Origin of the sequence: Streptomyces sp. NPDC058671 (assembly GCF_042716475.1) — a bacterium.
Classification (GTDB): Bacteria; Actinomycetota; Actinomycetes; order Streptomycetales; family Streptomycetaceae; genus Streptomyces.
On the sequence record NZ_JBHXSA010000004.1, the window covers coordinates 55425 to 100828 of the forward strand.

General features: G+C 72.8%; 36 protein-coding genes and 1 pseudogene (1 of these 37 only partly in view). 14 read left to right on the plus strand and 23 right to left on the minus strand.

What is annotated here, in order from left to right; translation table 11 throughout:
- From ACFWV2_RS06680 to ACFWV2_RS06700, 5 genes are all read left to right on the plus strand, one after another.
- Positions 1-1000, plus strand: partial view of a nucleotide disphospho-sugar-binding domain-containing protein gene (locus ACFWV2_RS06680; RefSeq protein ID WP_384402665.1) — the 3' portion only. 224 nt of this gene lie to the left of the window's left edge; 1000 of the gene's 1224 nt are visible here — the last part of the coding sequence; its start codon lies beyond the left edge, outside the window; it ends in the stop codon at positions 998-1000.
- A 77-nt stretch (positions 1001-1077) separates the two neighbouring features.
- Positions 1078-1881, plus strand: coding sequence for an SDR family NAD(P)-dependent oxidoreductase (locus ACFWV2_RS06685; protein ID WP_384402668.1), 804 nt, complete (start codon positions 1078-1080; stop codon positions 1879-1881).
- Between the two features lie 78 nt (positions 1882-1959).
- Positions 1960-3261 (plus strand): activator-dependent family glycosyltransferase, encoded by a 1302-nt coding sequence (locus ACFWV2_RS06690; protein WP_384402670.1) that lies wholly within the window; start codon positions 1960-1962, stop codon positions 3259-3261.
- 83 nt (positions 3262-3344) lie between these two features.
- Positions 3345-3752, plus strand: coding sequence for a MarR family winged helix-turn-helix transcriptional regulator (locus ACFWV2_RS06695; protein WP_384402673.1), 408 nt, complete (start codon positions 3345-3347; stop codon positions 3750-3752).
- 66 nt (positions 3753-3818) lie between these two features.
- Entirely contained in the window at positions 3819-5120 is a 1302-nt protein-coding gene (locus ACFWV2_RS06700; RefSeq protein ID WP_384402676.1) for an activator-dependent family glycosyltransferase, read from the plus strand.
- Here ACFWV2_RS06700 and rfbD read toward each other — a convergent pair.
- Positions 5113-5964 carry a dTDP-4-dehydrorhamnose reductase gene (gene rfbD, locus ACFWV2_RS06705; RefSeq protein ID WP_384402679.1) on the minus strand — a complete coding sequence of 284 codons (852 nt, stop codon included), beginning with the start codon at positions 5962-5964 and terminating at the stop codon, positions 5113-5115. The two genes, ACFWV2_RS06700 and rfbD, sit on opposite strands and share 8 nt — an antisense overlap.
- Positions 5961-6956 (minus strand): dTDP-glucose 4,6-dehydratase, encoded by a 996-nt coding sequence (gene rfbB / locus ACFWV2_RS06710; protein WP_384402682.1) that lies wholly within the window; start codon positions 6954-6956, stop codon positions 5961-5963. The genes rfbD and rfbB overlap by 4 nt, the downstream gene beginning before the upstream one ends.
- A 142-nt stretch (positions 6957-7098) precedes the next feature.
- Between rfbB and ACFWV2_RS06715 the strand changes: the two genes are divergently transcribed.
- Positions 7099-7428, plus strand: coding sequence for a muconolactone Delta-isomerase (locus tag ACFWV2_RS06715; RefSeq protein ID WP_384402685.1), 330 nt, complete (start codon positions 7099-7101; stop codon positions 7426-7428).
- On the opposite strand, the gene ACFWV2_RS06720 is transcribed toward ACFWV2_RS06715, so the two are convergent.
- From ACFWV2_RS06720 to ACFWV2_RS06745, 6 genes are all read right to left on the minus strand, one after another.
- Positions 7418-8386, minus strand: coding sequence for an SRPBCC family protein (locus ACFWV2_RS06720; RefSeq protein ID WP_384402688.1), 969 nt, complete (start codon positions 8384-8386; stop codon positions 7418-7420). The genes ACFWV2_RS06715 and ACFWV2_RS06720 overlap by 11 nt on opposite strands.
- Positions 8387-8388: 2 nt before the next feature.
- Positions 8389-9672 (minus strand): activator-dependent family glycosyltransferase, encoded by a 1284-nt coding sequence (locus tag ACFWV2_RS06725; RefSeq protein ID WP_384402691.1) that lies wholly within the window; start codon positions 9670-9672, stop codon positions 8389-8391.
- Positions 9669-10796, minus strand: coding sequence for a hypothetical protein (locus ACFWV2_RS06730; protein WP_384402694.1), 1128 nt, complete (start codon positions 10794-10796; stop codon positions 9669-9671). Before ACFWV2_RS06730 ends, ACFWV2_RS06725 begins: the two co-directional genes overlap by 4 nt.
- Positions 10793-11602: a phytanoyl-CoA dioxygenase family protein gene (locus tag ACFWV2_RS06735; RefSeq protein ID WP_384402697.1), complete on the minus strand. Its 810-nt coding sequence runs from the start codon at positions 11600-11602 to the stop codon at positions 10793-10795. The genes ACFWV2_RS06730 and ACFWV2_RS06735 overlap by 4 nt, the downstream gene beginning before the upstream one ends.
- 62 nt (positions 11603-11664) lie before the next feature.
- Positions 11665-12819, minus strand: a complete 1155-nt coding sequence (locus tag ACFWV2_RS06740) for a nucleotide disphospho-sugar-binding domain-containing protein (protein ID WP_384402700.1) — start codon at positions 12817-12819, stop codon at positions 11665-11667.
- Positions 12820-12877: 58 nt separating this feature from the next.
- Positions 12878-13591 carry a class I SAM-dependent methyltransferase gene (locus ACFWV2_RS06745; RefSeq protein ID WP_384402703.1) on the minus strand — a complete coding sequence of 238 codons (714 nt, stop codon included), beginning with the start codon at positions 13589-13591 and terminating at the stop codon, positions 12878-12880.
- Positions 13592-13765: 174 nt separating this feature from the next.
- On the opposite strand from ACFWV2_RS06745, the gene ACFWV2_RS06750 reads away from it, so the two are divergent.
- On the plus strand, positions 13766-14905 hold the full coding sequence (locus tag ACFWV2_RS06750) for an aromatic ring-hydroxylating dioxygenase subunit alpha (protein ID WP_384402706.1): 1140 nt from the start codon (positions 13766-13768) through the stop codon (positions 14903-14905).
- Positions 14906-15021: 116 nt separating this feature from the next.
- On the opposite strand, the gene ACFWV2_RS06755 is transcribed toward ACFWV2_RS06750, so the two are convergent.
- The 15 genes from ACFWV2_RS06755 to ACFWV2_RS06825 form a co-directional block, all read right to left on the minus strand.
- A complete protein-coding gene (locus ACFWV2_RS06755) occupies positions 15022-16449 on the minus strand; it encodes an alkaline phosphatase family protein (RefSeq protein ID WP_384402709.1) in 1428 nt (475 codons plus the stop codon).
- The gene (gene eboE, locus ACFWV2_RS06760; RefSeq protein ID WP_384402712.1) at positions 16446-17618 is read right to left on the minus strand and encodes a metabolite traffic protein EboE; all 1173 of its coding nucleotides are present in this window, start codon (positions 17616-17618) and stop codon (positions 16446-16448) included. Before eboE ends, ACFWV2_RS06755 begins: the two co-directional genes overlap by 4 nt.
- A gap of 14 nt (positions 17619-17632) precedes the next feature.
- Positions 17633-18481, minus strand: coding sequence for a TatD family hydrolase (locus tag ACFWV2_RS06765; RefSeq protein ID WP_384402715.1), 849 nt, complete (start codon positions 18479-18481; stop codon positions 17633-17635).
- Positions 18481-19140: an EboA domain-containing protein gene (locus tag ACFWV2_RS06770; protein WP_384402718.1), complete on the minus strand. Its 660-nt coding sequence runs from the start codon at positions 19138-19140 to the stop codon at positions 18481-18483. The genes ACFWV2_RS06765 and ACFWV2_RS06770 overlap by 1 nt, the downstream gene beginning before the upstream one ends.
- Positions 19137-20024 (minus strand): sugar phosphate isomerase/epimerase family protein, encoded by an 888-nt coding sequence (locus ACFWV2_RS06775; protein ID WP_384402721.1) that lies wholly within the window; start codon positions 20022-20024, stop codon positions 19137-19139. Before ACFWV2_RS06775 ends, ACFWV2_RS06770 begins: the two co-directional genes overlap by 4 nt.
- Positions 20021-21361 carry a UbiA family prenyltransferase gene (locus ACFWV2_RS06780; protein WP_384402724.1) on the minus strand — a complete coding sequence of 447 codons (1341 nt, stop codon included), beginning with the start codon at positions 21359-21361 and terminating at the stop codon, positions 20021-20023. Before ACFWV2_RS06780 ends, ACFWV2_RS06775 begins: the two co-directional genes overlap by 4 nt.
- The gene (locus ACFWV2_RS06785; RefSeq protein WP_384402727.1) at positions 21358-22509 is read right to left on the minus strand and encodes an inositol-3-phosphate synthase; all 1152 of its coding nucleotides are present in this window, start codon (positions 22507-22509) and stop codon (positions 21358-21360) included. Before ACFWV2_RS06785 ends, ACFWV2_RS06780 begins: the two co-directional genes overlap by 4 nt.
- 136 nt (positions 22510-22645) lie before the next feature.
- Entirely contained in the window at positions 22646-23653 is a 1008-nt protein-coding gene (locus tag ACFWV2_RS06790) for a sugar phosphate isomerase/epimerase family protein (RefSeq protein WP_384402730.1), read from the minus strand.
- A 12-nt stretch (positions 23654-23665) separates the two neighbouring features.
- A complete protein-coding gene (locus ACFWV2_RS06795; RefSeq protein WP_384402733.1) occupies positions 23666-24922 on the minus strand; it encodes a Gfo/Idh/MocA family protein in 1257 nt (418 codons plus the stop codon).
- 131 nt (positions 24923-25053) lie between these two features.
- Positions 25054-26106, minus strand: coding sequence for a substrate-binding domain-containing protein (locus ACFWV2_RS06800; RefSeq protein ID WP_384402736.1), 1053 nt, complete (start codon positions 26104-26106; stop codon positions 25054-25056).
- Between the two features lie 149 nt (positions 26107-26255).
- Entirely contained in the window at positions 26256-27287 is a 1032-nt protein-coding gene (locus ACFWV2_RS06805) for an ABC transporter permease (protein WP_384402739.1), read from the minus strand.
- The gene (locus ACFWV2_RS06810) at positions 27284-28810 is read right to left on the minus strand and encodes a sugar ABC transporter ATP-binding protein (RefSeq protein WP_384402742.1); all 1527 of its coding nucleotides are present in this window, start codon (positions 28808-28810) and stop codon (positions 27284-27286) included. The genes ACFWV2_RS06805 and ACFWV2_RS06810 overlap by 4 nt, the downstream gene beginning before the upstream one ends.
- A gap of 304 nt (positions 28811-29114) precedes the next feature.
- Complete coding sequence (locus ACFWV2_RS06815; RefSeq protein ID WP_384403265.1) at positions 29115-30296, minus strand: ROK family protein; 1182 nt, start codon at positions 30294-30296, stop codon at positions 29115-29117.
- Between the two features lie 321 nt (positions 30297-30617).
- A complete protein-coding gene (locus ACFWV2_RS06820) occupies positions 30618-32387 on the minus strand; it encodes a lectin (RefSeq protein WP_384402745.1) in 1770 nt (589 codons plus the stop codon).
- 37 nt (positions 32388-32424) lie between these two features.
- Positions 32425-35274, minus strand: a complete 2850-nt coding sequence (locus tag ACFWV2_RS06825) for a carbohydrate-binding protein (RefSeq protein WP_384402748.1) — start codon at positions 35272-35274, stop codon at positions 32425-32427.
- Between the two features lie 374 nt (positions 35275-35648).
- Here ACFWV2_RS06825 and ACFWV2_RS06830 point away from each other — a divergent pair, with 374 nt between their 5' ends.
- From ACFWV2_RS06830 to ACFWV2_RS06860, 7 genes and pseudogenes are all read left to right on the plus strand, one after another.
- Complete coding sequence (locus tag ACFWV2_RS06830) at positions 35649-38048, plus strand: ricin-type beta-trefoil lectin domain protein (protein ID WP_384402751.1); 2400 nt, start codon at positions 35649-35651, stop codon at positions 38046-38048.
- A gap of 194 nt (positions 38049-38242) precedes the next feature.
- Positions 38243-38485, plus strand: coding sequence for an N-acetyltransferase (locus ACFWV2_RS06835; RefSeq protein ID WP_384402754.1), 243 nt, complete (start codon positions 38243-38245; stop codon positions 38483-38485).
- Positions 38486-38537: 52 nt separating this feature from the next.
- The gene (gene mscL, locus ACFWV2_RS06840; protein WP_384402757.1) at positions 38538-38981 is read left to right on the plus strand and encodes a large conductance mechanosensitive channel protein MscL; all 444 of its coding nucleotides are present in this window, start codon (positions 38538-38540) and stop codon (positions 38979-38981) included.
- A gap of 62 nt (positions 38982-39043) precedes the next feature.
- Positions 39044-39259, plus strand: a pseudogene (locus ACFWV2_RS06845) (nicotinamidase); the annotation flags it as partial.
- A 285-nt stretch (positions 39260-39544) separates the two neighbouring features.
- Complete coding sequence (locus tag ACFWV2_RS06850; RefSeq protein WP_384402759.1) at positions 39545-40555, plus strand: LacI family DNA-binding transcriptional regulator; 1011 nt, start codon at positions 39545-39547, stop codon at positions 40553-40555.
- A gap of 272 nt (positions 40556-40827) precedes the next feature.
- Positions 40828-44202, plus strand: a complete 3375-nt coding sequence (locus tag ACFWV2_RS06855; protein ID WP_384402762.1) for a CARDB domain-containing protein — start codon at positions 40828-40830, stop codon at positions 44200-44202.
- Positions 44203-44331: 129 nt separating this feature from the next.
- Positions 44332-45404, plus strand: a 1073-nt coding sequence (locus ACFWV2_RS06860) for a discoidin domain-containing protein (RefSeq protein ID WP_384402765.1), incomplete at its 3' end; no start/stop codon positions are given.

A 45404-nucleotide genomic window follows, 5' to 3' on the forward strand; every position in this document is an offset into this window, starting at 1 on the left:
CTGGCCGTACCCGTGGCTCCCTCCCCACCCGCTGACGGGCGAACGGCTCGACCGCCTCGACGCCTTCGACACCCGGCGCTTCGAGCGGGAGGTCGCGCCCGAGCTGGACGCGTCGACGGCCCGGAGCTTCGACGCGGCCGTGGACTATGCCCGGGACTGGCGGCCGGACCTGGTCCTGTACGACCCGGGAAGCCTGGAGGGGCTGCTGGCCGCCGACGTCCTGGGCGTTCCGGCGGCGCTCTGCCTCTGGGGTCCGGCGAGCCCGCACGACCCCGATCACATGCGGATCGTTCCCACCGACCGCAGCGGATCGTTCGCCCGGTACGGCCTGGGGCCGTTCGACCTGACGATGATCGAGCGGGTCGTGGACCCCAACCCGCCGTCCCTGAAGGTGCCGATCGGGTCCGCGCGGCTGCCGGTGCGCTACGTCCCGTACAACGGCGCCGGGTCCGCCCCGGCGTGGACCGCGCGGCCACCGGAGGGCCGCAGGGTCTGCGTCACCTGGTCCACGGCCCTGTCCACCGTCTCCGGCCCCGACTCCTATCTGCTCCCCCGGATCGTCGCCGCCCTCGACGGACTGGACTGCGAGGTCGTGCTCACCGCGACCGCGCGGGACGTGGCCGCGCTCGGCCCGGTGCCGTCCTCCGTCCGTGTGGCGGAGAACCTGCCGCTGGCCGCCCTGCTGCCGGGCTCCGCCGCCGTCGTCCACCACGGCGGCAGCGGCAGCACGCTCACGTCCCTGTGGGCGGGGGTCCCGCAGTTCATCGCGACGTTCGCGTCGGAACAGCAGGTCACCGGGGAGCGGGTGGCCGCCACCGGGGCCGCGCTCCACGTCCCCGGGCACCTCGCGGACGAGGCGGCGATCCGGGCCGGCGTGGAGCGGCTGATCGAGGACGGCGCCCATCGGGCCGCGGCCGGGCGGCTCCGTGAGGAGGTCGCGGAGGCACCGACGCCGGCCGCGCTCACCACCGCGCTGGAGGCCCTGGCGACCGGCGCCTGAGGCGCCGGATCCCGGCAGCGGATCCGGGTGCGCGAAGGTCGAGGCGCATACGAGGTCCGCTGCCGATCCTGCGGGGCATGACCATCCGAAGCGAGGGAACCGAAGGAACAGGCCGTGAGGCCCGGCCAGGGGCTGGGGCAGGGCGGGGGATCGTCGTCACCGGCGGCGGCACCGGCATCGGCCGGGCCACGGCCCGCGCGTTCGCCGCGGGCGGGGACCGGGTGCTCGTCGTCGGACGCACCGCGGCCGCGCTCGACGCGACCGCCGAGGGGCACCCCGGCATCCGGGGCCTCGTCGCCGACGTCACGGAGCCGGACGCCCCCGAGCGGATCGTCGACACGGCCCTGGACGTCCTCGGGCGGATCGACGTCCTGGTCAACAACGCGGCCGCGATGGGGTACCGCCCGCTGGCCGCGCTGGACCGGACCGAGGCCGAACGGCAGCTCCACACCAATCTCCTGGCCCCGGTCCTGCTCACCCGGGCCGCCCTGGAACCGCTGGCGGAACGGTCCGGCACGGTGGTGAACATCGGCTCGGCCGGCGCCCTGGGTCTGAGGTCCTGGCCGGACAACGGCCTGTACGGGGCGGCCAAGGCCGGGCTCGACTTCCTCACCCGCACCTGGGCCGTCGAACTGGCCCCGCGCGGCATCCGGGTGGTCGGAGTCGCCCCCGGGGTGACCGACGTCGGTGCCGGCCCGGGGCCGGACGGCGGCGACCCGGCGTACGGGGACTTCCTGAAGGGGATCGCCGCCCGGACGCCGAGCGGCCGGGTCGGCCGTCCCGAGGAGATGGCCTGGTGGATCGTGCAGCTCACCCGGCCGGAGGCCGCCTACGCCAACGGGACGGTGGTTCCGGTGGACGGCGGGCTCTCCCTGACGTGACCCCGGTCGTCCCACCGTCCCGCCCGGCGGCCCCGCCCGCACGTCGACCCGGTCCGTCCGTCCGAAAGGGGAGCGCCGATGCGCGTCCTGTTCCAGCCCTTCGCCGCCGCCACCCACGTGGCCGCCCAGGTCCCGCTCGCCTGGGCGCTGCGCGCGGCCGGTCACGAGGTGCGGGTCGCCACCCAGCCGGACGTGGTCGAGGACATCACCGGGGCCGGCCTGACGGCGGTACCGGTCGGTGAGTCCCTGCACGTCGCCGCCAAGATGAACCCCGCCGGGGCGGACCTGCCGGAGGAACTGCGCGACGGCGCCTGGCTGCGGGTCCTCGACCCGGGTGAGGTCCGTCCGGAGCGGCTGACGCCCGAACACCTGCACGGGGTCTTCGCCGCCTGGACGCCACTGGTCCACCGGAACACGGTGCCGGACCGGATGATCGACGACCTCGTCGCCTTCGCCCGGGACTGGCGGCCGGACCTGGTCGTCTGGGACACCATGACCTACGCGGGCCCGGTCGCCGCCCGTGCCGTCGGCGCCGCGCACGCCCGCCTGATGTTCGGGCTCGACCTGGTCGGTCTGCTGCGCGAGCGGTACCGGGCCGTCCTCGACCGGCTGCCGCCGCAGCTGCGGGACGACCCGCTGGAGGAGTGGTTGGGGCCCGTCCTGGAACGCCACGGCCTGGAGGGTCCCGGCCGGGGCTTCGACGAGGAGCTCGTGGTCGGCCAGTGGACCCTGGACCCGGTGCCCGCCTCCCTCGCCCTGCCGGTCTCCCTGCCACGGGTTCCGGTGCGTTACGTGCCGTACAACGGCCGGGCGGGCGCGCCCCTCCGGCTGGACGAGCCCACCGGACGGCGGCGGATCTGCCTCACTCTCGGCGTCTCCTTCCGGGAGGTGGTCGGCGAGGACCAGGCGTCGGTCGGCGCGTTGCTGGAGGCCGTGGCCGACCTGGACGTCGAGGTGGTGGCCACGCTCGACGCCGGGCAGCTCTCCGCCCTCGGGCCGCTGCCGCCGAACGTCCGGGCGTTCGACTTCGTCCCGCTGGACGAACTCCTGCCGAGCTGCGCGGCGGTCATCCACCACGGCGGGGCGGGTACCTTCCTGACCGCCCTGGCCCACGGGGTCCCGCAGGTCGTCGTCCCGTCCCGGATGTGGTGCAACACCCCGCGCGCGGAGCGGGCCGGGGCGGCCGGGGTGGCGCTGACGTGTCCGCCCGAGCGGCTCACGGCCGGCCGGCTGCGCGCGATGGTCACCCGCGTACTCGACGACCCGTCGTTCGCGCGTGCGGCGGCCCGGGTGCGCACCGAGATGCTCGGGACACCGACGCCGGCCGGGATCGTACCCGTCCTCGAACGGCTGACGGCCGCCCACCGGACGGGCGCATGACATACGGTCGGAGCCGGAAGATCGCTGTCTCCGAGGATTGGGGCGACGTCACCTTGAGGACGCACATTCCGTATCTCCTGGCCGTGGCGAGCACCGTCGCGACGCGGCGGGTGGACGAGCGTCTGGCCGCGTACGACCTGACGGTGCGCCAGTACGGCCTGCTCGCCCAGCTCTCGCTCGAACCCGAACTGACCATGGCGGAGCTGGCCCGTCAGCTGGGCATCGCCCGGCAGTCGGTGCACCAGCTGGTCAACGAACTCGTCGAGGCCGGCCACGTACGCCGCCGCCCGGGTGCCGACGACCGCTCGCGGCGGCTGGAGATCACCGACACCGCGCACTACCTGCTGACCCGCATCGACGAGCCGCTGCGGCGGGTGGAGGCGGAACTGCTCGGCGATCTCGCCCCGTACGAGGCCGAGACCCTGCGCGGCCTCCTCCAGCGCGTCCTGGCGCACGCCACCGACGACGAGGCGTGGCTGCCCGCCCGCTGACGACTCCCCCGCGCGCACCAACGGGGGTCGAGGCGGTGTCGAGGTCCGCTCCCTAGCCTCGCCGCCATGCGTGTGCTCTTCGTCACCCTGGCCGCCCCGCCCCACTTCTTCGCCCAGGTGCCGCTGGCCTGGGCCCTGCGCGCCGCCGGACACGACGTGCGCGTCGCCAGTCAGCCCGACCTCATGGACACCGTCACCGCCGCCGGGCTGCCCGCGGTGCCTGTAGGACCCCGGCTCGCCCAGGACGAGTCCGTGGAGAAGCTCCGGCAGCGGCGGGAGAAGGCCGCCGAACGCCTGGCGGAGCCGCCGGACGCCCAGGAACTCATGCGGATGGCGGAGGACCGGCCCGAACGGCTGACCCCCGACTTCCTGGACGGCCTGTTCACGGTGATGACCTCGGCCATCTTCCAGAACTTCTCGGCCGAGGAGACCGTGGACGACCTGGTGGCACTGGCCCGGCGGTGGCGCCCCGATCTCGTCGTCTGGGACACCCTGATGATGGGCGGGGCGGTCGCCGCGCGCGCCTCCGGGGCGGCCCACGCCCGGCTCCTCTACGGACTCGACCTGGTGGGCGCGGCGCGGGAACGGCACCTGGCCGCGTCGGCCGGCCGTCCCCGGGGACTGCGGGAGGACCCGCTGGCCGAATGGCTCGGCTGGACGGCGGCCCGGTACGGCGTCGGGTTCACGGAGGACCTGGTGACCGGCCAGTGGACCCTCGACCCCGCCCCGGCCTCGCTGCGCCCTCCCACCGCCCTGCCGTGGGTGCCCGTCCGCCACGTTCCGTACAACGGGCGGTCCGTGGTGCCGGAGTGGTTGCGCGAACCGCCGGCCCGGCGCCGGGTCTGCCTCACCCTGGGGCTCTCGTTCCGTGAGGTGATGGGCGGTGAGCAGACCTCCGTACCGGCTCTGCTGGAGTCGTTGGGCGAGCTGGACGCCGAGGTGGTGGCGACCCTCGACTCCGGGCAGTTGGCCGAGGTCGGCCACGTCCCGGGCAATGTGCGGGTGGTGGACTTCGTACCGCTGGACGCCCTGCTGCCCACCTGCTCGGCGATCGTGCACCAGGGTGGCTTCGGCACCGCGCAGAACGCGCTGGTGCACGGCGTGCCCCAGATCGTCGTCCCCAACGACCTGTGGGACATCCACCCCCGGGCGGCGCTGATCGAACGGTCGGGGGCCGGACTGCGCCCGTCCGGGTCCGGTCCGCTGCGCCCGGCGGAGCTGCGGGGCCTGGTGACGCGGGTGCTGGAGGAGCCCTCGTACGCGCGGAACGCGGCCCGGCTGCGGAACGAGATCGAGGCGGCCCCCTCGCCCGCCGACCTGGTTCCGGTCCTCCAAGCGCTGACCGCGCGTCACCGCCGGCTCAGCTGAGCCGGTCCAGCGCCTCGGCCAGGGCCGCGCGCCACGACCGGGGCGCCGGGATGCCCGCCTCACGCCACCGGTCGTGGCCCAGCACCGTGTACCGGGGCCGGGGGGCGCGCCCGCCGAAGACCGCGGCGGACACCGGCCTCACCCGCCGGGGATCGGCGCCGACCAGCCGGAACACCTCGCGTGCCAGCTCGTACCAGCTGGCCCGGCCCGCGTTGGTGGCGTGGAAGACGCCGTGCGCCCCGGGGACGCCTCCGAGGGCGATCAGGGAGCGCGCCACGTCGGCCGCCCACGTCGGCTGCCCCACCAGATCGGCCACCACGTCCACGGGGTCGCCGCCCCGCGCCCGCTCGGACATGGTGCGGACGAAACTGGGCCCGTGCTCACCGTGGAGCCAGGCGGTGCGGACCACGGCCCCCAGGTCCGGCAGGAGCGCGAGGACCGCCCGTTCGCCCGCCCGTTTGCTGCGTCCGTAGACGTTGAGGGGGGCCGTGGGGTGGTCCTCGGGGTACGGGGAGCCGGCATCACCGGGGAAGACGTAGTCGGTGGAGAGGTGCAGCAGCCGGGTCCCGTGGCGCGCGCACAGGCCGGCGAGGTGCCGGGGGCCTTCGGCGTTGACGCGGAAGGCCCGGTCCGGGTCCGTCTCGGCCGCCTCCACGGCCGTGTAGGCGGCGCAGTTGACCACGAGGCCGGGGCGGTGCCGGGCGAAGGCCGCGGCGAGCGCGTCGGGTTCGGTGACGTCCAGGGCCCGCCGGTCCAGGCCGACCGCGTCCGCGCCCTCGGCCGCCAGGGCCGCCGTCACCTCACGGCCGAGGAGTCCGCCCGCCCCCGTGACCAGCCACCTCATCCCGGGGCCCGGACGGCTGTGTCCAGCGGCTCGCGCAGACGGCGCTTGAGCGGTTCCCACCAGTCGCGGTGCCGCCGGTACCAGTCGACGGTGGCCGGGAGGCCGTCGGCGAAGGCGTGCCGGGGACGGTAGCCGAGCTCGGCGCGGGCCTTGCCGTCGTCGAGGGCGTAGCGCCGGTCGTGGCCCTTGCGATCGGGCACCCGCCGGATCCGGCTGGAGTCGGCCCCGCAGGCGTCGAGGAGCAGGTCGGTCAGTTCCCGGTTGGTGAGGCCGGTGCCGCCGCCGAGGTGGTAGACCTCGCCGGCCCGTCCCCGGGTGCGGACCAGGTCGATGCCGGCACAGTGGTCCTCGACGTGCACCCACTCGCGTACGTGGGTGCCCTCGCCGTAGAGCGGCACGTGCTCCCCGTCCAGCAGGTTGGTGACGAAGAGCGGGATCAGCTTCTCCGGGAACTGGCGCGGCCCGTAGTTGTTGGAACAGCGGGTGATCCGCACGTCGAGGCCGTGGGTGCGGTGCTGGGCCAGGGCGAGCAGGTCGGATGCGGCCTTGGAGGCCGCGTAGGGGGAGTTGGGGCTCAGCGGGCAGTCCTCGGTCCAGGCGCCCTCGGCGATGGAGCCGTAGACCTCGTCGGTCGAGACGTGGACGAAGGGGCCGACGCCGTGGCGCACGGCCGCGTCGAGGAGCGTCTGGGTGCCCAGCACGTTGGTGCGGACGAAGGGCTCCGCTCCGGTGATGGAGCGGTCCACGTGCGATTCGGCGGCGAAGTGCACCACCTGGTCGGCGCCGGCCGTCAGCCGGTCGACCAGGACGGGGTCGCAGATGTCCCCGTGCACGAACCGCAGTCGGGGGTGGGAGACGTCGAGGTTGTCGAGACTGCTCGCGTAGGTCAGGCGGTCCAGCACGGTGACGTGGACGGCCGGGTCCTCGGACAGCAGGGAACGGACGTAGGCCGAGCCGATGAAACCGGCCGCTCCGGTAAGCAGGAGATTCACGCGGGTCACGGTGCCCGCCGCGGGTCGAGCATTCGACGACGGTCCCTGGTCGCGGCCCTCTTCCGGCTCCATCCGTCGTCGACCCGTCGGTGACCGGCGCGGCCGAGACTCGGGCGTCGAGATCCCGAACGCTGGAGGAGCCATGGCCCTGTTCGCTGTCCTCGCCACCCAGTCCCCCACCGGAATCCCCGCCGACGAGTTCCGGCGGCGGCTGCCCGAGGGCTTCGCGTACGTCAAGGAACTGGTCGGCAGGGGAGTCATCCGGCACAACTGGATCCGGGTCGGCGCCTCGGGCGGCCTGCTGATCTACGAGGTGGACTCCCACGAGGAGCTGAACACCCTGCTGTACGGGAACCCGCTCAGCCCGCACCTCCGCTTCGAGGTGATCCCGCTGGCGGAGGTGGGCGGCTTCGACCCGACGGCCTTCGAGAAGCGGGGCGGAGCGGCCGGGGACGTCACCGTCACCCGGTGACGAGGGCGCGGGCGAGGCTCCGGTAGAAGGCGGTGACCCCGGGTTCCTTCGGGGAGAGGTGGCCGCGCTCCGCGAAGCGGGAGCCCGCCACCCGCTGCACGGCCTCCATGCCGAGACGGTCCTCCCGGTTGACCACCGCGGCGCTCTCCTCGTTCTGCTCGCGGAACGCGTTGCGGTCCTGGCCCTCCAGGGCGGAGGGATGCGTGAGCACCCCGCCGCGGACCTCGACGCGGTCGATGGCCAGCGGGATCATGGCCGTCCAGACGACGGAGTCGCCGAAGGCCGCCAGACTGCTGCACGGGAAGACGGCGCAGTTGTACATGGTGGCCCGCTGCGCGGCGGAGAGCGGCAGCGCCGTGTGCGCGAGGGGTTCGCGGAACGGGCTGAGGAGCCGGGTCACCCAGGGCGAGTCGGCGCGCACCTCCATGGCCCCGCCCGGTGGGGTGATGAGCGCCACGGTGGTGGGGTGGAGTCCCATGGCGTGGTAGTTCTCGTGGGCGTTCTGGACCGCGATCTTCCAGTTGCACCGCCACTCCTCGGTCCAGGTGGCGATCGGCGTCATCTCCGGCAGCCGGTAGGCGTCGAGTTCCCGGCCGATCCGCCGCAGGTGCGGCGCCAGCGGCTCGGCGTCCGGGTCGGGATTGACGAAGACGAAGCCCCGCCACTCCTCCACGGCCGGGGCGGGCCGGCGCGCGCCCGGGGCGGACCGCGCCCGCAGTGTCCCGTCCTCGCCCCGGAAGACGGTGACGGCCCGGCCGGCGGGGGAGACGGTGAAGCACCCTCCGGGTTCGGCCGGTTCAGCGGCGTGGCCCGCCAGCAGCCAGGACCGTCCGAAGACCAGCTCCCGCTCCGCCGCCCACAGCTCGGGGGAGGTGAAGGCCGCCGGGGACAGACTCACCTCGGGGGCGTCCGCTTCCAGATACCCGGCCAGCTCCGCCACGATCTCCGTGAGCGTCATGCTTACCGCCGTTCCTTTCCGTACCGGGCCGTGAGCCGCTCGATCTCGGCGACGGCCTCGTTGGGTGTCGGCATCTCCTCGATCTCCCGCCGCAGGCGCTGCGCGTTCGCCGCGAACGACGGGTCCGTCAGCACGCGCGCGACGTTCTCCCGGAAGCGGTCCGCGGTGAACTCCCGCAGCGGGAGGGACAGGACGTTGCCCTGCTTCTCGTAGGCGGCGCCCATGGACTCCGTGACCCACTCCCAGCCGGTGAGCAGGACCTGGGGAACACCGTGGTACTCGGCCGTGGCCTTGGTCTGGTAGCCACCGTGGTGCACCACCGCCGCGCAGGTCGGCAGCAGGTCGTGCATCGGCACCCGGTCCACCACCCGTACGGCGTCCGGGAGCGGCGGCAGGTGTGCGCGCTGCCGGGCGGAGAGCGCGGCGACCACCTCCACGTCCAGCTCGCCGAGCGCGCCCAGCATGCCGATGAGGACCGTGTCGAGGTCCCAGAGGCCGTAGCTGCTGTCGATGCTGACCCCCAGGGTCAGGCAGACCCGGGGGCGCAGTGGTGGCTCGCGGAGCCAACGGGGCACGACCGCGGGCCCGTTGTAAGGGATGTAGCGGGCCGGGACCGTCGGGATGCCCAGGTCCTCGCGGAGGCTCGCCGGCCGGGTGTCGACGGTCCACTGGCCGGTGAGCACGGACTCGTGGAACCGGGTCCCGGCACCGAGGCGTTCCAGCGTCCAGTCCAGCCACTCCGCCGTGGGGTCCTCCCGGTGCTCGGGCTCCTGCTCCGCGGCCAGGCGCAGGAAGGTCCGCCGGGTCCCCAGTTGCATGGCCAGTTCGGGCCCGGAGACCAGACGGGCGTGGGCCGCGCCCACGGTGAGCGCCGCGACCGGGCCCGCCAGGCAGAGCGTCTCCCAGATGACGAGGTCGGGGCGCCAGTGCCGGGCGAGGGCCACCAGTTCGTCGATCATGGTGTCGGAGTTCAGGCGGGAGTTGAGGGCCGGCACGATGACGCTCTCGTAGCCGAGCTGCTCCTCCCAGGTCTCCACCCGGTCCGGCTCCCGGTCCTGGTCGGCGGTGCCGAAGTGGGCGATGGCCTCCTGGTGGAACTCGCCCAGTGCCTCGTACCACGGGGGGCTCTCGATCGGGACGGCCGTGATCCCGGACCGGGTGACGGTCTCCACCACGCCGGGGACGCAGGCGGCCCGCACCTCGTGGCCGGCGGTGCGCAGCGCCCACGCCAGCGGGGCGAGCAGCTGGAAGTGGCTGCCCTCCAGCGAGGTGAACAGAACCTTCATCGGACTTCTCCTCTTCTTGCCCCGAGGCCGGTCGGCGGGGACGCGACCGTCCTCGGGGGAGCCTTCGGGACGGTCGTACCTGCCGCCCCGCCGTCGGCCGTCGGGGTGGTCGTGGCCCTGACCCGGGCGCGGGCCGGACCGCGCGTCAGCGGAGCCCTGGGGCGGCGCACCAGGGGGGCCGTGAGCTGCACCCGGGCGTACCGGTCCGCCAGCCCCGCGAGGGCGGCCTCGGCCAGGGCGCGGTGGAACGGGGCCAGGGCGCGGTGGCAGGGAGCCGTCACCGCTCCCGGGCCGCCGTCGTGCAGGACCGCGAGCCGCTCGCCCTCGGCGATCCGGGCCCCGGCCACCTCCAGGTCGGCACGGGCCACCAGGGGCGCGATCCACCCGGGCGGCTCCGCGCGCAGCGCCTCCCCCGCCGTCCGCCGGGCTTCGCGGGCCGACGGCGGGAGCCGCGACCGCAGCACGGCCCTGGTGACGAGGTCGGCGCCGGTGCGGGCGGCGACGGCGACCGTCGCCGGGCCCGGTGCGCCGGGCGGGGCACAGGCGAGGAGGGACCGCAGCTCGTCGAGGCCGGTACGCAGGCGCCGGGTGACGGCGAGCCGCTGCGGGCACAGCACGGCGTCCTGGGCGGGGCCGCAGGCGGAGAGGGCCTCGGCGAACCGGTCGAGGTCCCTCCCGGGGATCGCGCACACCTCGGCGAGGGCGCCCGCCGCCAGCGGCTCGGCCACGTCGGCGACCAGGTCGAACTCGGGCCCCGCCGCATCGAGCAGCCGCGAGCAGAGGGAGTCGAGGCCGCCCGGCACCCGCACGTCCGTCACGGCGGCCTCCCCCGGCAGGACCGCCACGTGCCCGATGCCCGGGTGAGCGAGCAGCGCGGCCGCCGTTTCCGGGTCGGCGGTGACCCAGGCTCCGGTGCGGGAGCGCCACAGCGGCCCGGCCGCCAGGACCCGTTCGCGCGTCGGCGACGGGTCGTCGTCGATGTCGCAGAGCAGAGCGGCGTACGGGTCGCCCTTGAGCCGGTGCAGCCACAGCGTGCCGTGCTCGCGCTGCAACCGCTCCCCCAGCTCCGCGAGCTCCTCCTGCTCCGCCGGATCCCCCGGCTCCGCGTACTCCCCCGTGGTCACGAGGTGGCGCCGGGATCGGCGGTGATCAGGGGGAACCGGTCCCCGTCGACGGGCGCGCCGGGTGCGAGGTGGGCCACCGGATGGTCCTGGACGCCCGGACGGTACGTGGCGTCGGAGTCCATGTAGACGGAGGCGAAGGCGAGCCGGCGCTCGCTGTCGGTGTTGACCCCGGCCATGTGCACGGTGCGGAAGTCGTGGAAGACCACGTCCCCGGCGCGCATGGGGACGGCCACCCTGGGGCTGAACGGGAACTCGGGCCAGATCTCCTCCATCGGCCGGTAGTCCTGGAACCCGGCCAGGTGGACCTGGCGGTGTTCGAGGGGGCGCCGGTGCGATCCGGGAACGTAGACCAGGCATCCCCGGTCGGCGGGAACGTCCGCCAGGGGGATCCACGCCGTCAGCGCCCGGGTCAGTCCGGCGAGGGGGAGGCCCGGCTCGTCGTCGTGGACGACGGTGGGCAGGTGCACGTCGGGGTCCTTCTTGAGCACGTCGGTGCCGTAGAGCCGCAGCGGGCCGCCGGCGAGGTGTTCGGCGGCCCGGGTCACGGCGGGGTGCAGGGCCAGCCGGCGCAGTGCGGGGTGCTTGCGCCAGGCCGCCTCGACGTAGTGGACCTGGGTCTCGTCCTCGGAGGCGCCCCAGACCGCCGGGCCCTCGCCGGCGAGGAGCTCCTCGGCGGCGGTCCGGAACCCGGCGACCTCCTCGGCGGACAGCACCGCCCGGAGGTGGACGAATCCCTGGTCGTGGAAGCGACGGAGAGCCTCCTCGGTCGGCAGACCGCTCTCCGTCAGGTCGGGGGTTGTCAGCACGTGATCGCCTTTCCTCGTGGGGTGGGGGGCGGAAGGGACCGTGGGTGGGCGCGGGAGGGCGTTCATCCGAGGGACTGGACGAGCCCGCCCACGGTCTCGGCCGGCGTGGGCATCGCGAGCATCTCGTCCCGGACCTGGTGGGCGTTGTCGCGGAGGCGCTCGTCCTTGAGGAGCGCCCGGCACTCGGCGGCGCCGAGCGTCCCGGGCTCCGCCACGATCCCGATGCCCCGCGCGGGCAGCAGGTCCGCGCCCGTCTGCTGGTACGAGCCCCGCGGGATGACGCACTGCGGGAGCCCGGCGGCGGCGGCCGTGAGCATGGTCCCGCTGCCGCCGTGGTGGATGACCGCGGTGCAGGTGTCGAGGAGCAGGTCGAGCGGGGCCCAGTCGACCAGCCGGACGTTGGGCGGCACGTCGGCCAGCAGGGCCGGGTCGCCGCCACCCAGGGTGAGCACGAATTCGGCGTCCACGCCCCGGGCCGCTTCCATGAGCGGGCCCAGGATCGCGATGCCGCCCCACTGGGCCTCGATGGTGCCGAGGGTGACGGCGATGCGCGGCAGCCGGGGCGTCTCCGCGAGCCAGTCGGGCAGCACGGTCCCTCCGTTGAAGGGCAGGTGGCGCACCGGGCGGGCCTCGGGGGTCCGGCGGTCCTCGGGAAGGAGGGCGGTGAGGCTCGGCGGCAGGGTGGTGAGCGGGATGGTCGCCGGAGGTTCGCCGGTGACGCCGTGCCGGGCCCAGTGGGGTTCCATCCCGGCACGGAGCAGGGTGCGCAGCCGGGCGCCGCTGTCGTACGAACCGAGGCGGGGCTCGACGAGTGGCACGCCGAGCGCGGCGGCGAGGAGGCGGCCGACGCCCTGGAGGGGCGGGGCGACCACCAGGTCGGGGGACCACTCCCGGGCCGCCGCCAGGGCGCCGTCCGCCATTACCCCGGAGACCCGGGCGAAGAGCGTGGCCAGTTCGGCGTCCTCGGGGTCCTCGGCGAACATGGGGTGGTCCGACGGGCCGTCGGCCCCGGCCGCGGTCCCCCGGGGCACGTAGACGGGCAGGTAGTCCAGGCCGGGGGTGACGTCCACGACGTCGAACCCCGCCTCTGCGACGCCCAGGCTGAGCCCGCCGGTGGCGTACCGGACCCGGTGGCCGGCCGCGCGGAACGCCTGGGCGAGGGGGACGGTCGGGAAGAGGTGGCCGAGGCCGGGAGAGGTCACGAACAGGACGCGCATGCTGCCCCCAGGCAGGGATCGAGGGATGCGTTTCGTCGGGGTCGCACGAGGCCGGGGCTCACGGGGCGGTCCCGAGGAAGAGGCCCCGGCCGGAATGCGGACCGGGGACGTACGCGACGGTCAGGCCGGCGGCCCGGAAGGCCTTCTCGTAGGCCGTGCGGGTGAAGAGGGAGATGCGGTGGGTCTCGGTGAAGTGCCGGGCGCCGGTGCGGGCGTCGGCCACCACGTAGTGCACGTCCATCCGGCACGCCTCCCCCTCACGCGCGGAGTGCGAGACCCGGGCCACGGTCCGCCCCGCCACGGTGGCCACGTCCGCCGAGACGTGCCCGTCGAGGTACGTCTCGGGGAACCACCAGGGGTCCACGGCGACCACTCCGCCCGGCGTCAGGTGCCGTGCGAAGGCGGCCAGGGCGGCGTGGAGTTCGGTCTCTTCGGTCGCGTAGCCGAGGGACCCGAACATGCAGGTGACCACGTCGAACCGGGTGTCCAGGTCGAAGGCCCGCATGTCACCGACGTGCACGGGGACGTCCGGCAGCGCACGGCGCGCCGCGCGGACCATCGGCTCGGACAGTTCGAGGCCCGTCACCGCGTCGAAGAGCCCCGCGAAGTGGCGGAGGTGGGCTCCGGTGCCGCAGGCCACGTCGAGGAGGGAGCGGGCGTCGGGCCGCAGACGGCGGACGTGCCGGGTCAGCTCGCGCGCCTCGGCCCCGTAGTCCTTGCCGCGGCTCTCGTGGATGAGGTCGTGGATCTCGGTGAGTTCAGCGCCGTACATGCACGGATCGTCGGAAGGAGGGCTGGAGGAATCACCCAGGACGGGTGGAGGCGTCGGCGGTGGCGCGTCGACCGGGCGGCGACCGATTCACCAGGACGCGCGGTCACCTTCGACCGGACGGGACGGGACCCGGGACGGCACCGGGTCGAGAACCGGAACGAGCGGAGGGCCGACGTGGACGTCGGGGAGATCGTGGCGGAGTTGGAGCGCTATCTGGGGCCGGACGCCGAGGAGTTGAGCCTGCCCCCGGCGGCTTTCACCTCGCCCGAGCTGTGGAAGGTGGAGCAGGAGCGGGTGTTCGGCCGTTCCTGGGTGCTGGTGGCGCACGTCGACGAACTGGCGGAGACCGGGGCCTACGTGGCCCTGTCGGTCGCGGGCGAACCGGTGGTGGTGGTCCGGGGCGAGGACGGGACGCTCCGTGGGATGTCGCCGGTGTGCCGGCACCGGCTGATGCCGGTGGTGGAGGAGGGTTCGGGCCGCACGGACGTGTTCACCTGCCCGTACCACCTGTGGCGGTACGGGCTCGACGGCCGGCTCGTCGGCGCCACCCACATGAAGCGGAATCCGGCGTTCGATCCCGCGGCGTGTCAGCTGCCCCGTTTCGCGGTGGAGGACTGGCACGGGTTCGTCTTCGTCAACCTCGACGCCACCGCCGAGCCCCTGGGGCCCCACCTGCGGCGGATCGGCGAGGACCTGGCCAACTACCGCCTGCCGGAGCTGACCCAGGCCGCGGGCTGGACGGAGGAATGGCACTGCAACTGGAAGGTCGCCGTCGAGAACGCGCACGAGAACTACCACGTCATGGGCTTCCACCCGGAGACGCTGCAACCGACCACGCCCGGCGGCGCGGAGACGACGGTCCGGTCGGACTCACCCTGGGCCGACAGCATGCGGGTCCGGTACTCGGCCCCGCTGGAGCCCGTCGTCCTCGACCTCACGGAGGAGGAACGGGCCCATCTGTACGGCTTCTTCGTCTTCCCCTCGGGCAGCCTCGCCGCCTCGGGCGACATGGTGATCTGGCTCAGCCTCATCCCCTCGGCCCTCGACCGCACCACGGTCCGGGGCGGGGTCCTGATGCCGGCCGCCATGGTCGAGGGGCAGGACCGGGAGGCCGTGCGGAAAGAGGCCGAAGCCTACGCCTCCCTGATCAACGGCGAGGACCGCCGGGGCCTGGAGGCGGTCCAGCGCGGCGCCGGTTCCCGCTTCGCCGCTCGGGGCCATCTCTCCCCGAAGGAACCCGGCGTCCTCCTCTTCTACCGCTCCCTGGCCCGTGCCCTGCTCAGCGAGGACGCCGACTGGCCCGGCGCCCGCTGAGGCTCCGCACTCCCCCGCGGGTATCCGTGAGCGCCGTCACCCCTACGGGCCGGCAGCGGAGTCCGACGCCTCTCGTGTCCGCGACCGCCTTCACCCGGGACGGCGCGAGCTCGTCGTCAGGGCCCGGTGGACGTCGGAGTGGTCAGGCGCAGGAGCAGGGACTTCACCTCGGTGGCCGCCAGGCGGCCGCTCACCGCCCCCGGTGTCGAGCACAGGACGAGCGGGCCCTCCTCGTCGTTCGCCGGGAGGCGGCCGTGGCTGCCGCGGACGGGCGAGGGGTCCAGGGGGACCACGGCGAGGCGGTAGCGCATGCCGAGCTTCTTGCGGGCCACGGCGGCGGCGGCCCTGAGACGGACGGTCGGGGACTCGGGGTCCATGAAGAGTTCGGCGGGGTCGTAGCCCGGTTTGCGGTGGATCTCGACGAGCTGGGCGAAGTCGGGGGCACGGGCGTCGTCCAGCCAGTAGTAGTACGTGAACCAGGCGTCCGGTTCGGCGAGGGCGACGAGCTCGCCCGAGCGGGGGTGGTCGAGGCCGTACGTCTTCTTCCCCTCCTCGTCGAGGAGTCGCTCGACGCCGTCCAGGTCGGCGAGGACATCGCGGACGGCCGCGATGTCCTCGGGCCTGCGCACGTACACGTGGGCGAGCTGGTGGTCGGCCACGGCGAAGGCGCGGGAGGCGCCCGGGTCGAGGTACTCCATGCCGTCCTGGGTGTGGACTTCCAGGAGTCCCGCGCGGCGCAGGGCCCGGTTGATGTCGACGGGGCGGCTCACCCGGGTGATGCCGTACTCGGACAGGACCACGACGGTACGTCCTTCGCGCCGCGCGTCGTCGAGGAGCGGGCCGATGACGGTGTCGAGTGCCGCGGCGGCCCGGTGCGCGCGCGGGTCGTCGGGGCCGAAGCGCTGGAGGTCGTAGTCGAGGTGCGGCAGGTAGCACAGGGCGAGGTCGGGCCGGCGGGTGCGCATGATGTGCCGGGTGGCGTCGGCGATCCAGCGGCTGGAGACGAGGTCGGCTCCCGGCCCCCAGAAGTGGAAGAGGGGGAAGGTGCCGAACTTCTCGGTGAGTTCGGCGTGCAGGGCCGGCGGGCGGGTGTAGCAGTCGGGCTCCTTGCGGCCGTCGGCGTAGTAGACGGGACGCGGTGTGACGGTGATGTCGGTGTCGGCGCCCATCGCGTACCACCAGCAGATGTTGGCGACGGTGTAGTCGGGCCAGGTCCGGCGGGCGGCGTCCCAGAGCCGGTCACCGGCGACGAGGGCGTTGTGCTGGCGCCAGAGCAGGACTTCGCCGAGTTCGCGGAAGTACCAGCCGTTGGCCACGATGCCGTGCTCGGAGGGGAGGGCGCCGGTGAGGAAGGTGGACTGGGCGGTGCAGGTGACGGCGGGCAGGACCGTGGTCAGCGGCGCCCGGGAGCCCGCGGCGGCGAGTTCCCTCAGGTTCGGCATGTGGTCGAGGAGCCGGGGAGTGAGGCCGACGACGTCCAGGACGAGGAGGGGGACGGGGCGCGGCCCCGCGGACGCGTCGGAGGCGCCGTGCGTGTCGGTCATGGCAGTTCCTTCAGTCCGAGGTCGGTCAGGAGGTCGCGGGCCAGGGTGAGTTCGGCGGCGATGCCGTCGCAGAGCTGAGCGCGCGTGACCGGGCGCAGCTCGGGAGGCAGTGCCTGCCAGGTGTACGTCTCGACCTCCAGGTGACGGGTACGGGGGACGGGGCCGCCGACGAGCAGGCCGAGGGTCTCCACGAGCACGGGGAACGTGGAGGTCAGCGGAGGGGCGGGCCTGGCGTGCAGGGGGACGTGGAAGTGGGAGCGCCAGGGGCTCGCGTCGGGCAGGGCCCCGCCGTCGAGGGCGTCGTCGAGGTCGTCGGTGCCGCGGAGGCCGTCGGGGGTGACGGTGCGGGTCTGGTGGAGGAAGCGGGGCTCGGCGAAGGCGGCCAGTGCCTCGCGTACGGCGGGCAGGCGCGGGTGCTCGGCGTGGAGGGCGGCGGAGAGCTGGGCCTTGGGGATGGTGACGCCCGCCGTGTGCAGCGCGGTCAGTGCGGTGGCCGGGTCCTCGAAGGAGGTGGCGAGGTGGCAGGTGTCGACGCAGACGCCGACGCGGTGCGGTGCGTCGACGGCGGTGAGGGGGGCGATGGCGTCGGCGGTGGTCTCGACGACGCAGCCGGGTTCGGGTTCGAGCGCCACCCGGATGGACTTGCCCGTCGACTCGTGCAAGGTGTCGAGCCGTTCGGCCAGTGTGGTGAGGGCGCCGCGGGCGGCCTCGGCCCGGGCCGCGCCGAAGGGCGTGCGCCAGGCGAGCGGAAGGGTGGAGATCGTGCCCTCGGTGACGTCGTCGGGCAGGAGCGCGGTGAGGAGGCGGGCCAGGTGGGTGGTGTGGGCGAGGCGGTCGGGATGCGTCCAGTCCGGTGTGTAGACCCGGTGTTTGACCTCGTCGCGGCCGAACCCCTCGTACGGGAAGCCGTTGAGCGTGACGACCTCGAGTCCGCGGCGGTCCAGTTCGGCCCTCAGGCCGCGCAGGGCGGCCGGGTCGTCGATCAGGGCGCGGACGGCGGCCCTGGCGAGCCACAGGCCGATGCCGAGACGGTCGCGGCCGAGGCGCCTGCGGACCGGTTCGCAGTGGTCGCGCAGCTGGGCGAGGACGCCGTCGAGCGTCTCGGCGGGGTGGACGTTGGTGCAGTAGGAGAGGTGGACGACAGAGCCGTCGGCGTGGCGGAAGCGCACCGGTGACCCGCCCTTCATTCCCCGCCGCGGAGCACGGAGTTGCCCTCGTGGGTTCCGTGCGGGAGGGGTACGTCGAGGGCCAGACGGCCGCTGAGCCCGTAGAAGGCCACGGGGTTGCGCCACAGGACCCGGTCGACGTCGTCCTCGTCGAACCCGGCGGTGAGCATCGCGTCACCGACCCGGCGGGTCTTGAGCGGGTCGCTCCTCCCCCAGTCCGCGGCCGAGTTGACGAGGACCTTCTCCGGGCCGTAGGTCCGCAGGATCGCGACCATCCGGTCCTCGTCCATCTTGGTGTCCGGGTAGACGGAGAAGCCGAGCCAGCATCCGCTCTCCTTGGCCTCCTCGACCGTCGTCTCGTTGAGGTGGTCGAGGAGGACGTGGTCGGAGGGCAGCGCCGATTCCCGGACGACGTCGATGGTGCGGCGCAGACCGGCGAGCTTGTCCCGGTGCGGGGTGTGGACGAGCGCCGGCAGGTCGTGGTCGGCGGCGAGCTGGAGCTGCGCGGCCAGGGCGGTGTCCTCGGCGGGGGTCATCGAGTCGTAGCCGATCTCGCCGACGGCGACCACGGAGTCCTTGACGAGGTAGCGGGGCAGGGCGTCGAGGACGGGGGTGCAGCGGGGGTCGTTCGCCTCCTTGGGGTTGAGCGCCAGGGTGCAGTGGTGGGCGATGCCGTACTGGGCGGCCCGGTACGGCTCCCAGCCGAGGAGGGCGTCGAAGTAGTCGAAGAAGCTGGCCGGTGAGGTGCGCGGCTGGCCGAGCCAGAAGGCCGGTTCGACGAGGGCGCGGACGCCTGCGGCGTACATGGCCTCGTAGTCGTCGGTGGTGCGGGAGGTCATGTGGATGTGGGGGTCGAAGATGCGCATCAGCACTCCTCGGGGGGCTGGGGGCGGTCCTGCCCGGCCAGGGCGAGGACGCGGTGCAGGTCGTGGGGGACGTCGCGGCCGGCGGCGGTGCGTTCGGCGGCGTGGTCGGTGAGCATGCGGGCCAGTGCCGTGTCGCCGCGGGCGCGCTGCCGCAGTCCCGCGACCGCGTCGACGGGGACGTGGGTGAAGAGGCATTTGAGGACGGCGTGCCGCCAGGCGTGCTGGTCGAGGTGGGCGGCCGCGTAGGGGCCGACGGCCGTCGCGACGAGCCGGGCGTCGTGGGTGCGCAGTGCGTCCTCGACGAGGGGCAGGGCTTCGGGGCCGGGGACCAGGTACGGCAGGGCACGCAGGACGGCCCGGCGTTCGGCGGCGCTGCCCTGGTGGTAGAGGCGGGCCAGGGTCACCGGACCGGGACGGGCCTCGGCGAGGAGGAGGATGCGGGCGGTGTCGGCGTGCTCGGGCCCGCACCGGCGTCCGGCGGCGGCGAACCGCAGCTCCCAGGCGGGGAGGGTGTGCGGCGAGGCGTCCAGGGGTGCGCTGTCCGCCCGCGCCGCCTCGGCGAGGGCGTCGTCCAGCCAGGCGCGGGCGGTCACGGGGAGCTGGGCGTCGAGGGCGGTGCGCAGGGCGGGGAGCGGGGCCGGGTGGGGGGTGTCGGTCACTGGTGCGGCGCTCCTTTCGCCTCCATGGCTCGGAGGAACGGCAGGGAGGTACGGGCGAGTTCGGGGCCCGCGTGGGAGTGGCGGGGCAGTTCGACGACGGTGAGTCCCCGGTAGCCGGTGGAGGCGAGGGCGGCGAGGACCGGAGGGAAGTCGATCTCGCCCTCGCCGAACGGAAGGTGCTCGTGGACACCTCGGCGCATGTCCTCGATCTGGACGTGACGCAGCCAGGGGGCGGCGTCCCGGACGCAGGTGGCGGCCGGCGTGGGTTCCAGGCACTGGCAGTGGCCGATGTCGAGCGTGAGCCCGAGGGACGCGGGTTCTCCCGTGAGGGCGCGCAGATGGTGGAAGTCGTCGAGTGTGGCGAGCAGATGGCCGGGTTCGGGTTCGATCGCGAGGGGCACACCGCCGGCCTCGGCGGCCTCGACGACCGGTGCGAGGGAGGACGCGAGGCGGGCCCAGGCGGTGTCCAGGTCGGTGCCGGGCGGCCTCGTGCCGCTGAAGCAGTGCACGGCGTGGGCACCGAGGTCGGCGGCGGTGCGGACGGCGATGAGGAGCAGCCGGATGCGGGCGGCGCGGGCGTCCGGGTCGGCGTCGAGGAGCGAGGGCCCGTGCTTGCGACGGGGGTCGAGGACGTAGCGGGCGCCGGTCTCGACGGTGGCGGTGAGGCCGAGGGCGCCCAGCCGGCGCGCCACGCGCGCGGTGCGGGCGGCCAGGCCGGGCGCGAGGGGGTCGAGGTGCATGTGGTCGAGGGTGAGGCCGACGCCGTCGTAGCCGAGGTCGGCGAGGAGGGCGAGGGCATCGTCGAGCCGGAGGTCGGTCAGTCCATTGGTCCCGTACCCGTAGCGCAGGCCGGTGGCGTCGGCGTCCGCGCGCGGCCCGGTCATGTGGGGCTGATCCTTCGCGCGAGGCGGCGGGCAGCCGGGGCGAGGCCGAGGAGGGCCAGTCCGGCGACCGGTGCCCCGGAGCGGGCGGCGAGCGCGGCCTGGAGCGGGATCATCGCCCGGATGCCGCCGCCGACGGCGCGTTGGGTGAGCTGCGGGGACGGGTTCAGGGCGGCGTCCAGGAGGGGACGGGCGGCGGTACGGAGATAGGCGGCGGCGAGGAGCAGGGTGATCCGGTTCGCCATGGCGCGGCCGAGGAGGTCGCGCACCGCGGCGGACGGCGGGGGCGGAGCGCCGGTACGGGTGCGGGGCCGGGTGCTGGTGGGAGGCCACGGGCGGGCGCCGGTCCGGGCACCGGTGAGAGGCCTTGTGCGGGCGCCGGACCGGGACGACCCGGTTTCGGCGGTGAGGACGCAGAGGAGCGCCGTCGTGGCGAGGGCTCCCAGCGGGACGGCGGTGGAGCCTCCGTGGGCTTCGTGCCGGGAGACCGCGGTGACGGCGTAGGTGTGTGCGGCGAGTGTCGCCGCGGCGGGTGCGGCGGCTCGCAGCACGGTGATCGCGGTCCGGCGCGCGGGCGCGGTGGTCGCGGGCGCGGCCAGGCTGGTCCCGGGTCGGCTTCCGGCCACGACCGCGCCGATCCCGGTACGGCGATCCGCCGAGCTGATCCTCGTACGGCGATCGGCCACGGTCCCGCTCGTCCCGGTACGGCTCCCGACCGCCGTCGCGCTGATCCCGGTCCGGCGATGGGCCGCGCTGATCCCCGCGCGGCTCCCGGCCCCCGTCGCGCTGAGCCCGGTGCGCCCCCCGGGCGCGCCCGGCGTCAGGGGAGGGGATTGCCGCACCCCCTCCGCGGGCCCCGCCGCCAGCGCGCCCAGGAGGAGGTCCAGGCCGCGCGCGGTGGCCATGGCCGCGGGGCCGGCGGCCGTGTGCTTGAGGCGGAGGTCGTACGCCCACACCGTCGCGGCCAGCGCCGAGGCGACCGCCAGGGCGGGGCGTCCGGCGCGGGACGCGAGGGCGAGGCCGGTGACGGTCAGGGCGCCCGCCGCACCGAGCGCGGCGCCCGGCGCGACGCGGCCGGAGGGAAGGGGCCGGTGCGGTCGTTCGACGGCGTCCACGTCCCGGTCCGCCCAGTCGTTGAGCGCCATCCCCGCCTCGTACAGACAGAGGGAGGCGCCGATGGCCCAGGCGGTTCCCCGGCCGGGCCTGAACCCGGCGGCCGCCGCCCCCGCGAGGGCGTCGCCCGGGACGCTGAGCAGCGCCGACACGCGCAGCAGCTCGCCCCACGCCCGTAGTGTCCCGACGGCGCCGGGCAGCCGGCGCGAGAACGGGGAGCCGGTCATCCGGCCGCCCCCCTGAGGCGGTCCGCGAAGGCGAGCAGCGCGGCGAACTGCTCGGACAGGCCGGCGGGGCCGCCGTCCGGGTCCTTGAAGTAGAAACCGAGTTCGGGGCGGGGCCCGGTGAGGCCGGCCTCGTGGGCTCGGGCGACGAGCCGGGCCAGGTCCAGGACCAGGGGGGCGGCGAGAGCCGAGTCGCAGCCCTGCCAGATGGTCTGGAGGATCATGCGGGAACCGAGGAAGCCGTCGAAGGCGATGTGGTCCCAGGCGGTCTTCCACTCGCCGAGGGCCGGGACGTCGTCGATGTGGACGGTGCCCTCGACGTCGGCCCCGAGCGTGTCGCCGATGACCCGCGCCTTCCCGGCGTTCTTGGCGGCCGCGGCGGCCGGGTCGGCCAGCGTCGCCCCGTCCCCGCCGCCCAGCAGGTTGGTGCCGGACCAGGCGCGCACGGTCAGGGTCCGCTGGACGAACATCGGGGCGAGGACGGACCGCAGCAGGGATTGCCCCGTCTTCCCGTCCCGGCCCGCGTGGGGGACGCCGCTCGTCACGGCGGCGTCGGCGAGGGCGGGGCCGCGCAGCCCGGTGGAGGGGGTGAAGTTGACGTAGGGGCAGCCGGCGCGCAGGGCGGCGGCCGCGTAGAGCGAGCTGGCCGGCAGGCGCTCGGCCCCCGGTACGGGCAACGGCTCGGTGGAGGCGACGTGGACGACGACGACCCGCGCCAGGGCGTGGCGGGTACGGAAGTCGACGAGGTCGGCGGTGAAGCCCGCGATCAGCTCCTCGTCGGTGCGGCGGTCCCCGGGGAGCGGTCCGCCCGGCCGTATCTCCCGCTCGGCCGCCGCCAGTTCGGCGTGGACCGCCCGGGTGAGACCGGCGGGGAGCACGCCGGCCGCGGTGAGGTCCTCGGCGCGTTTCGGCAACGGGCAGTCGGCCGTGTCGTGGCCGCCGAAGACGAGGGCCTCCAGGGGAGGCAGGCCGACGTCCGTGAACGGCGGGGTCTCCGTGACCATGCCGGTCGGCGGGTGGAGTCCGGCGGTGACGGCCGCGCAGCCGGCGACGGCCGTGGTCGCGACCGAGCCGCGAGCCCCGACGAACCAGACCCCGGTGCGTTCCCGCCGGTCGTCGACCGGCGTTCGCCTCGCGTTCCCTTGCTGCACGGGCTGCCTCCCTGACCTGTCGGTTGGTGCGCTGGTGAAGACGGCGGGCGGGGGGTACGGCGCCCCCTCGCCCGCCGCCGCTCATGGGTGACCCCTCTGCGCGGGGGTGCGCCGCGGATTCGGCGTACGGAGGGAGCTACGTGTCCCGTCCGGAGAACGCGGCGTCGAACGAGGCGCTCGGCGGGTCGAAGTCGAACCGCTTGAGGTGGGCGAGCGCCTGGGGAGCCCCCGTCAGCCGGTCCATGCCGGCGTCCTCCCACTCGACCGAGATCGGGCCGCCGTAGCCGATGGAGCGGAGCATACGGAAGACGTCCTCCCAGGGGACCTCTCCGCGGCCGGCCGAGACGAAGTCCCAGCCGCGCCGCGGGTCGCCCCACGGCAGGTGGGAGCCGAGCCGGCCGTTGCGGCCGTCGAGGCGGGTGCGGGACTCCTTGCAGTCGACGTGGTAGATGCGGTCCCGGAAGTCGTAGAGGAAGCCGACCGGGTCGATGTCCTGCCAGACGAAGTGGCTCGGGTCGAAGTTGAGGCCGAAGGCGGGCCGGTTGTCGACGGCCTCCAGGGCCCGCTTCGTCGTCCAGTAGTCGTAGGCGATCTCGCTGGGGTGGACCTCGTGGGCGAAGCGGACGCCCTCCGCGTCGAAGACGTCGAGGACGGGGTTCCAGCGCTCGGCGAAGTCCTCGTACCCCCGGTCGATCATGTGCTCGGGGACGGGCGGGAACATGGCCACGAGGTGCCAGATGGAGGAGCCGGTGAACCCGACGACGGTGTCGACGCCGAAGGCGGCGGCGGCCCGGGCGGTGTCCTTCAGTTCGGCGGCGGCCCGTCGGCGCACCCCCTCCGGCTCGCCGTCCCCCCAGATCCGGGCGGGGAGGATGCCTCGGTGACGCTCGTCGATGGGGTCGTCGCAGACGGCCTGGCCGACCAGGTGGTTGGAGACGCTCCAGCACCGGAGGCCGTACTTGTCCAGGAGCGCGCGCCGGCCGTCCAGGTAGCCCGGTTCGGACAGGGCCCGGTCGACCTCGAAATGGTCCCCCCAGCAGGCGAGTTCGAGCCCGTCGTAGCCGAAGTCGCGCGCCAGCGAGCACACCTCCTCCAGGGGCAGGTCGGCCCACTGGCCGGTGAACAGGGTGAACGGACGGGGCATGGGATCTCCTCCTCAGACCTTGGCCTCGGTGCGCGCGGCCTGGGTGGCCGGGCCGGACGGGGGGGCGCCGGCGGGGTCGGGGACGGGCGTGTAGACGGCGTTCCGCGCGGCGCTCTCCTCCACCGCGGCGAGCACGCGCTGGACCTGGAGACCGTCGGCGAACGACGGCAGGGGGTCCGTGCCCGTGGCGATGGCCATGACCAGGTCGCGTGCCTGGTGGGCGAAGGTGTGCTCGTAGCCGAGGACGTGGCCGGGCGGCCACCACGCCTCCAGATACGGGTGGTCGGCCTCGGTGACGAGGATCCTGCGGAAGCCGGCGGTGGCGGCCGGTTCCCGGTGGTCGTGGAAGAGCAGTTCGTTGAGGCGTTCCAGGTCGAAGGCGAGGGAGCCGAGTTCGCCGCTGACCTCCAGTCGCAGGGCGTTCTTGCGGCCGGGTGCCATGCGGCTCGCCTCGAAGGTCGCGAGCGCCCCGGACGCGAGTCTGCCGGTGAACACGGCCGCGTCGTCGACGGTGACGGGACCCCGCTCGGGGCCGCCGGCCGCGCTCAGCCCCGTCGACACGCCGGTGAGCAGGGGGCGGTCCCTCACGAAGGTCTCCAGTTGCGCCGAGACCCCGACCAGCGGCTCCCCCGCCAGGAACTGTGCGAGGTCGACGATGTGCGCTCCGAGGTCCCCGAGGGCGCCAGAGCCCGCGTGCTGCCGCTCCAGTCGCCAGGTCAGCGGGAAGTCGGGGTCGACGAGCCAGTCCTGGAGATAGGTCAGCCGTACGTGACGCAGGGCGCCGATCCGTCCCTCCGCTATGAGACGGCGGGCGAGGGTGATCGCGGGGACGCGACGGTAGTTGAAGCCGACCATCGCCACCTGGCCGCGGCCGCGGGCCTGTTCGGCCGCGGCGGTCATCGCCTCGGCTTCGGCGACGGAGTTGGCGAGTGGCTTCTCGCACAGCACGTGCTTGCCCGCGTCCAGTGCCGCGATGGCGATCTCGGCGTGGCTGTCGCCCGGGGTGCAGATGTCGACGAGCTGGACGTCGTCACGGGTCACGAGCGCGTGCCAGTCGGTCTCCGCCGCCGCCCAGCCGTGGCGGTCGGCCGCCGCGTGCACGGCCGCGCGGTCCCGGCCGGCCACGGCGGCGAGTACGGGGCGCAGCGGCAGGTCGAAGACGCGGCCTGCGGTCCGCCACCCCTGTGAGTGGGCGGCGCCCATGAACGCGTATCCGATCAGGCCGACACCGAGTGTCGGCTGCGTGGTCTCGCTGTGCCTCTGTTTCATGGCTCTCCTCTCGCGGTACCGGCCGCGGCGGCCGGTGGAGATGTCGGCTCCGTGGTGCTCGGGAGCCGGGGCCCGGGCGGATGCGGGGCGGCGTCGGGCCGCCGGCGCCCGACCGGGCGGGCGTGTCCCCGTCAGTTGAAGCCGGTGGGCTGGTAGTCGTCGACGTTGTCCTTGGTCACGACGGCCGAGTACAGGGTCACGGAGGAGGGGATCTCCAGCTCCGCCATGCCGCCGATCCCCTTGCCCTGTCCGAGCGCGCGGGCGAGGTCGATGGCGGAGGCGGCCATGGTCGGCGGGTAGAGCACGGTGGCCTTCAGGACGCTGTCGTCGGCCTTGATGGCGTCCATGGCGGACCTGGCGCCGGCGCCGCCCACCATCAGGAAGTCCTTGCGGCCGGCCTGGGCGACGGCACGCAGGGCGCCGACACCCTGGTCGTCGTCGTGGTTCCACAGGGCGTCGAACTGGCCCTGTGCCTGCAGCAGTTGGGCCATCTTGGCCTGGCCGGACTCGACGGTGAACTCGGCGGCCTGGCGGGCGACCTTGGTGATGTTGGGATAGTTTTTGAGGGCGTCGTCGAAGCCCTGCGTACGCTGCTTGGTGAGTTCGAGGTTGTCCAGCCCCGCGAGTTCGACGACCTTGGCGTTCGGCTTGCCCTTGAGCTTCTCGCCGATGTAGCGGCCGGCGTTGAGGCCCATGCCGTAGTTGTCGCCGCCGATCCAGCAGCGGTACGCCTGCGGGGAGCCGAAGACGCGGTCGAGGTTGACGACGGGGATGCCGGCCGCCATCGCCTGCAGGCCGATCTGGGTGAGGGCCTTGCCGTCGGCGGGCAGGATCACCAGGACGTCGACCTTCTTGTTGATGAGGGTCTGGATCTGGCCGATCTGGGCGGCGGTGTCGTTGGAGCCCTCGGTGATCTCCAGAGTGACGTCGGCGTACTTCTTGGCGCGGTCCTTGGCGTTCTGGTTGATGGCGTTGAGCCAGCCGTGGTCGGCCTGCGGTCCGGCGAAGCCGATGGTGACGGCCTTGCCGGGCTTCTCGTCGGCCACGGGCGCGTTGCCGGCGGCGCTGGGAGCGGCCTGGTTCTTCGGTTCGTTGCTGGTGCAGGCCGTCAGGAGCGCTCCGGCGGAGACGGCGGCGGTGCCGAAGAGCAGTCCTCTGCGGCTGGGGATGGGGGTCTCGGGCATGGTGGAGCCACCTCTTCAACTGGGCGGTCGGACGCGGGATGTGCCGGGACCGGGCGTGGGTGCCGACGCACGGGTCCGGGGGAACGGGGGACGGTGACGGGGGGGAGCGTGGCGGGCCGGGAGGTGCCGGGGGTCCGCGAAGCGCGGTGTCAGCCGTCTCGCAGGGTGCGGCGCTGGACGAGGACGGCGGCCACGATGATGGCGCCCTTGGCTATCTGCTGGACAGCGCTCTCCAGGTTGTTCAGGGCGAAGATGTTGGTGATCGTCGTGAAGATGAGGACGCCGAGCACCGAGCCGACGATCGTCCCGCGTCCGCCGCTGAGCAGCGTGCCGCCGATGATGGCCGCGGCGATGGCGTCGAGCTCGTAGAGGTTGCCGTTGGTGTTCTGTCCGGAGCCGGCCAGCACGATCAGCATGAACGCCGCGATGCCGCAGCACACGCCTGAAAGGAGGTAGAGGTAGAGGCGCTGACGGCGTACGTCGATGCCGGCCAGACGGGCGGCCTCCGCGTTGCCGCCGACGGCGACCGCCCTGCGCCCGAACGTCGTGCGGTTGTACAGGAGCCAGCCCACGACGATGACGGCCGCGAAGACGAGGACGAGCGGCGGTACGCCGAGGATGTAGGCGTCCTTGACGCCGAGGTCGAGCACCGAGTCGACGGTCACGAGCTGCGTCTTGCCGTCGGTGAGCTGCAGCGCGAGTCCCCGGGCGGAGGCGAACATGGCCAGGGTGGCGATGAAGGGGACCATGCCGCCGTAGGCGACGAGCAGCCCGTTCACGAGTCCGCAGCCGACACCGACGATCACCGCGGTGAAGAGGATGCCGGTGAACCCGTACTCCTGCGTCGCCACCGTGGTGGCCCAGACGGAGGCGAGGGCCACGATCGCGCCCACCGACAGGTCGATGCCGCCGCTGGTGATGACGAACGTCATGCCCACGGTCACCACGCCGATGACGGACGCCTGGGTCAGGACGAGTTGCAGGTTGCTCGTGGCGAGGAACTCGGCGGGCTTGGTGACCCCACCGACCAGCACCAGGACGGCCAGGACACCGAGCAGGGACAGACTGCGCACGTCCGGGCGGAGACCCGACGGCCGGAACGCCGGGGTCTTCCCGTGCGGCGCGGCGGGGGCGGGTGCGACGGGCGCGTCCTGCCCCGCCGGAGTGGCTGAGTGCGTCATGCCGTCGGACTTCCTTCCATCACGAGATCGAGTACGCGGTGCTCGTCCAGCTCCCGGGCGTCACAGGCGTGCACGACGCTGCCTTCGCGCACCACCAGGACGCGGTCGGCGAGGCCGAGGACCTCGGGCACCTCGCTGGAGACGAGCAGGACGGCGAGACCTTCGTCGGCCAGCCGCCGGACGACGGCGTACAGCTCGGCGCGGGCGCCTATGTCCACCCCCCGGGTCGGCTCGTCGAGCAGCAGCACCTTGCAGCCGCGCAGGAGCCAGCGGGCGAGCACCGCCTTCTGCTGGTTGCCGCCCGACAGGGTCCGGACGGGGGTGTCGGGGTTGTCGGGCCGCAGGGAGAGCTCACGGGTCACCCGCCGGGCGGCGGCCCGCTCCTTCTGCCGGTCGAGCCAGCCGCCGCGCGCGTACCTGGCGAGCGTGGACACCGTGACGTTGCGGGTGACGGACTCCATCAGCAGCAGGGCCTGAGCCTTGCGTTCCTCCGGGGCGAGGCCGATGCCGGCGCGGACGGCGGCGGGGACGCTGCCGGGCCGCAGGGGGACCCCGTCGACGAGAACCCGCCCGGCGGTCGGCCGGCGTGCCCCGTAGACGGTCTCCAGGATTTCGCTGCGTCCCGAGCCGACCAGGCCGGCGAGGCCGACGATCTCCCCCGGCCGCAGTTCCAGGTCGACGGGCGCGAACTCGCCCTCGCGCGCCAGCCCTTCGACCCGCAGGACGGGCGCGGTGGCGGCCGGGTCGAACGTCCGGTGGGGGCGCTCCGGGAAGACGTACTCGACCGTGCGGCCGGTCATCAGCCGGACGACCTCGTCCGTGGAGGTGGACTTCGCGGCGAGACCCCCGGCGACGGTCCGGCCGTCCTTGATGACGGTGACGCGGTCACCGATCCGGCGGATCTCCTCCAGGCGGTGGGAGATGTAGACGACGGCGACGCCTTCGGCTGTCAGGTCACCGACCGTACGGAAGAGGTTGTTCACCTCTTCCGGGTCGAGGGCCGCGGACGGCTCGTCCATGACGATCAGCCGGACCTCGTGGGAGAGCGCGCGGGCCATGGACACGATCTGGCGCTGGGCGGCGGAGAGTTCGCCGAGGGGACGCGCCGGGTCGATCTCGTCGTGACCGAGGCGGCGGAGGAGTCGGGCGGTCGCGTCGCGGGCGGCCCCTGCCCGGACGACGAAGCGTGCGGAGGTGGGCTCGTGACCGAGGAAGACGTTCTCGGCCACGGACAGCCCGTCCACCAGGTCGAGTTCCTGGTAGATGGTAGCGATCCCGAGACGCATCGCGGCGATCGGGGAGGCCGGCGCGACCTCTTCGCCGCGCCACGTGATCCGCCCGCCGTCCGGCCGGTGGGCGCCCGCGAGGACCTTGATGAGGGTGGATTTCCCGGCACCGTTCTGACCGAGGACGCAGTGGACCTCTCCGGCCCGGACCTCCAGGTCCACGCCGTCCAGGGCGCGGACACCGGGGAACGACTTGGTGATGCCGGACATGGTGAGCAGGGGTGGTTCGTGTGCCATGGCGATTCCTCGGCGGGTGCGGCCGTGAGCGGGCAGGGCTGACGAAACGACGGGTGGGGCGTGGAGGACGGAGCGGAGCGTCTCGCGGCTCGGTGGGGTCGCGGTGGTACGACGGACTCGCCGCCGGCCGACCGGGGCGTTGCTGGTGGTACGGCTGCGCGTGGTGCTGGAGCGGCCGGTACGGCGTGGTGTCCGGCGCCGGTGCGCTGCTGGTGCTGCGGCGGGGCGGGTGGTGCGGGTAGTACCTGTACTACGGGTGTTACGGCCTGACAGGGCGTGCGGGGGCGGTGCCGGCCTGCGTGGATCAGGCCGGTGAGAACACGTGGTCGCTGATGAGACGGGCCGCGCCGATCACGCCGGCGGTCGCGCCGAGTTCGCCGAGGACGATGGGGAGGTTCCTGGTCGCCAGTGGCAGGGAGCGCTGGTACACCTGGGTGCGCACGCTGGCCAGCAGCCTGTGCCCGAGGCCCGTCACCCCGCCGCCGATGACGACCATGCCGGGGTTGAAGCAGCTGACGAGTCCGGCGATGACCTGGCCGACCCGGTCACCACCCGCGCGGATGAGGTCCAGGGCGATCGGGTCACCCGCGGCGGCCGCGGCGGCGACGTCCTCCGCGGTCAGCCTGCCGAGGGTCTCCAGCCGGGCGGCGAGCTCGGCCGATGTGCCCCCGCGCGCCGCGTCCTCGGCGTCACGGGCGAGTGCGGATCCGCCGAAGTGGGCTTCCAGGCAGCCCCTGTTGCCGCACCCGCAGGCCCGGCCCTCCGGGTCGACCTGGATGTGCCCGATGTCGCCGGCACTGCCCGTCGCGCCACGGTGGACCTCGCCGCCGACGACGACGCCGCAGCCGATGCCGGTGCCGATCTTGACGTACAGGAAGTCGTCCACGAACCGGGCGACTCCGGCGTGCTGCTCCCCTATGGCCATCAGGTTCGCGTCGTTGTCGACCATCACGGGGCAACCCAGGTCCTGGCTGAGCGCCTCACGGACGGGGAAGCCGTCCCAGCCTGGCATGATCGGCGGTGCCACGAGGACGCCCTCGGGGAAGCGGACGGGACCCGGGACGCCGATGCCGGCGCCGTCCAGGCCGTCGGCCAGCCCCAGTGACCTGAGCTTGCCGACCATCGACAGCACCTGCTCGAAGACCGCGACGGGGCCTTCGCGCACGTCCGTGGAGTGGCTGAGGTGGCCCAGGACCTCCAGTTCGGCGTTGGTGACGGCGACGTCGACCGAGGTCGCGCCGATGTCGACGCCGAGGAAGCGCAGGCCGGGGGCGAGCCGCAGGTTGTGCGAGCGGCGCCCGCCGCGGGAGGCGGCGAGACCGTCCGCGATGACGAGGCCCGTCTCCAGGAGCCGGTCCACCTCCACGGCGAGCTTGGAGCGGGAGAGGTCGACCAGGTCGCCGAGCTGGGCACGTGAGTGGGGCCCGCCGTCGCGCAGCAGCCGGAGCAGCCGCGCCTGGTGTGCGTTACCGGGTCGAGCCGTCATGCGTCGCACGTCCCCCTCCTCCCCTGCTGTCCGGTTCCGGCCGCGGGTGGTCGGCGCGGTCCGGGTGACGGGCCGCGTGATCGTCCCCGAAGGCGGGACTTTCTCCGTGGTCCGTCTGCTTTCGAGGGGAACGTAGCAGCGGATTCCCTGGCGGGGAAGAACTTGCGCACGAATGTGGGGGTACTTTTTCCGTAGTCAGGAAAAAGATGGTCGGCCGGTGCGACCGCGGCCCTCACGCTGCCCCGCTGAGGCGCTGCCCGGCCGAGTTCCGACCGGGCAGCACGGATTCACCTCAGGACAGCCTCACGTCACGCAGCCATGTCACGGCAGCGTCCATTTCTGGTTGGGGCCGGTGTGGCAGGTCCACAGGTGGACGGCGGTCCCGTCGTTCCAGGTGCCGCCCGAGGCGTCCAGGCACTTCCCGGACTGCGGGTTGCGGACGGTCCCGTCGGTCCGGGGCTCCCACTTCTGGGCACCGGAACCGTTGCACGTCCACAACTGCACCCTCGTCCCGTCCGCACTGCCCCCACCGGACACGTCCAGACACTTGCCCAACGCCTTCACCGACCCGTCACCGGCCACGGTCCACCGCTGGGCAGCCGTACCGTTACAGGTCCACAACTGCACCTTCGTCCCGTCCGCACTCTGCGAATCAGCGACGTCCAGGCACTTCCCGCCGACGCCCTTCACCTCACCCGTGCGGGGGCCGGGTTGCTGCCCACCGCCGTGCTTGACCCGGATGTTGCGGAAGGACACGTCGTCGCCGTCCCCGTGGTTCTGGAGACCGACGTGGCCTTGGCGCAGGCTCCGGGCCGGGTCGGTGTTCGTGAAGTCGTTGATCTTCCGGCCGTTGAGGAAGATCTCCAACCGTTCGCCGGTGACCCGGAGTTCGTACGTGTTCCACTCCCCCGGCGGGTTCAGCGCGGCGTCCCGCGCCGCGATGTCGGCGGACCGGAAGCCGTAGACGGCACCGGTGGTGCGGTCGGCGCTGTCCGTGGCGTCGATCTGGATCTCGTAGCCGTTGTTCACCGCGGACCAGGGGTCGTCGGAGGCCGGGAAGCCGAGGAAGACACCGGAGTTGTCGTCCCCGGCGGCCTTCCAGTCGAGCTTGACGGAGTAGTCGCCGGTGAACTCCTGCGCGGAGTACCAGAGCATGCCGAGGCCGCCCTGGGAGGTGAGGGTGCCGTCCGCCAGGGTGAACCCGCCGGGCCCGGCCTGCTTCCAGCCGGTGGTGGACGAGCCCCCGAAGAGGGAGGTGTACCCGGTCTCCGGACGGCAGTCGGCTTCGGTCATGCCCGCGGCCCACCGGATTCCGCCCAGCAGGTGTCGCCGGAAGGCGGGCTCGGCGTACGACTCGTCGGTGTGGCCGCCTCCCGTGTAGAAGGCCCGGCCGCCCTGATAGTCCTTGCACCAGGCGATCGGGTGGTCGCCCGCCATGTTCCCGCCGGAGTAGCTGGATTCGTCGAGCGAGGCGAGGACGCGGGCGCTGGAGCGCGGGTTGGAGCGGTAGTTGTACCACTCGTCGGTGCGCTGCCAGCTGGAACCGAGGTGCGCGGTGGCGTCGTGCGCCCGGTCCTCCACCCGGACGGTGGCGGACTGGATGGCCGGGTGGGAGTGGAAGAGCGCTCCGGCCAGACCCTCGTAGAAGGGCCAGTCGTACTCGGTGTCGGCGGCGGCGTGGATGCCGACGTAGCCGCCCCCGCCCTTCACGTACTGCTCGAAGGCCGTCTGTCTGGCGCCGTCGAGGACGTCGCCCGTCGTCGACAGGAAGACGACCGCCCGGTACTGGGCGAGGTTGCCGGTCGTGAACGCCTGGGCGTCCTCGGTCGCGTCGACGGTGAAGTTGTTCGCCGCGCCGAGGCCGCGCAGGGCGGCGATGCCGTCGTCGATCGAGGAGTGCCGGAAGCCGGCGGTCTTGGAGAAGACGAGGATCTTGTACGCGGGGTCGGCCGCCACGAGCCGTTCGGCGGTGTGGGAGGACGGGGCGGGGAGGGAGGACGGCGCTGCCGCGGGCAGGGCCACGGCCTGCGGAGCCAGCGCGAGTGTGGCGGCGGCGAACAGACCGAGAGTCGCTTTCAGAGAGGTACGCATGTGAGGTCGCCTCCTTTCTGAGCTACGGAAGTCTGGGCTAGGGAAGGGTCCACTTCTGGTTGGGGCCGGTGTGGCAGGTCCACAGGTGGACGGCGGTCCCGTCGTTCCAGGTGCCGCCCGAGGCGTCCAGGCACTTCCCGGACTGCGGGTTGCGGACGGTCCCGTCGGTCCGGGGCTCCCACTTCTGGGCACCGGAACCGTTGCACGTCCACAACTGCACCCTCGTACCGTCCGCACTGCCCCCACCGGACACGTCCAGACACTTGCCCAACGCCTTCACCGACCCGTCACCGGCCACGGTCCACCGCTGGGCACTCGAACCGTTACAGGTCCACAACTGCACCTTCGTCCCGTCCGCACTCTGCGAATCAGCGACGTCCAGGCACTTCCCGCCGACGCCCTTCACCTCACCCGTGCCCGCGCCCCCGGCGGAGGTGGTGAAGGAGAACTCGTCGATGTCGAAGAGGGAACCGCTGCCGCCCTTGAAGACGAGGTGCAGCACCGTCGATCCGGCCGGCCCGGCGGTGAGCGGGGCGGTCACGTCCTGGAAGGTCTCCCAGCCGCCGGTGACCGGCACGGTCGCCGTGCCGAGCAAGGTCCCCGTCGGGGATCCCGCGCGCACCTCGATGGTGCCGCCGGCGCCCGCGGAGGAGACCCGGGCCGTGAACCGCGTGACGTTGCCGAGCGCGTACGGCGTGAAGGAGATCCAGTCGCCGTTGTCGATGTAGCCGACGGTCCGCCCGCCGTGCGCGGGCGTGTGGGTGACCACCTGGACGCCGGACGAGGAGCCGTGGTGCTCGGCCTGGCGGTGGGTGGGCTGGGTGAGGTGCTGGTCGTGCGTGGTCAGTGCGGGCTGGCCGTTCGCGCCCTTGTCGGTGTACTCGGCGTCGATGACGCCGAAGATGTTCGCGTTGGGGTCGTGTTCGCCGTCGGCCAGGGTCCGCAAGGTGCCTGAGCACCCGGTGGTCGAGGTCTGCGGATGGCCGTGGCTGTCGTGTCCGACGACGAAGGTGACCTTGACCTTGGAGCAGTCGACGGTGCCGTCCTCCGGGTCGGTGACCGTCACCTTGAACGGGATCGCGGCGCCGAAGTCGTAGATGCTCCCGGCCGCGGGCAGGTCGAGGGTCACCGTGGGCGCGGTGTTCCCGACGGTGATCTGCGTGGAGGCCGTCGCGGACTTGCCCGTCGCGTCCGTCACCTTGAGGGTGGCCGTGTACTGGCCGTTCGTGGTGTACGTGTGGGAGGGGTTGGCGGCGGTGGAGGAGGCGCCGTCACCGAAGGTCCAGGCGTAGGTGAGGGCGTCGCCGTCGGAGTCGGAGCTGCCGGCCGAGGAGAACGAGACGGCCAGGGGCGCCTTGCCGGACGTGACGTTCGCCTTGGCCTGCGCCACCGGGGCGTGGCCGCCCGTGACGTGTTCGATGCGGTACAGGGCGGAGTTGGCGTCGCCGCTGAAGTAGCCCGTGCCGTAGTCGAGGACGTAGAGGGCTCCGTCCGGACCGAAGGCCATGTCCATCACCTGCGTGCCGCTCCAGGGGAACGCGTTGATGGACTGCACGGCGCCGTCGGTGCCGGACTCGACGCGCTTGATCCAGCGGCGTCCGAACTCGCCGGCGAAGTAGTCGCCGTCGTACTCCTGCGGGAACTTGACCGCGGAGGTGGACGCGGCGTCGTAGCGGTAGACCGGGCCGCCCATGGGGGACTCGGATCCGCCGCCGAACTCCGGCACGGAGCCGCCGTCGTAGGGGATCCAGGCCGGCTGCGCGGGGGGCAGGTCGGTGAGTCCGGTGTTGTTCGGGGAGGTGTTCCTGGGAGCGGCGCAGCTGAAGGCGGAACCGGAGGCGCCGGTGGCGAAGTTGTAGTCCACGTAGGCGTCGTTGTCGCCGGTGCAGTACGGCCAGCCGAAGTTGCCCGCCCTGGTGATCCGGTTGAACTCGACCTGCCCGGCGGGGCCTCGCGTGGGGCTGGCGCTGCCGGCGTCGGGCCCGTAGTCGCCGAGGTAGACGATGCCGGTGGCCTTGTCGACGCTCATGCGGAACGGGTTGCGGAAGCCCATCGCGTAGATCTCGGGGCGGGTCTTCGCGGTGCCGGGCGCGAAGAGGTTGCCGCTGGGTATCGCGTACGACCCGTCGGCGTTCACCTTGATCCGCAGGACCTTGCCGCGCAGGTCGTTGGTGTTGCCCGAGGAACGCTGGGCGTCATAGGCGGGGTTGCGGGAGGGCCGCTCGTCGATGGGGGTGTAGCTGTCGGAGGCGAAGGGGTTGGTGTCGTCGCCCGTCGACAGGTACAGGTTGCCGGCGGCGTCGAAGTCGATGTCGCCGCCGACGTGACAGCAGATGCCGCGGGAGGCGGGGACGTCCAGGACCCTCTTCTCACTGCCGAGGTCCAGGGTGCCGTCCGTCCTCAGGACGAACCGGGAGAGCCGGTTGACCCCGTCGTACGGGGCGAAGTCGGCGCTGGTGCCGTCTCCCGGCGCGTCTCCGCCCGGCGTGCTGAGCCTGGGCGCGTAGTAGAGGTAGACGTGCCGGTTGGACGTGAAGCCCGGGTCCACGGCGACGCCCTGCAGCCCCTCCTCGTCGTGGCCGTACACGTCGAGTCTGCCCGCCACGGTGGTGGTCCCCGCGGCATCGGTCCGCCGGAGCGTGCCGTCGCGCGAGGTGTGCAGGACGGAGCGGTCGGGGAGCACAGCGAGCGTCATCGGCTCGCCCGTCTCGGCCACGCCCTTGGCGAGTGTGACCTGCTGGAACTCCGGAGCGGCCGCCGCCGCCGGTTCGTCGTGCCGGGGGTGCGAGGCGGCGGCCGGGGACACCGGGAGCAGGCATCCGACGGTGCACGCCAGGACGGTCAGGAGGAAACGGCCGCGCTGGTGTCTGAGCGTTCTCGTGCGCACAGAAGATCTCCCGAGGTGAGGGGGATGACGGCAGTCTCGTCGGACCGCCGGACGTGCCTACGGGCGCGCGCCGTCACGCCGTAGGGGGAGGCCGGCCTGCCATGGCATGACCGGTTCATTTCAAGGAAGCTAGCGCGGTTTGTCGGAGTCCGTAACCCGAGCCGCACAAGTTCTCGCCACTTTCTCTGCGTTCGGGACAAAGCATGGACGGCGTCGCGGGAAGTCCCTACTGTGTCGGTCGCGGCGGTGCGGACCGGACCCACGTCCCGCCCGCCGGTGCCTCCGTGACCGGGACGACGGCGCGCCCCGGCAGCGGTGGATCCCCCGATTACCCGAACGAGTCCCTCGTGCCCGAGGGGCCGTCAGGAGGTCACGTGTATCCACGGCTGTATCCCCGCCGACCGGGCAGACGCCTGGCCGGAACGCTCCTCGCTTCCTTACTCGCCGTCGGCCTGTCGTCGGCACCGGCCCCGGCGGACGACAGCTCCGCCGCGGCCCTCCCCCCGCAGGAGCCGGGGGTCACCCTCCGCGTCTTCGACGTCCAGGTACCGCTCAACGACATCTGCACGCTCAAGACGGGCCAGACGCCCAACATCGACAAGCTGATGCCGGTGGTCGACTGGTCCTCGCCCGCCGACTTCGGCCTGGACAGCAACTTCGTCACTCACGTCATCGGCAACCTGAACGCCCCCCGCTCCGGCAGCTACACCTTCCGCCTGACCAGCGACGACGGCTCCCGCCTGTGGATCGGCGACCAGCTGGTGATCGACCACGGCGGTCTGCACGGCCCGGAACCCAAAGAGGCGACACTCGACCTCACGTCCGGTCACCACGCCCTGCGCATCCAGCACTTCGAGCGGGGAGGCGGCGAGCAGCTGACGCTGGCCTGGAAGCCTCCCGGCGCCTCCGCCTTCACCGTCGTACCGAACACGGCCCTCAGCACGGACGCCGACGTCGTCCGCGTGACGGCGCCGGGTCGCAAGGAGTGCGAGGCCGGAACGGACTCGCCCGGCGACGGCCTGCCGCTCGCCGGTGTGCACCCCAACTACAGCCTCACCGATCTCCGGCCCGCGGGCTTCGAGCCCCAGGTCTCCGCGATGGACTGGCTCCCGGACGGCCGTCTTGCCGTGACCACGTGGGGCGGCAGCAACAACACGGCGGGCGAGGTCTACCTGCTGGCGAACGTCACGGGAAGCACCGGGCCGGGCAGGGTCACCTTCAAGAAGATCGCCTCGGGCCTCAAGGAGCCGATGGGGATCAAACACGTCGACGGCAAGCTCTACGTGTCGCAGAAGCACGAACTGACCGAGCTCAACGACACCGACGGCGACGAGGTCACCGACCAGTACCGGCGAGTCGCCACCTGGCCGTTCGGAGGAAACTTCCACGAGTTCGGCTTCGGCCTCCTCCACCAGGACGGGTTCTTCTACCTGAACCTGTCGGTCTCCATCAACTACGGCGGGGCGACCACGGATCCGCAGCCGGCGGCCAACCGCGGCACCACCATCAAGGTCAACAAGCAGACCGGCGAGGTCTCGTACGTCGCCGGCGGGCTGCGCACCCCCAACGGCATCGGCTGGGGCCCCGAGGGCGGCATCTTCGTCACCGACAACCAGGGCGGCTGGCTGCCGTCGTCGAAGCTGGTGCACATCAAGCAGGGACGGTTCTTCAACCACTACACCAACCCCGCCGGGCCCTTCGACTCCCAGTCCGTGACCAAGCCGGTTCTCTGGCTGCCCCAGAACGAGATCGCCAACTCACCGAGCACACCCCTTCAGCTGACCACGGGGCCGTTCGCCGGCCAGATGCTGTTCGGCGACGTCACGTACGGCGGAATCCAGCGCGCCTATCTGGAGAAGGTCGGCGGCGAGTACCAGGGCGCGGTCTTCCGGCTCACCCAGGGACTCGAGGCCGGTGTCACCCGGATCAGCGTCGGACCTGACGGCGCGCTGTACGCCGGCGGGCTCGGGGCGGGCGGCAACTGGGGCCAGGAGGGCAAGCTCGCGCACGGCCTCCAGAAGCTCACGCCGAACGGCTCCAACGCCTTCGACATCCGCGCCATGCGGGCCGTACCCGGCGGCTTCGCGCTCGAGTACACGCAGCCGGTGTCGGCCGAGACCGCTGCCGACCTCGTCAAGCACTACAGGATCAAACAGTGGCGCTACGTGCCGACCTCGGGCTACGGCGGCCCGAAGGTCGACGAGGAGACCCTCACCGCGCAGTCGGCGGGTCTCTCCGCCGACGGGAAGACGGTCACCCTCGCGATCCCGGGCCTCAAGACCGACCGGGTCGTCCACATCCGCTCTCCCCGCCCCTTCAGCTCCGCCTCCGGCGAGTCCCTGTGGAGCACCGAGGCGTGGTACACGCTCAACCGACTGCCCGGCGCAGCCGCCGGCACGGGTGAGGTGAAGGGCGTCGGCGGGAAGTGCCTGGACGTCGCTGATTCGCAGAGTGCGGACGGGACGAAGGTGCAGTTGTGGACCTGTAACGGTACGGCTGCCCAGCGGTGGACCGTGGCCGGTGACGGGTCGGTGAAGGCGTTGGGCAAGTGTCTGGACGTGTCCGGTGGGGGCAGTGCGGACGGGACGAGGGTGCAGTTGTGGACGTGCAACGGTTCCGGTGCCCAGAAGTGGGAGCCCCGGACCGACGGGACCGTCCGCAACCCGCAGTCCGGGAAGTGCCTGGACGCCTCGGGCGGCACCTGGAACGACGGGACCGCCGTCCACCTGTGGACCTGCCACACCGGCCCCAACCAGAAATGGACGCTGCCCTGACGGGTAGCCGGGAGGTGACATAGCGGGCCGTGCTCCGGTGGTCGTCACCGACCACCGGAGCACCTGTGCGCGCGGAGGGCACACGGACGGCCGGTGCGCGGGGAGCGTCGGCGGCGACCCGCCGGTGCCGACCGCAGGCCGGTGATCCGACATCCAGGGCGGGTATGACGCGCTGCCCGGGGCACACGACGTGCATGGACGGACAAGACGCGCGTCCCACGAGCACCCTGCTCGACGAACGCTTCCTCGGCAGCGGACCGGGCACCCGGGCGCTCTCCCACGTGCGGTCCCGGCACCCGGGACTCGCCTGGCCCGGCACACTGCGGATGCGGACCACAGGCGATCCCCTGCGCCGGACGCGCATTCCCCCGACCACCGCCGCCCCGCGGTGTCCGCATGCGCCGGCCCTGTCCGACCCGGCGCCCGTCAGCGGATGACAGCGCCGTCGGTCTCCGCCCCTCGAAGTCGACAACACCAAGGAGTCAGAAGGTGAAGGGCTTCCGCAGCTTCATCCTGCGCGGCAACGTGGTCGATCTGGCCGTCGGCATCGTCATCGGAGCCGCGTTCACCGCCGTGGTGAACGGCTTCGTGGGTGCCTTCCTGACACCGCTGGTCGGACTGGCCACCGGTGTCACCGGAGACATGAGCCGTAAGGCCTTCACCGTGGGCGCCACCCAATTCCCCTACGGCACCTTCATCAACGCGGCGATCAGTTTCCTCCTGATCGCCGGCGCCCTGTACTTCCTGGTCGTCCTGCCGATCAACAAGCTGCACGAGCGCCTCGCCCCGCACCACGACGTCCAGGCCCCGAAGCGGGACTGTCCCGAATGTCTCAGCCCGGTCCCCGCCCTGGCCCGCCGATGCGCCTCCTGCACCGTCCCCCTGCCCGCCGTACCCGCACAGGCCGGGGAGACGACTCAGCGCGCCGGGTAACCGTCCTCGTACACACCCTCCCCGGCAGCGTTCCTGTGTTCCCGACCCGACGACCCGTGCCGATGCCGGACTCGCGTCTGCGACGCTTGGTCGTCGTGGATGTGCAGAACGATTTCTGCGAGGGGGGCAGTGTCCCTGTGGCGGGAGGTGCGCGGATCGCCGGTGCGATCGCCGAACCGGTGGAGCCGAGCGCGGGCGGGGACTGCCCGTACGTCGTGGCCACCCGCGACCACCACATCGACCCCGGAAGCCACTTCTCGACGACCCCGGACTTCAAGGAAGGCGCGGAAGCCGAAGGGACTCCCCTCGGCGACCGGCTGCGCACCCCGCGGGGCCGGCGAGGTCGACGTCGTGGGCATCGGAACGGTGGTTCCGGCCGGCGTGTGCCGCCCCTTCCTGGCGCGTCGGGAAGGGGCGGCGCACTCGACACCCCACCTCGACCCCGGAGCGGGCTCTGTCCCCGCGGACGGCTCTGACCCGCCCGCGCCGCGTTCCCCGTGATCGAGACTGAGGCAGCAAGGATTTCGCAACTTACTGACTTTCCTTGCGCTAGAGTTGCGCGAATGACGCGAAGACTTGCCTTGGTGGCGAAGAAGGTGGGAGTCAGCGAGGCCACGGTCAGCCGGGTTCTCAACGGCAGGCCGGGGGTCTCGGAGGCCACCCGGCAGTCGGTGCTCACCGCGCTGGACGTCCTGGGCTACGAGCGTCCCACGCAGCTGCGGGGAGAGCGGGCCAGACTGGTGGGTCTGGTGCTGCCGGAGCTGCAGAACCCCATCTTCCCGGCCTTCGCCGAGGCCATCGGCGGGTCGCTGGCCCAGCAGGGGCTGACCCCGGTGCTCTGCACGCAGACCAGGGGCGGCGTCTCGGAAGCCGACTACGTGGACCTGCTCCTACAGCAGCAGGTCTCCGGTGTCATCTTCGCCGGCGGTCTCTTCGCGCAGGCCGACGCGCCGCACGGGCACTACCGGAAGCTGGCGGAGCGCGACATCCCGGTCGTCCTCGTCAACGCGCCCATCGAGGGGCTCGATTTCCCCTGCGTCTCCTGTGACGACATGGCCGCGGTCGAGCAGGCGTGGCGCCATCTCTCCTCACTGGGGCACGAACGCATCGGCCTGGTCCTCGGCCCCGAGGACCACATCCCGTCGCGCCGGAAGCTGGCCGCCGCGACGGGATCCGCGCTCGCGGCGGGGACGGCGCTGCCGGCGGAGTTCGTGGAGCGCTCGATGTTCTCGCTCGAAGGCGGGCAGGCGGCGGCGGGCCGGCTGTGGGACCTCGGGGTGACCGCGGTCATCTGCGCGAGCGACCCACTGGCCCTGGGCGCCGTCAGGGCCGCTCGCCGGCGGGACCTCGTGGTCCCCGCCGATGTGTCCGTACTCGGTTTCGACGACTCGCCCTTCATGAACTGCACCGATCCGCCGCTGTCGACGGTGCGGCAGCCGATCGAGGCGATGGGGCGGGCCGCCGTCGATCTTCTCCACGCCCAGATCCGGGGGACGCGGACACACCCCGGCGAGCTGCTCTTCGAGCCTGAGCTCGTGGTGCGGGGCTCGACCGCCCCGCCGTCCGCCGGCTGAACCCCCCTTCCCCTCCCGCGCGGCCCCCCAGGGGCCGGACCTCATGGTCCGGCCCCTCGTCCGTGCGCCCGGACGCCGTGGCGGCGGGGTCGGCCGGGGCGTTGACCAGGTGCGCGCGCCACGCCGACGAAGCAGTCGTGCCCACCCCGTTGACAAAGTGGTGACCTGGCGGAAACCTGTCACCCGGTCATCGCAAAAGATTGACTGAATAACTCAAAAAGACTTGCTGACAGTCAAATGTTCCACGATGTCCGTGGAAGGAAGAGGACGTCATGCGATTGAGAGACCAGGGGCGACGAGTGATCGTCGGCTCCGTGATGGCGGGTCTGATAGGCGTGGGGATGCTCCCCGCTCCCGCTCATGCCGTGGAGGGCCCGAACCTGGCCCTGGGCAAGCCGGCCAGTGCGGGCGGTACGAACGGCGGCTACGTCGCGGGCAACGTGACGGACGGAAGCCAGGCGTCCTACTGGGAGGGCCCCAACGGGGCGTTCCCGCAGTGGGTGCAGGTCGACCTGGGGGCACGTACCGAGGTCGACCGGGTCGCGCTGAAGCTGCCCGCTTCCTGGGGATCCCGCGTCCAGACGCTGAGCGTCCTCGGCAGCACGGACGGATCGTCGTTCGCCGCGCTCTCCGGGTCGGGTCCGCGCACCTTCGACCCGGCGAACGCCAACACGGTCAGCATCCCCGTCACCGCGACCACGGCGCGCTTCATCCGGGTGCAGGTGGCGGCCAACACCGGGTGGAACGCGGCCCAGTTGTCCGAGCTGGAGATCTTCGGCGAGGAGGACGACGGCGGTCCGGTCGACCCCCCGCCGACCGGTACCAACCTGGCGCGCAACAAACCGATCGAGGCCTCCTCGTTCACCCAGTCGTACACGGCGGCCAACGCCAACGACGGGAACACCGCCACCTACTGGGAGTCGGCGGGTCTCCCCGCGACCCTGACGGCGAAGCTCGGTGCCAACGCCGACATCGAAGCGGTCCGGATCAAGCTCAACCCCGACCAGGCGTGGGGCCCGCGGACCCAGGCCGTCGAGGTGCTCGGACGCGAGCAGTCCGCGTCCGGCTTCACCTCCCTCAAGGCCCGCGCCGATTACGCGTTCAGCCCGTCCTCCGGGAGCAACACCGTCACCGTCCCGGTCACCGGCCGGTACGCGGACCTCCAGCTGAAGTTCTTCTCCAACAACGGCGCTCCCGGCGCTCAGGTCGCCGAGTTCGAGGTCGTGGGCGCCGCCGCCCCCAACCCCGACCTCACCGTCACCGACCTCGTGTGGACCCCCTCCTCCCCCTCGGAGACGGACCCCGTCGAGGTCAGCGCGACCGTGCGGAACGCGGGGACCGCCGCCTCCCCGGCCACGTCCGTCAACGTCAGCCTCGAAGGCACCGTGGCGGGCACCGCGCAGGTCGGCGCACTCGCCGCCGGCGCCTCCACGACCGTCAAGGTCCCCGTCGGCAGGAAGGCGATGGGCAGTTACACCGTGTCCGCCGTCGTCGACCCGGCGAACACCGTCGTGGAGCAGGACGACAGCAACAACAGCCGGACCGGTTCCTCCAAGCTGGTCGTCGGCCAGGCCCCCGGCCCGGACCTCACGGTCACCGCGATCACACCGAACCCGTCCGCTCCGGCCGTCGGTGCGCAGGTCTCCTTCACGGCCACGGTCCAGAACCGGGGCACCACCGGGGTCGCGGCGGGGACCGTCACGCGTCTGACCGCGGGCTCCACCACCCTCAACGGCGCCACCCCCGCAGTCGCCGCCGGCCAGACGGTCAACGTGCCGATCTCCGGCACCTGGACCGCCGCGAGCGGAGGGGTCAACCTCACCGCGACGGCCGACGCCACCGCGACCGTGGCCGAGACGAACGAGAACAACAACGTCTTCAGCCGTTCGCTCGTCGTGGGCCGGGGCGCGGCCGTGCCGTACACGGAGTACGAGGCGGAGGACGCCCGCTACCAGGGCACCCTGCTCACCGCCGACGCCGAGCGCACCTTCGGTCACACCAACTTCGCCACCGAGTCCTCGGGGCGCAAGTCGGTCCGTCTCAACTCGACCGGTCAGTTCGTGGAGTTCACCTCCACCAACGCGTCCAACTCCATCGTCGTACGCAACTCCATCCCGGACGCCCCGTCCGGCGGCGGCGCCCAGGCCACGATCAGCCTCTACGCGAACGACGTCTTCGTCCGCAAGCTCACCCTGTCGTCGAAGCACAGCTGGCTGTACGGGAAGACGGACGACCCCGAGGGTCTGACGAACGCGCCGGGGGCCGACGCGCGCCGGCTGTTCGACGAGTCCCACGCGCTGCTGTCCCAGAACTACCCGGCGGGCACCAGGTTCCGCCTGCAGCGGGACGCCGGTGACACGGCCTCCTTCTACATCATCGACCTGATCGACCTGGAGCAGGTCGCGCCCCCGGCGGCCCAGCCGGCCGGCTGCGTCTCGATCACCCAGTACGGCGCGGTGCCCAACGACGGCCTCGACGACACCGACGCGATCCAGCGCGCGGTGACGGCCGACCAGAAGGGCGAGATCCCCTGCGTGTGGATCCCGGCCGGCCAGTGGCGCCAGGAGCAGAAGATCCTCACCGACGACCCGCTGAACCGGGGGATCTACAACACGGTCGGCATCCGTGACGTGACGATCCGCGGCGCCGGCATGTGGCACTCGCAGCTGTACACCCTCACCCCGCCGCACCAGGCGGGCGGGATCAACCACCCGCACGAGGGCAACTTCGGCTTCGACATCGACCACAACACCCAGATCTCCGACATCGCCATCTTCGGCTCCGGCACCATCCGGGGCAACAACGCCCAGGAAGAGGGCGGTGTCGGTCTCAACGGACGCTTCGGCAAGGGCACCAAGATCAGCAACGTGTGGATCGAGCACGCCAACGTCGGCGTCTGGGCCGGGCGCGACTACACCAACATCCCCGAACTGTGGGGACCCGGCGACGGCGTCGAGTTCAGCGGCATGCGGGTCCGCAACACCTACGCCGACGGCATCAACTTCGCCAACGGCACCCGGAACTCCACCGTCTACAACTCGTCCTTCCGCAACAACGGTGACGACGCGCTGGCCGTCTGGGCGAGCAAGTACGTCAAGGACACCTCGGTGGACATCGGCTCCAACAACCACTTCCGCAACAACACGATCCAACTGCCCTGGCGCGCCAACGGCATCGCGGTCTACGGCGGCTTCGGCAACACCATCGAGAACAACATCATCGCCGACACCATGAACTACCCCGGCATCATGCTGGCGACCGACCACGACCCGCTGCCCTTCTCCGGACAGACCCTCATCGCCAACAACGCCCTGTACCGCACGGGCGGCGCGTTCTGGAACGAGGACCAGGAGTTCGGCGCCATCACCCTGTTCGCCCAGGGCCAGCCCATCCCGGGCGTCACCATCCGGGACACGGACATCGTCGACTCGACGTACGACGGCATCCAGTTCAAGACCGGCGGCGGCGAGGTGCCGAACGTCAGGATCACGAACGTCCGGATCGACAAGTCCAACAACGGTTCCGGCATCCTCGCGATGAGCGGCGCCCGCGGCAGCGCCACCCTGTCGAACGTGACGATCACCAACTCGGCCGAGGGCGACATCCTGGTCGAGCCCGGCTCGCAGTTCGTCATCAACAACCCGTAACACCGTCACCGGCGCCCGAGGCGTCGTGACCACGGGGTCCGGCCACGGCGGTGGCCGGACCCCGTCCACACCGCGACCCGCCCGCAGCGCGCCCCCTCCCCCACCGCGCCCCGCCGAGATCGAGGACACATGAGAATCCAGAACTGGAGATCACGGAGCATGAGCGCCGTGATCGCGACGAGCCTGCTGGCCCTGGGCGGTCCCTTCATGACCGCCCAGGCCGCCGGGGGCCCCAACATCGCCGTGGGAGATCCCGCGGCGGCCAGCAGCGCCCTGCCCGAGTACGGGGCCGCCAACATCACCGACGGCAACCAGGGCACGTACTGGCAGAGCTCCGGCTCGAACCTCCCCCAGTGGGTCCAGGCCGACCTCGGTACGAACACCCGTATCGACGAGGTCGTCCTGAAACTGCCGGCGGGCTGGGAGAACCGCCACCAGACGCTCGCCGTGCAGGGCAGCGCCGACGGCACCAGCTTCGTCACCCTCAAGAGCTCGGCCACGTACGCCTTCAGCCCCGGCGCCGGCAACACCGTCACGGTGAGCTTCCCGGCCGCCCAGGCGCGCTTCGTACGCGTCGACATCACCGCCAACACCGGCTGGCCGGCCGCCCAGCTCTCCGAACTGGAGGTGCACGGCGCCGATGGCTCCTCGGTGAACCTGGCGGCCGGCAGGACCCTCACCGCGAGCAGCCACACCGACGTGTACGTGCCGGGCAATGCCAACGACGGCAACAAGGCCACCTACTGGGAGAGCCGCAACAACGAGCTGCCCCAGTGGCTACGGGCCGACCTCGGCTCCTCCGTCCGCGTCGACCGCGTCGTCCTGCGCCTGCCCGACGGCTGGGGCGCGCGCAGCCAGACCCTGAAGGTCCAGAGCAGCGGCAACGGCACGGACTTCACCGACCTCACCACGTCGAAGGCGTACGAGTTCACGCCGTCCGCCCAGAACACCGTGACGATCCCGTTCGGCGCGACCACCGCCCGGTACGTCCGGGTCCTCGTCACGGCGAACACCGTGCAGGCGGCCGCCCAGCTCTCCGAGCTGGAGGTCTACGGCCCCGGCACCGGGGACACGCAGGCGCCGACGGCCCCGGCGAACCTGACGTTCACCGAGCCCGTGACCGGCCAGGTGAGACTGGTGTGGAACGCCTCCACCGACAACACCGCCGTCACCGGCTACGACATCTACGCCAACAACACCCT

Excerpts from the sequence above, each read along its gene's own strand:
- ACFWV2_RS06810 (WP_384402742.1), bottom strand. The coding sequence starts at position 28,810 with ATGGCACACGAACCACCCCTGCTCACCATGTCCGGCATCACCAAGTCG.
- ACFWV2_RS06850 (WP_384402759.1), top strand. The coding sequence starts at position 39,545 with ATGACGCGAAGACTTGCCTTGGTGGCGAAGAAGGTGGGAGTCAGCGAG.
- ACFWV2_RS06685 (WP_384402668.1), top strand. The coding sequence starts at position 1,078 with ATGACCATCCGAAGCGAGGGAACCGAAGGAACAGGCCGTGAGGCCCGG.
- ACFWV2_RS06715 (WP_384402685.1), top strand. The coding sequence starts at position 7,099 with ATGGCCCTGTTCGCTGTCCTCGCCACCCAGTCCCCCACCGGAATCCCC.
- ACFWV2_RS06815 (WP_384403265.1), bottom strand. The coding sequence starts at position 30,296 with ATGACGGCTCGACCCGGTAACGCACACCAGGCGCGGCTGCTCCGGCTG.
- ACFWV2_RS06765 (WP_384402715.1), bottom strand. The coding sequence starts at position 18,481 with ATGCGCATCTTCGACCCCCACATCCACATGACCTCCCGCACCACCGAC.
- rfbD (WP_384402679.1), bottom strand. The coding sequence starts at position 5,964 with ATGAGGTGGCTGGTCACGGGGGCGGGCGGACTCCTCGGCCGTGAGGTG.
- ACFWV2_RS06800 (WP_384402736.1), bottom strand. The coding sequence starts at position 26,106 with ATGCCCGAGACCCCCATCCCCAGCCGCAGAGGACTGCTCTTCGGCACC.
- ACFWV2_RS06755 (WP_384402709.1), bottom strand. The coding sequence starts at position 16,449 with ATGACCGACACGCACGGCGCCTCCGACGCGTCCGCGGGGCCGCGCCCC.
- ACFWV2_RS06795 (WP_384402733.1), bottom strand. The coding sequence starts at position 24,922 with ATGAAACAGAGGCACAGCGAGACCACGCAGCCGACACTCGGTGTCGGC.
- ACFWV2_RS06725 (WP_384402691.1), bottom strand. The coding sequence starts at position 9,672 with ATGAAGGTTCTGTTCACCTCGCTGGAGGGCAGCCACTTCCAGCTGCTC.
- ACFWV2_RS06740 (WP_384402700.1), bottom strand. The coding sequence starts at position 12,819 with ATGCGCGTCCTGTTCGTGACCTCTCCCGGCCTCGGCCACCTCTTCCCG.
- ACFWV2_RS06700 (WP_384402676.1), top strand. The coding sequence starts at position 3,819 with ATGCGTGTGCTCTTCGTCACCCTGGCCGCCCCGCCCCACTTCTTCGCC.
- ACFWV2_RS06805 (WP_384402739.1), bottom strand. The coding sequence starts at position 27,287 with ATGACGCACTCAGCCACTCCGGCGGGGCAGGACGCGCCCGTCGCACCC.
- ACFWV2_RS06855 (WP_384402762.1), top strand. The coding sequence starts at position 40,828 with ATGCGATTGAGAGACCAGGGGCGACGAGTGATCGTCGGCTCCGTGATG.
- ACFWV2_RS06720 (WP_384402688.1), bottom strand. The coding sequence starts at position 8,386 with ATGACGCTCACGGAGATCGTGGCGGAGCTGGCCGGGTATCTGGAAGCG.
- ACFWV2_RS06835 (WP_384402754.1), top strand. The coding sequence starts at position 38,243 with ATGGACGGACAAGACGCGCGTCCCACGAGCACCCTGCTCGACGAACGC.
- ACFWV2_RS06745 (WP_384402703.1), bottom strand. The coding sequence starts at position 13,591 with ATGTACGGCGCTGAACTCACCGAGATCCACGACCTCATCCACGAGAGC.
- ACFWV2_RS06690 (WP_384402670.1), top strand. The coding sequence starts at position 1,960 with ATGCGCGTCCTGTTCCAGCCCTTCGCCGCCGCCACCCACGTGGCCGCC.
- ACFWV2_RS06775 (WP_384402721.1), bottom strand. The coding sequence starts at position 20,024 with ATGACCGGGCCGCGCGCGGACGCCGACGCCACCGGCCTGCGCTACGGG.
- ACFWV2_RS06820 (WP_384402745.1), bottom strand. The coding sequence starts at position 32,387 with ATGCGTACCTCTCTGAAAGCGACTCTCGGTCTGTTCGCCGCCGCCACA.
- ACFWV2_RS06790 (WP_384402730.1), bottom strand. The coding sequence starts at position 23,653 with ATGCCCCGTCCGTTCACCCTGTTCACCGGCCAGTGGGCCGACCTGCCC.
- ACFWV2_RS06780 (WP_384402724.1), bottom strand. The coding sequence starts at position 21,361 with ATGACCGGCTCCCCGTTCTCGCGCCGGCTGCCCGGCGCCGTCGGGACA.